The sequence below is a fragment of the Amycolatopsis sp. NPDC043889 genome, assembly GCF_056435645.1.
Genome location: NZ_JBWKEC010000004.1, coordinates 89,475 through 144,938 on the forward strand (window position 1 = coordinate 89,475; position 55,464 = coordinate 144,938).

General features: G+C 68.6%; 57 protein-coding genes (1 of these 57 cut by a window edge). 27 read left to right on the forward strand and 30 right to left on the reverse strand.

What is annotated here, in order from left to right:
* Positions 1-173 precede the first annotated feature (173 nt).
* Genes AC0685_RS10650 through AC0685_RS10660 form a run of 3 tightly spaced genes read left to right on the forward strand, consistent with a single transcriptional unit; the run spans position 174 to position 4,054 of the window.
* Positions 174-1,673 (forward strand): MFS transporter, encoded by a 1,500-nt coding sequence (locus AC0685_RS10650; RefSeq protein WP_478225307.1) that lies wholly within the window; start codon positions 174-176, stop codon positions 1,671-1,673.
* Between the two features lie 36 nt (positions 1,674-1,709).
* On the forward strand, positions 1,710-3,401 hold the full coding sequence (locus tag AC0685_RS10655) for an SDR family oxidoreductase (protein ID WP_478225540.1): 1,692 nt from the start codon (positions 1,710-1,712) through the stop codon (positions 3,399-3,401).
* Between the two features lie 17 nt (positions 3,402-3,418).
* Positions 3,419-4,054 carry a TetR/AcrR family transcriptional regulator gene (locus tag AC0685_RS10660; protein ID WP_478225541.1) on the forward strand — a complete coding sequence of 212 codons (636 nt, stop codon included), beginning with the start codon at positions 3,419-3,421 and terminating at the stop codon, positions 4,052-4,054.
* Positions 4,055-4,060: 6 nt separating this feature from the next.
* On the opposite strand, the gene AC0685_RS10665 is transcribed toward AC0685_RS10660, so the two are convergent.
* The gene (locus AC0685_RS10665) at positions 4,061-5,209 is read right to left on the reverse strand and encodes a citrate synthase 2 (protein ID WP_465529512.1); all 1,149 of its coding nucleotides are present in this window, start codon (positions 5,207-5,209) and stop codon (positions 4,061-4,063) included.
* Positions 5,210-5,501: 292 nt separating this feature from the next.
* On the opposite strand from AC0685_RS10665, the gene AC0685_RS10670 reads away from it, so the two are divergent.
* The 6 genes from AC0685_RS10670 to AC0685_RS10695 are packed head-to-tail and all read left to right on the forward strand — an operon-like array spanning position 5,502 to position 9,903.
* A complete protein-coding gene (locus tag AC0685_RS10670) occupies positions 5,502-5,804 on the forward strand; it encodes an urease subunit gamma (protein WP_478225308.1) in 303 nt (100 codons plus the stop codon).
* 12 nt (positions 5,805-5,816) lie between these two features.
* A complete protein-coding gene (locus tag AC0685_RS10675) occupies positions 5,817-6,110 on the forward strand; it encodes an urease subunit beta (RefSeq protein ID WP_478225309.1) in 294 nt (97 codons plus the stop codon).
* Positions 6,110-7,831 carry an urease subunit alpha gene (locus tag AC0685_RS10680; RefSeq protein ID WP_478225310.1) on the forward strand — a complete coding sequence of 574 codons (1,722 nt, stop codon included), beginning with the start codon at positions 6,110-6,112 and terminating at the stop codon, positions 7,829-7,831. The genes AC0685_RS10675 and AC0685_RS10680 overlap by 1 nt, the downstream gene beginning before the upstream one ends.
* Positions 7,831-8,505 carry an urease accessory protein UreF gene (locus AC0685_RS10685; protein WP_478225311.1) on the forward strand — a complete coding sequence of 225 codons (675 nt, stop codon included), beginning with the start codon at positions 7,831-7,833 and terminating at the stop codon, positions 8,503-8,505. Before AC0685_RS10680 ends, AC0685_RS10685 begins: the two co-directional genes overlap by 1 nt.
* Complete coding sequence (ureG, locus tag AC0685_RS10690; RefSeq protein ID WP_037348019.1) at positions 8,495-9,202, forward strand: urease accessory protein UreG; 708 nt, start codon at positions 8,495-8,497, stop codon at positions 9,200-9,202. The genes AC0685_RS10685 and ureG overlap by 11 nt, the downstream gene beginning before the upstream one ends.
* Positions 9,199-9,903 (forward strand): urease accessory protein UreD, encoded by a 705-nt coding sequence (locus tag AC0685_RS10695; protein ID WP_478225312.1) that lies wholly within the window; start codon positions 9,199-9,201, stop codon positions 9,901-9,903. Before ureG ends, AC0685_RS10695 begins: the two co-directional genes overlap by 4 nt.
* Positions 9,904-9,960: 57 nt before the next feature.
* Here the strand turns inward: AC0685_RS10695 and AC0685_RS10700 are convergent, their stop codons facing one another.
* Positions 9,961-11,052, reverse strand: coding sequence for a lipase family protein (locus AC0685_RS10700; RefSeq protein ID WP_478225313.1), 1,092 nt, complete (start codon positions 11,050-11,052; stop codon positions 9,961-9,963).
* Between the two features lie 91 nt (positions 11,053-11,143).
* Between AC0685_RS10700 and AC0685_RS10705 the strand changes: the two genes are divergently transcribed.
* Positions 11,144-11,764: a TetR/AcrR family transcriptional regulator gene (locus AC0685_RS10705; RefSeq protein ID WP_478225314.1), complete on the forward strand. Its 621-nt coding sequence runs from the start codon at positions 11,144-11,146 to the stop codon at positions 11,762-11,764.
* Positions 11,765-11,831: 67 nt separating this feature from the next.
* Here the strand turns inward: AC0685_RS10705 and AC0685_RS10710 are convergent, their stop codons facing one another.
* Genes AC0685_RS10710 through AC0685_RS10740 form a run of 7 tightly spaced genes read right to left on the reverse strand, consistent with a single transcriptional unit; the run spans position 11,832 to position 18,571 of the window.
* On the reverse strand, positions 11,832-12,425 hold the full coding sequence (locus AC0685_RS10710) for a GTP-binding protein (protein WP_340686621.1): 594 nt from the start codon (positions 12,423-12,425) through the stop codon (positions 11,832-11,834).
* Entirely contained in the window at positions 12,403-12,783 is a 381-nt protein-coding gene (locus tag AC0685_RS10715) for a DUF742 domain-containing protein (RefSeq protein ID WP_034308529.1), read from the reverse strand. Before AC0685_RS10715 ends, AC0685_RS10710 begins: the two co-directional genes overlap by 23 nt.
* Before the next feature lie 20 nt (positions 12,784-12,803).
* On the reverse strand, positions 12,804-13,229 hold the full coding sequence (locus AC0685_RS10720) for a roadblock/LC7 domain-containing protein (protein ID WP_005156032.1): 426 nt from the start codon (positions 13,227-13,229) through the stop codon (positions 12,804-12,806).
* The gene (locus AC0685_RS10725) at positions 13,226-15,829 is read right to left on the reverse strand and encodes a sensor histidine kinase (RefSeq protein ID WP_478225542.1); all 2,604 of its coding nucleotides are present in this window, start codon (positions 15,827-15,829) and stop codon (positions 13,226-13,228) included. Before AC0685_RS10725 ends, AC0685_RS10720 begins: the two co-directional genes overlap by 4 nt.
* Before the next feature lie 2 nt (positions 15,830-15,831).
* Entirely contained in the window at positions 15,832-16,620 is a 789-nt protein-coding gene (locus tag AC0685_RS10730; RefSeq protein WP_340686623.1) for an ABC transporter ATP-binding protein, read from the reverse strand.
* Positions 16,617-17,570, reverse strand: coding sequence for an ABC transporter permease (locus AC0685_RS10735; RefSeq protein ID WP_478225315.1), 954 nt, complete (start codon positions 17,568-17,570; stop codon positions 16,617-16,619). The genes AC0685_RS10730 and AC0685_RS10735 overlap by 4 nt, the downstream gene beginning before the upstream one ends.
* On the reverse strand, positions 17,567-18,571 hold the full coding sequence (locus tag AC0685_RS10740) for an ABC transporter substrate-binding protein (RefSeq protein WP_478225316.1): 1,005 nt from the start codon (positions 18,569-18,571) through the stop codon (positions 17,567-17,569). Before AC0685_RS10740 ends, AC0685_RS10735 begins: the two co-directional genes overlap by 4 nt.
* A gap of 506 nt (positions 18,572-19,077) precedes the next feature.
* On the opposite strand from AC0685_RS10740, the gene AC0685_RS10745 reads away from it, so the two are divergent.
* From AC0685_RS10745 to AC0685_RS10765, 5 genes are all read left to right on the forward strand, one after another.
* The gene (locus AC0685_RS10745; protein WP_478225317.1) at positions 19,078-19,263 is read left to right on the forward strand and encodes a hypothetical protein; all 186 of its coding nucleotides are present in this window, start codon (positions 19,078-19,080) and stop codon (positions 19,261-19,263) included.
* A gap of 512 nt (positions 19,264-19,775) precedes the next feature.
* Positions 19,776-20,471, forward strand: coding sequence for a pyridoxamine 5'-phosphate oxidase (pdxH, locus tag AC0685_RS10750; RefSeq protein WP_340686627.1), 696 nt, complete (start codon positions 19,776-19,778; stop codon positions 20,469-20,471).
* A 164-nt stretch (positions 20,472-20,635) separates the two neighbouring features.
* Positions 20,636-21,919, forward strand: a complete 1,284-nt coding sequence (locus tag AC0685_RS10755) for an MFS transporter (RefSeq protein ID WP_478225318.1) — start codon at positions 20,636-20,638, stop codon at positions 21,917-21,919.
* Between the two features lie 24 nt (positions 21,920-21,943).
* Positions 21,944-22,528 carry a DUF3558 domain-containing protein gene (locus AC0685_RS10760; protein WP_478225319.1) on the forward strand — a complete coding sequence of 195 codons (585 nt, stop codon included), beginning with the start codon at positions 21,944-21,946 and terminating at the stop codon, positions 22,526-22,528.
* A gap of 95 nt (positions 22,529-22,623) precedes the next feature.
* Positions 22,624-24,009 carry an APC family permease gene (locus tag AC0685_RS10765; protein WP_340686630.1) on the forward strand — a complete coding sequence of 462 codons (1,386 nt, stop codon included), beginning with the start codon at positions 22,624-22,626 and terminating at the stop codon, positions 24,007-24,009.
* Here the strand turns inward: AC0685_RS10765 and AC0685_RS10770 are convergent.
* The 3 genes from AC0685_RS10770 to AC0685_RS10780 are packed head-to-tail and all read right to left on the reverse strand — an operon-like array spanning position 24,006 to position 26,223.
* Entirely contained in the window at positions 24,006-24,833 is an 828-nt protein-coding gene (locus AC0685_RS10770) for an MBL fold metallo-hydrolase (protein ID WP_478225320.1), read from the reverse strand. The genes AC0685_RS10765 and AC0685_RS10770 overlap by 4 nt on opposite strands.
* Positions 24,830-25,660, reverse strand: coding sequence for an MBL fold metallo-hydrolase (locus tag AC0685_RS10775; RefSeq protein ID WP_478225321.1), 831 nt, complete (start codon positions 25,658-25,660; stop codon positions 24,830-24,832). Before AC0685_RS10775 ends, AC0685_RS10770 begins: the two co-directional genes overlap by 4 nt.
* On the reverse strand, positions 25,660-26,223 hold the full coding sequence (locus AC0685_RS10780) for a TetR/AcrR family transcriptional regulator (RefSeq protein ID WP_478225322.1): 564 nt from the start codon (positions 26,221-26,223) through the stop codon (positions 25,660-25,662). The genes AC0685_RS10775 and AC0685_RS10780 overlap by 1 nt, the downstream gene beginning before the upstream one ends.
* 123 nt (positions 26,224-26,346) lie before the next feature.
* Here AC0685_RS10780 and AC0685_RS10785 point away from each other — a divergent pair, with 123 nt between their 5' ends.
* Complete coding sequence (locus AC0685_RS10785; protein ID WP_478225323.1) at positions 26,347-27,066, forward strand: helix-turn-helix domain-containing protein; 720 nt, start codon at positions 26,347-26,349, stop codon at positions 27,064-27,066.
* 400 nt (positions 27,067-27,466) lie between these two features.
* Here the strand turns inward: AC0685_RS10785 and AC0685_RS10790 are convergent, their stop codons facing one another.
* Positions 27,467-28,975, reverse strand: coding sequence for a fatty acyl-CoA synthetase (locus AC0685_RS10790; protein WP_478225543.1), 1,509 nt, complete (start codon positions 28,973-28,975; stop codon positions 27,467-27,469).
* A 73-nt stretch (positions 28,976-29,048) separates the two neighbouring features.
* On the opposite strand from AC0685_RS10790, the gene AC0685_RS10795 reads away from it, so the two are divergent.
* The 4 genes from AC0685_RS10795 to AC0685_RS10810 all read left to right on the forward strand — a co-directional run bounded on the left by AC0685_RS10795 (position 29,049) and on the right by AC0685_RS10810 (position 32,268).
* Entirely contained in the window at positions 29,049-29,954 is a 906-nt protein-coding gene (locus AC0685_RS10795) for an aldose 1-epimerase family protein (protein WP_478225324.1), read from the forward strand.
* Positions 29,954-30,439, forward strand: a complete 486-nt coding sequence (locus AC0685_RS10800) for a GNAT family N-acetyltransferase (protein ID WP_478225325.1) — start codon at positions 29,954-29,956, stop codon at positions 30,437-30,439. Before AC0685_RS10795 ends, AC0685_RS10800 begins: the two co-directional genes overlap by 1 nt.
* An 11-nt stretch (positions 30,440-30,450) precedes the next feature.
* Positions 30,451-31,680 (forward strand): amidohydrolase, encoded by a 1,230-nt coding sequence (locus AC0685_RS10805; RefSeq protein ID WP_478225326.1) that lies wholly within the window; start codon positions 30,451-30,453, stop codon positions 31,678-31,680.
* 66 nt (positions 31,681-31,746) lie between these two features.
* Positions 31,747-32,268, forward strand: coding sequence for a hypothetical protein (locus AC0685_RS10810; RefSeq protein ID WP_478225327.1), 522 nt, complete (start codon positions 31,747-31,749; stop codon positions 32,266-32,268).
* A 172-nt stretch (positions 32,269-32,440) separates the two neighbouring features.
* Here AC0685_RS10810 and AC0685_RS10815 read toward each other — a convergent pair whose 3' ends face one another.
* Together AC0685_RS10815 and AC0685_RS10820 are read right to left on the reverse strand one after the other, a co-directional pair.
* Positions 32,441-33,058, reverse strand: a complete 618-nt coding sequence (locus tag AC0685_RS10815; RefSeq protein ID WP_478225328.1) for a Uma2 family endonuclease — start codon at positions 33,056-33,058, stop codon at positions 32,441-32,443.
* A gap of 73 nt (positions 33,059-33,131) precedes the next feature.
* Positions 33,132-34,277, reverse strand: coding sequence for an acyl-CoA dehydrogenase family protein (locus AC0685_RS10820; protein ID WP_478225329.1), 1,146 nt, complete (start codon positions 34,275-34,277; stop codon positions 33,132-33,134).
* Between the two features lie 103 nt (positions 34,278-34,380).
* On the opposite strand from AC0685_RS10820, the gene AC0685_RS10825 reads away from it, so the two are divergent.
* From AC0685_RS10825 to AC0685_RS10840, 4 genes are all read left to right on the forward strand, one after another.
* Positions 34,381-34,971, forward strand: a complete 591-nt coding sequence (locus AC0685_RS10825; protein ID WP_478225330.1) for a TetR/AcrR family transcriptional regulator — start codon at positions 34,381-34,383, stop codon at positions 34,969-34,971.
* A gap of 43 nt (positions 34,972-35,014) precedes the next feature.
* The gene (locus AC0685_RS10830; RefSeq protein WP_478225331.1) at positions 35,015-35,956 is read left to right on the forward strand and encodes a carbohydrate kinase family protein; all 942 of its coding nucleotides are present in this window, start codon (positions 35,015-35,017) and stop codon (positions 35,954-35,956) included.
* 192 nt (positions 35,957-36,148) lie between these two features.
* Positions 36,149-37,465 carry a citrate synthase gene (locus AC0685_RS10835; protein WP_091598543.1) on the forward strand — a complete coding sequence of 439 codons (1,317 nt, stop codon included), beginning with the start codon at positions 36,149-36,151 and terminating at the stop codon, positions 37,463-37,465.
* Positions 37,466-37,577: 112 nt separating this feature from the next.
* Positions 37,578-38,927: a cryptochrome/photolyase family protein gene (locus AC0685_RS10840; RefSeq protein WP_478225332.1), complete on the forward strand. Its 1,350-nt coding sequence runs from the start codon at positions 37,578-37,580 to the stop codon at positions 38,925-38,927.
* A gap of 54 nt (positions 38,928-38,981) precedes the next feature.
* Here the strand turns inward: AC0685_RS10840 and AC0685_RS10845 are convergent, their stop codons facing one another.
* The 8 genes from AC0685_RS10845 to AC0685_RS10880 form a co-directional block, all read right to left on the reverse strand.
* Positions 38,982-40,172, reverse strand: coding sequence for an ABC transporter permease (locus tag AC0685_RS10845; RefSeq protein WP_478225333.1), 1,191 nt, complete (start codon positions 40,170-40,172; stop codon positions 38,982-38,984).
* Complete coding sequence (locus AC0685_RS10850) at positions 40,169-41,095, reverse strand: ABC transporter ATP-binding protein (RefSeq protein ID WP_478225334.1); 927 nt, start codon at positions 41,093-41,095, stop codon at positions 40,169-40,171. Before AC0685_RS10850 ends, AC0685_RS10845 begins: the two co-directional genes overlap by 4 nt.
* Complete coding sequence (locus AC0685_RS10855) at positions 41,092-41,322, reverse strand: hypothetical protein (RefSeq protein WP_478225335.1); 231 nt, start codon at positions 41,320-41,322, stop codon at positions 41,092-41,094. The genes AC0685_RS10850 and AC0685_RS10855 overlap by 4 nt, the downstream gene beginning before the upstream one ends.
* Positions 41,319-41,774: a hypothetical protein gene (locus AC0685_RS10860; protein WP_478225336.1), complete on the reverse strand. Its 456-nt coding sequence runs from the start codon at positions 41,772-41,774 to the stop codon at positions 41,319-41,321. The genes AC0685_RS10855 and AC0685_RS10860 overlap by 4 nt, the downstream gene beginning before the upstream one ends.
* Complete coding sequence (locus AC0685_RS10865; RefSeq protein WP_478225337.1) at positions 41,771-42,307, reverse strand: hypothetical protein; 537 nt, start codon at positions 42,305-42,307, stop codon at positions 41,771-41,773. Before AC0685_RS10865 ends, AC0685_RS10860 begins: the two co-directional genes overlap by 4 nt.
* On the reverse strand, positions 42,304-42,573 hold the full coding sequence (locus AC0685_RS10870; RefSeq protein ID WP_034308595.1) for a helix-turn-helix transcriptional regulator: 270 nt from the start codon (positions 42,571-42,573) through the stop codon (positions 42,304-42,306). The genes AC0685_RS10865 and AC0685_RS10870 overlap by 4 nt, the downstream gene beginning before the upstream one ends.
* Before the next feature lie 82 nt (positions 42,574-42,655).
* Positions 42,656-44,197 carry a glycerol-3-phosphate dehydrogenase/oxidase gene (locus AC0685_RS10875; RefSeq protein WP_478225338.1) on the reverse strand — a complete coding sequence of 514 codons (1,542 nt, stop codon included), beginning with the start codon at positions 44,195-44,197 and terminating at the stop codon, positions 42,656-42,658.
* On the reverse strand, positions 44,194-44,757 hold the full coding sequence (locus tag AC0685_RS10880; RefSeq protein WP_478225544.1) for a TetR/AcrR family transcriptional regulator: 564 nt from the start codon (positions 44,755-44,757) through the stop codon (positions 44,194-44,196). Before AC0685_RS10880 ends, AC0685_RS10875 begins: the two co-directional genes overlap by 4 nt.
* 97 nt (positions 44,758-44,854) lie before the next feature.
* On the opposite strand from AC0685_RS10880, the gene AC0685_RS10885 reads away from it, so the two are divergent.
* A complete protein-coding gene (locus AC0685_RS10885) occupies positions 44,855-46,474 on the forward strand; it encodes an FAD-binding oxidoreductase (protein ID WP_478225339.1) in 1,620 nt (539 codons plus the stop codon).
* Positions 46,475-46,546: 72 nt separating this feature from the next.
* Here AC0685_RS10885 and AC0685_RS10890 read toward each other — a convergent pair whose 3' ends face one another.
* The 4 genes from AC0685_RS10890 to AC0685_RS10905 all read right to left on the reverse strand — a co-directional run bounded on the left by AC0685_RS10890 (position 46,547) and on the right by AC0685_RS10905 (position 51,635).
* Complete coding sequence (locus tag AC0685_RS10890; protein ID WP_478225340.1) at positions 46,547-47,275, reverse strand: gamma-glutamylcyclotransferase; 729 nt, start codon at positions 47,273-47,275, stop codon at positions 46,547-46,549.
* Positions 47,269-48,363 carry an S-(hydroxymethyl)mycothiol dehydrogenase gene (locus tag AC0685_RS10895; protein WP_478225341.1) on the reverse strand — a complete coding sequence of 365 codons (1,095 nt, stop codon included), beginning with the start codon at positions 48,361-48,363 and terminating at the stop codon, positions 47,269-47,271. The genes AC0685_RS10890 and AC0685_RS10895 overlap by 7 nt, the downstream gene beginning before the upstream one ends.
* 133 nt (positions 48,364-48,496) lie before the next feature.
* Complete coding sequence (locus AC0685_RS10900; protein WP_478225343.1) at positions 48,497-49,762, reverse strand: C39 family peptidase; 1,266 nt, start codon at positions 49,760-49,762, stop codon at positions 48,497-48,499.
* Between the two features lie 151 nt (positions 49,763-49,913).
* On the reverse strand, positions 49,914-51,635 hold the full coding sequence (locus AC0685_RS10905; RefSeq protein WP_478225344.1) for a TIGR03767 family metallophosphoesterase: 1,722 nt from the start codon (positions 51,633-51,635) through the stop codon (positions 49,914-49,916).
* 161 nt (positions 51,636-51,796) lie between these two features.
* On the opposite strand from AC0685_RS10905, the gene AC0685_RS10910 reads away from it, so the two are divergent.
* Entirely contained in the window at positions 51,797-52,246 is a 450-nt protein-coding gene (locus AC0685_RS10910) for a hypothetical protein (protein ID WP_233621852.1), read from the forward strand.
* Here AC0685_RS10910 and AC0685_RS10915 read toward each other — a convergent pair.
* A complete protein-coding gene (locus AC0685_RS10915) occupies positions 52,243-52,803 on the reverse strand; it encodes a TetR/AcrR family transcriptional regulator C-terminal domain-containing protein (protein WP_478225345.1) in 561 nt (186 codons plus the stop codon). The genes AC0685_RS10910 and AC0685_RS10915 overlap by 4 nt on opposite strands.
* Before the next feature lie 21 nt (positions 52,804-52,824).
* Here AC0685_RS10915 and AC0685_RS10920 point away from each other — a divergent pair, with 21 nt between their 5' ends.
* Entirely contained in the window at positions 52,825-53,280 is a 456-nt protein-coding gene (locus AC0685_RS10920; RefSeq protein ID WP_478225346.1) for a hypothetical protein, read from the forward strand.
* On the opposite strand, the gene AC0685_RS10925 is transcribed toward AC0685_RS10920, so the two are convergent.
* Both AC0685_RS10925 and AC0685_RS10930 read right to left on the reverse strand, forming a co-directional pair.
* Positions 53,249-54,511, reverse strand: coding sequence for an ABC transporter substrate-binding protein (locus AC0685_RS10925; RefSeq protein WP_478225348.1), 1,263 nt, complete (start codon positions 54,509-54,511; stop codon positions 53,249-53,251). The two genes, AC0685_RS10920 and AC0685_RS10925, sit on opposite strands and share 32 nt — an antisense overlap.
* Before the next feature lie 100 nt (positions 54,512-54,611).
* Positions 54,612-55,464, reverse strand: the 3' portion of a protein-coding gene (locus AC0685_RS10930) for a long-chain fatty acid--CoA ligase (protein ID WP_478225349.1). Its footprint extends 785 nt past the window's final position; the window shows 853 of its 1,638 coding nt (coding positions 786-1,638); the start codon falls outside the window, past its right edge; the stop codon is at positions 54,612-54,614.

The window sequence follows — 55,464 nt, forward strand, 5'->3', positions numbered from 1 at the left end:
TGCCTTTTGACAAACCCAACCCCCTCCCCCTTGTTCGCGGGGGGGGGGGGGGGGGGGGGGGGGGGTTTTTGGGTCCCAACCAAAAACCCCCCCCCACGACCCACCTGGACCGGCCCGCCTTGCCTGGCCAACGCGTTTTAGAATACAGTCGTATCCGAACAGGGGGTACTGGGGTGGACGAAGTCGCACAGAAACGACGGTCGGAGGAGAATCAGCTCGCCGCCGCGCTGACCAAGGGGCCGGCGGAGGTTCTCGATTTCCTTCTGCCGTTGTGGGTGGGGAGTCAGCTCGGCGCGTCGGCCGCCGAGGTCGGGACGCTGACGGCGCTGGAGACACTGGTGTCGTTCGTGGTCCGGCCGATCGCGGGCGCGCTCGCGGACCGGTTCGACCGGGGCCGGATCGCGGCCGCCGGGGCGGTCCTCTATGGACTGTCCTTTGTGGTCTACGCGGTGGCGCCGGGCATCGGGGTCGCCTATCTGGCCGCGGTTCTCGGCGGCGCGGGCGGCGCGCTGTTCTGGGTCGCGTTGCGGGCCCGTGTGGGGGAGGGGCTCGCGAGGGACGACGGCGCGTTCAGCAAGTTGTTCGCGGCCGAGGGCGGTGGAACGTGGATCGCGTTCGTGGTCGCGCTGACGGCCATCGCCTGGATCGACTACCGGGGTGTGTTCTGGCTCGGCGCGGCGGCCTGCGCGGTGGCAGCGGTGGTCCTGCTGAACGCGAAGTCCGCGCCCGTGCGCGAAGAAGGCGCGCCGCGGCTGCTGCAACTGGGCAAGCGGATGCGGCCGATGCTCGCGCTCGTCGCGTTGACCGCGATGGCCGAGGCCGGGGTCGCCCTGTTGCTCCTGATGCATCTGCAACGCGGGCATCAGCTGCAGCTCGGCGAGATCGCCGCGGTGTTCATCCCCGGCTTCATCGTGTACAGCCTGCTGCCGGACTACCTGCACGGTTTCGTCCGCAAGGTCGGCCGGACGCGGGTGCTCGCGCTGGCGATGATGGCGAGCGCGGTCTTCGCCGCCGGGTTGTCCTTCGCGCCGAGCCCGGCGGTGCTCGCGATCATGTGGGTGCTGTCCGCGGCGGCGTTCGCGGCCGCCATCCCGGTGGAGCAGGCGGTGGTCGCCGAGGCGGCCGGGCTCAGTCTGGGCCGCGCGATGGGGATCTACGAGAGCGCGACGCTACTCGGAGCGACGATCGGCACCTTCGTGGCGGGTCAGCTCTACGGTTCAGACGCGGGATGGCGTGTCGCCTGCTTCGGCGCGGCGACGCTCCTGCTCTTCGGATCCTTCGTGGTTCGTGGTGCCGTACGGCGTGTCGGAGTTGCGGAGTTTCCCGTGGAACCACGAAAAACGGTGTCACAAAAGGAAAGTCCGGTCACCCGCACGGTCGAGGAGAGTCCGCAAGCGGCCGAATCGGTGACGGAGGAGCCGAACAAGCGCGCGAACCCGCTCCGGAACTGGGCGGTTCATGTCGGGGTCTACGTCGTCGCGCAGACGGCGCTGGCGTTCGCCGGCTACAGCTGGCCGGTCGAAGCCTTGTTCGGTGAAGCGCACGAAGCCGGCTGGTACTGGAACTCGAGTGGTCACTGGCTGTTGAACGTCGGCCGGATCTGGACCTTCGTCCTCGTGATCGACACCTTGTGGAGCGTCGGTCGCGAGGTACTGAGAAAGCGGCCTTATTGACAAGTTGTCTAACATGACATCATGTCTCATAAGTGGGTGACGGCCAGCGACGGTGTCCGCCTCTCGGTCCGGGTGACCGGCGTCGACGACGCGCCCACGGTGGTGCTCGTTCACGGCTACCCGGACAACGGCTCCATGTGGGACGGCATCGCCGCCCTGCTGGAACGCCGCTACCGGGTCGTCGTCTACGACGTCCGCGGCGCGGGCCGTTCGGACAAGCCTTCAGGACGCGGGTCCTACAAACTGGACCAGCTGTCCGATGACCTGGCCGCGGTCGTCGACGAGGTCCAGCCCGACGGCAAGGTCCACCTGCTCGCGCACGACTGGGGCTCCATCCAGACCTGGCATTCGGTCACCGGGGAACGGCTGCGCGGACGGCTGGCGTCCTTCACGTCGATCTCCGGCCCGAGCCTCGACCACGCGGGCGCGTGGTTCCGCGCGCAGCTGCGCCCGAACCCGAAACGGCTCAAGAACGCGCTCGTCCAGTGGGCGCATTCGACCTACATCCTCGGCTTCCAGATCCCGCTGATCCCGCAGGTGCTCTGGCGCACCGGCGCGATGGGCGCGCTCATCGGCCGGATGGACCCTGCGGCCGCGGCGCCGTCCACTTCGGACGGCCTGTACGGGCTCAACCTCTATCGCGCCAACATGTTCACCCGCCTTTCCCGGCCACGGCCGCGACCGGCCGAGATCCCGGTGCAGGTGCTCGCGCCCACCGGCGACAAGTTCGTCACCACGCCGTTGCAGACCGAGATCGAGCACTGGGCGCCGGACCTCCGGATCCGCCGGATCGCCGGCACGCACTGGGTGGTCCGTGAGAAGCCCCAGGTGATCGCCGACGCCACCGCCGAGCTGATCGACCACGTCGAAGGCGGCGAGGAGAGCCGTGCGCTCAAGCGTGCCCGGTCCGGCGGTTTCGCGCACAAGCTCGTCGTGGTCACCGGCGCCGGCAGCGGGATCGGCCGCGCGACCGCGCTCGCGTTCGCGGAGAAGGGCGCCGACCTGGTCATCACCGACATCAACGGCTCGGCCGCGGCGGATACCGCGAAACTCCTGCGGGACAAGGGCGCCACCGTTGGTGAATACACAGTGGACTCTTCCGACGCCGAGGCGGTCGAGAAGTTCGCCCAGCAGGTCAAGGAGGAGTTCGGGGTCCCGGACATCGTCGTCAACAACGCGGGGATCGGCCTGTCCGGCCCGTTCCTCGACACGACGGTCAAGGACTGGGAACGCCTCATCGACGTCAACCTGTGGGGCGTCATCCACGGCTGCCGCGTCTTCGCCGAGCAGATGCGCGAGCGGGCGGAAGGCGGACAGATCGTCAACGTCGCTTCGGCCGCCGCTTATCTGCCGTCGAAGATCCTGTCCGCCTACGCCACCACGAAATCCGCCGTGCTGACGTTGAGCGTCTGCCTGCGGGCCGAGCTCGCCGCCGAAAACATCGGCGTCACCGCGATCTGCCCCGGCATCGTGAACACGAACATCACCAGCACCACCCGTTTCGTCGGCGTCGACGAGATCGAGCAGAAGCGGCGCCAGAAGTCGAGCAGCAAGCTGTACGCGAAACGCGGTTTCGGCCCGGAGAAGGTCGCGCGCGACATCCTGCGCGCGGTCGATAAGGACAAGGCGATCCAGCCGTCGACGCCGGAGGCCAAGGCCGCGCTCGTCCTCTCCCGGCTCACCCCCGGACTGCTGCGGGCCGCGGCGAAACTGGACGTCACCCCGTGACCAGACGCCCTCGCCGGATGTCGCCGGAAGCGCGCCGCGAGGACCTGATCCGCGCCGCGCTGGACCTGTTCGGTTCGCGCGCGCCCGAACTCGTCACGGTCGACGACATCATCGCCCGCGCCGAGGTTTCGCGGCCGCTGTTCTACCGGTACTTCTCCAGCCTGCGGGAACTGCAGGTCGAGGCGTTGAAGACGGTCACCGAAGGTCTTATCGACGGCTTGGCCGGGCTTGAGGAAGGCCCGCCCGAAACCCGGCTGCGGGCCGCGGTGCGCGGGCTGATCGACGTCGCCGATCACTACCGAGCGGGTTATGTCGCGCTGTTGCGCAGTGGTTCGGTGATCGCGACCTCGGAGACGGACGCGGCGATCGACGAGGTCCGCAACCGCGCGGTCGAGCTCATCCTCGACGCGCTGGCCGTACCGGAACCCTCGCCGATGCTCCTGCTGACGTTGCGCTGCTGGACCGCGGTGGTGGAGGGCTCGCTGCTGAGCTGGCTGCAGGAGCGGGCCGTACCGCGCGAGGTGCTGGACGGCTGGCTGGTCGATCAGCTCACGGCCATGCTGTCGGCGACCGCGGCCCACGATTCTTCGGTCCCGCAGATGCCAGGAAAGGTCCTTTCCTGGCAAAATTTGCAAGGAAAGGACCTTTCATAGCGCGCGTCAGGACTGCTTGACCACCAGGTCCCAGCCTTCGACGTCCTCCGGCTTGCGCGGCTCCGGCCCGACGTACTTGGCCGACGGCCGCACCAGGCGCCCGGTCTTCTTCTGCTCCAGGATGTGCGCGGCCCAGCCGGCGGTGCGCGCCGAGCTGAACATCGCGGGCATCATATGCGGCGGTACCTGGGCGAAGTCCAGGATCACGGCCGCCCAGAACTCGACGTTGGTCTCGATCGGGTGGTCCGGACGCCGCTCACGCAGCTCCTTCAGCGCCACCTGCTCCAGCTCCGCGGCAGCCTCGTAGCGCGACGCGCCGAGTTCCTGGCAGGTCCGGCGCAGCACGCGCGCCCGCGGGTCCTCCGCGCGGTACACGCGGTGCCCGAAGCCCATCATCCGTTCCTTGCGGTCCAGGATGCCCTTGACCAGGCCGACCGCGTCACCGGTCTTCTCGACCTCTTCGATCATCGGCAGCACCCGCGCCGGCGCGCCACCGTGCAGCGGGCCGGACATGGCGCCGATCGCGCCGGACAGCGCCGCGGCGACGTCGGCGCCGGTCGAGGCGATGACCCTGGCCGTGAAGGTGGAGGCATTGAGGCCGTGTTCGGCGGCCGAGACCCAGTAGGCGTCGATGGCCTTGACGTGGGCCGGGTCGGGCTCGCCGCGCCAGCGGACCATGAACCGCTCGGTGATCGACTTCGCCTCGTCGACCCGGGTCTGCGGGACGGCGGGCTGCCCGATGCCGCGAGCGGACTGGGCGACGTACGAAAGCGCCATCACCGAGGCGCGGGCCAGCTGGTCACGCGCTTCGTCGTCGGTGATGTCGAGCAGCGGCCGGTAGCCCCAGATGGGGGCGAGCATGGCCAGCGCGGCCTGGACGTCGACGCGGACGTCGCCGGTGTGCACCGGCAGCGGGAACGGCTCGGCGGGCGGTAGCCCGTGGCCGAAGCGGCTGTCGACGAGAAGACCCCAGACGTCGCCGAAGGTCACCTTGCCGGCGAGATCCTCGATGTCGACACCTCGATAGCGCAGCGCGCCACCGTCACGGTCGGGCTCGGCGATTTCGGTCTTGAAGGCGACCACACCTTCGAGACCCGGTCGGAAACCGTCGTCGACCTGGTCGGACGGCTTGGTGCTGATCGTGGAGGTACTCACTGTGGTGAAACCTTTCGATGCGCATTCCCCGGCTTTGTGTTTCATGCGTGGACGGGATGCACGCAGCGAAGGCGCGCCTCATCGCACGGATGGACAAACTTTGCTCCACGTCGCGGCCCGGGGCAATCGAAAGATGTGGTGCTTTCGGTCACGATTACGAGAACGATTCAGTGAAATCGGGCCTCGTACGCGAAGAGTTACGGTGTCGTTCACTTTCCGTGTACCGGACGCCGACGTAAATCCTGTGTTTCGAGAACCGGCGGCGGGCGGTTTCCGGTGATAGACCTTTCCCATGCACCTGAGCCCCCAGGAGCGGGACAAACTGCTCATCCACGTCGCGGCGGACGTGGCTCGCAAACGCCTGGAACGCGGGATCCTGCTGAATTACCCCGAAGCGGTCGCGCTGATCACCGACCACGTCGTCGAAGGTGCCCGTGACGGCCGGACGGTGAGCGAACTCGTCGCGAGCGGCCGCTCGGTGCTCTCCAGGGCGCAGGTGCTGGACGGAGTACCGGAGATGGTCGTTTCCGTGCAGGTCGAAGCCACTTTCCCGGACGGCACGAAGCTCGTCACCGTGCACGACCCGATCGTTTAGGGAGGGCCGCGAGTGCGACCAGGGGAGATCATCACCGGCGAGGTGCCGGTCGAGCTGAACCCGGGCAGGCCGCGGGTCCGGCTGCTCGTGCGGAACCTCGGCGACCGGCCCGTCCAGGTCGGATCGCACTACCATTTCGCGGCGGTGAATCCGGGGCTCGAATTCGATCGCGAAGCCGCGCGAGGACATCGTCTCGACGTGCCCGCGGGGACATCGGTGCGGTTCGAGCCGGGCGTCGAACGCGAAGTCGACCTCGTCCCGCTGGCCGGGAACCGCGCGGTGCCCGGATTGCGGATGGAGTCCTGATGCCGTCGATCGATCGCGAGCGGTACGCCGAACTGTTCGGCCCGACGACCGGCGACCGGATCCGCCTCGCGGACACCGATCTGCTGATCGAAGTCACCGAAGACCGCAGTATGGGTCCGTCCGGCAGCGGCGACGAAGTGCTGTTCGGCGGCGGCAAGGTCATCCGCGAATCCATGGGCCAGGGGATGGCGACCCGGGCCGAAGGCGCGCCGGATCTGATCATCACCGGCGCCGTGATCCTGGACCACTGGGGGATCGTCAAGGCCGACGTCGGCGTCCGCGACGGCCGGATCGTCGGGATCGGCAAAGCGGGCAACCCGGACACCATGGACGGTGTGGACCCGGCGCTGGTCGTCGGCCCGTCCACGGAGGTGCTGTCCGGCAACGGGAAGATCCTCACCGCGGGCGGGATCGACTGCCACGTCCACTTCATCTGCCCGCAGCTGACCGAGACCGCGCTGGCGTCCGGCCTCACCACCCTCGTGGGCGGCGGGACCGGTCCGGTCGAGGGCAGCAAGGCCACCACCGTCACGCCCGGCGCGTGGAACCTCGGCCGGATGCTGCAGGCGATGGACGGCCAGCCGGTCAACGTCCTGTTGCTGGGCAAGGGGAACACCGTCCGGCACGAGGCGCTGCGGGAACAGCTCGCCGCCGGCGCGGGCGGGTTCAAACTGCACGAGGACTGGGGCAGCACCCCGGCCGCGATCGACGCCTGCCTGACCGTGGCCGACGAATCCGGGGTCCAGGTGGCGATCCACACCGACACCCTGAACGAAGCGGGCTTCCTGGAGTCCACAGTGGACGCCGTCCGCGACCGCTCGATCAACGCGTACCACACCGAAGGCGCGGGCGGCGGGCACGCGCCGGACATCATCCAGGTCGCCGGGCTGCCCAATATCCTGCCGTCGTCGACGAACCCGACCCGGCCGCACACCGCGAACACCCTCGACGAGCACCTGGACATGCTCGTCGTCTGCCACCACCTGAACCCGTCGGTACCCGAGGACCTGGCGTTCGCCGAAAGCCGGATCCGGCCGACGACCATCGCGGCCGAGGACGTCCTGCACGATCTCGGCGCGATCTCCATGATGAGCTCGGATTCGCAGGCGATGGGCCGCATCGGCGAGGTGATCATCCGGACCTGGCAGACCGCGCACGTGATGAAACGGCGGCGCGGCGCCCTGCCCGGCGACGGCGCGGCCGACAACCTGCGGGCTCGTCGCTATGTCGCCAAATACACGATCAATCCCGCGATCGCGCACGGCATGGACCACGAGATCGGCTCGGTGGAGGTCGGGAAACTCGCGGATCTCGTGCTGTGGGAGCCGAAGTTCTTCGGTGTCCGGCCGCAGGTGGTGCTCAAGGGCGGATTCCCGGCGTGGGCGGCGATGGGCGACGCGAACGCGTCCATCCCGACACCGCAGCCGGTGTTGGCGCGGCCGATGTTCGGCGCGGCCCCGGTGGTCGCCGCCGCGAGCAGCTTCCATTTCGTGGCGCCGGAAGCGCTGGAAAGCGGGGTGGCGGAACGGTTCGGCATCGCGCGGAAGCTCGTGCCGATTTCGGACACGCGCTCGCGGGGCAAGGCCGACATGGTGCTCAACGACGCGACGCCGGACATCCGGGTGGAGCCGGACAGCTTCGCCGTGCACGTCGACGGCGAGCTGATCGAGCCCCGGCCGGTGACCGAACTGCCCATGGCGCAACGATACTTCTTGTTCTGATGGATCTTTCAGCGATCATTTTGGCCGACTCCCGGTTCCCCGGGGGCGGGCACGTCCATTCCGGCGGGCTCGAAGAGGCCGTCACCCGGAAACTGATCACGCACGAGCGCGACCTGCCGGGGTTCCTCTCCGGGCGCTTGCGCACGGCCGGTTCGCTGGCCGCGGTGTTCGCCGCCGCGGCGGCGCACGCGGCGGCGCGGAACGTCCGGAGTGGACACTGGCGGCGGCTCGACATCGAGCTCGACGCCAGGACGCCTTCGCTCGCGCAGCGGGAGGCGTCGCGCGCGCAAGGCCGCGGGACGGCCAGGGCGGGCAAGGTGGCGTGGCCGTCGCCGATGCTTTCGCGGCTGTTGAAGGAAACCCCGCGACCGCATCACCCGGTGGTGGCCGGTGCGCTGATCGGGGTGCCCTTCGACGCCGCGATGGCGGTGGCGTACCTCGCGATCAGCGGACCCGCGAGCGCGGCCGTGCGGCTGCTCGGTCTCGACCCGTTCGCCGTCAACGCGGTCGTGGCCGGTCTCGCGAAGGAGGTCCGGGACGTTTCCCTGCGCGCGGCCGAGGTCGCGGGCGACGATCCGGCCGATCTCCCGGCGCCGGGTTCACCGGCGCTCGATCTGTTCGCCGAGGCACACGCCCGGCACCACAAGGAAGAGGTGCGTCTCTTTGCCAGCTGAGCATGGTCACGGTCACGGACATGTGCATCCGGTCAACTTCGACCCGACCGCCGCGGAACCCGACCACTACGAGCAGGCGCCGACCGCGGGGCGCGCGTACCGGATCGGGATCGGCGGGCCGGTGGGGAGCGGGAAGACCGCGCTCACCGCGGCGTTGTGCCGGGCGCTCGGCGACGAGGTGAACCTCGCCGTCGTCACGAACGACATCTACACCACCGAAGACGCCGACTTCCTGCGCAAGGCCGGGGTGCTCGACCCGGAGCGGATCGAGGCCGTGCAGACAGGCGCGTGCCCGCACACCGCGATCCGTGACGACATCACCGCGAACCTCGACGCGGTCGAACGGCTGGAGGAGCGGTTCCCCGGGCTGGACCTGGTGATCATCGAAAGCGGCGGGGACAACCTCACCGCGGTGTTCAGCCGGGGACTCGCCGACAGCCAGGTGTTCGTGGTCGACGTCGCCGGTGGCGACAAGGTGCCGCGCAAGGGCGGGCCGGGCGTGACGACGGCGGATCTGCTGGTGATCAACAAGATCGACATCGCGCATCTGGTCGGCGCGGACATGGACGTGATGACCTCGGACGCGCACCGGATGCGGGGCGAGCTGCCGGTGATCACGCAGTCCCTTGTGGACACCCCGAACGCGCCGGCGGTGGCGGACTGGGTCCGCTCGCTGCTCCCGGTCCGCGCGGGGTGAAGGCGCACGCGCGGCTGACCGCCCGCTTCGAGGGCGGCCGGACCGTACTGCGTGAGCTGCGCTCGATGGCGCCGCTCACGCTGCTTCCCAAACGGGGCACCGGTGCGACGGCGGTGGTGCACCTGGTCAATTCGGCGACTTCGCCCTTGGGTGGCGACGAGCTGAAGCTGACGATCCGCGTCGGTGCCGGGGCTTCGCTGCGGCTTTCCGGTGTCGCGGCGACCATCGCGTTGCCGGGACCGCACGGTGAGGCGAGTTCGTCCCTTGTGGACGTTGCCGTGGACGACGGTGGGTCTTTGGAGTACTTGCCGGAGCCGACCGTGGTGACCGCTCGCGCGCGGCACACCGCCGTGTTCCTGGCCTCGTTGGCGTCGGAGGCCTACCTGCACACGCGCGAGGTGCTGGTGCTCGGGCGGGCGGGTGAACGGCCGGGTTCTTTGGTGACCACGCAGCACGTGACGCGAGGTGAAATACCAGTGCTGCGGCAGACGCTGGAGATTGGCGATTCCACTTTGGACTCCAGCCTGGCGCACCTGGCCGGGCGCCGGGTACTGGCGACCGATCTGGTCGTGGGCGGACCGGTGCTGCGTGCCGCCTCGGGGGAGTGGTGGTCGCGAACGCCTTTGGCCGCGGGTGGAACGCTCACGACATCGCTGGCGCCGGACGCCGTGACCGCGCTCCGGGGGTTCGAATGTCCGTGAAGGCCTCCTTCCCTACCCTGAAAGTAGTGAAGGAGGCCTTCACGGACCGACTCCCCGTCAGAACTTCGTGCCCAGCCAGGTCATCGCGACCGGACCGCCCGCCGCGACGCCACCGATGTGTTCCAGCAGCGGGAACTCCTGCCAGGTGACGTCGGCGCCGAGGGCGCGGTAGCGGTCGAGCAGGCCCTTGCCGACCGAAAGCGGGATCAGTTCGTCCAGCGACGCGTGGTACAGGAAGACCGGCGCGCCGGGTTTGGTCTTGCCCGCCAGGTTCTCGCCGAGCCGGGCCTGCCAGCGCGGGTCCGACGACACGTTCGGCACGGTCGTGAAGTCGTTGAGCCGCGCGAAAGGCGCCGCCGCGCCGAGTTCGACGGTGCACGCTTCCTTGACCTTCGCGACGGCCCTCTCGCCCTTCGCGTTGAGCACCTCGGTGAACGGCAGTTCCGGATACGCGGTCGCGTAGCCGACGGCGGCACCGAGCACCAGGCCGAACGCCGGCCCGCCGTCGTTGAACTTCAGGACCGCGTTCAGATCCGCCGGGACACCGCCTTCCGCGACGCCGACCAGGTTGACGTCGGGCGCGTAGGACGGCTGGAGTTCACCGGCGAAAGCCGCGGCCTGACCGCCTTGTGAGTAACCGAAAACGCCGACCGGACCGGTTTTGGAGAGGCCCGCTTCAGGGACACGGGAGGCGGCGCGGGCGGCGTCGAGGACGGCCCGGCCTTCGGACTGGCCGACGGCGTAGGTGTGCGTGCCCGGGGTGCCGAGGCCCTCGTAGTCGGTCACGACGACCGCCCAGCCGCGCGAAAGCGCTTGGCTCATCAGGAGGACTTCGTTCTCGGACCCGTTCGTCAGCCGGGTCGACGGCGCGCAGCGGTCGCCGAGGCCGTGGGTGCCGACGGCGTAGCTGACCAGAGGGCGGGCGCCTTTCGTCCACGGCGTGTGCGGGACCAGCAGGATGCCCGACACGGTGTTCGGCTGCCCCGTCGCCGAGGTGGAGCGGTAGTGGAGTTTCCAGGCCTTCGCCGGGGCGGTGGCGATGACCTGCTTGTAGTCGACCAAGTCCCCGGGAGCGCTCGGCGCGGCTTGCGCGGCGGGCGCGCCGATCAGGGTGGCTGCGAGGGCTGAGACCAGAACTGTCCGAAGCACCGTTGCCTCCAGTTTGGTAATTGAGATTTTCGCAATGTAGGCGGTGTTGCTAGCATCTGGCAATCCCTGTTACCGAATCGGGGGAGGTCGAGTGGCCCGCACCTACGGCGGGGTCGCGCCCGAGCAACGGCGCGCCGAGCGGCGTGAACGCCTGCTCTCGGCTGCCCTGGACCTGTTCACCTCGACGGGTTACCGGCAGGCGAAGATCACCGAGTTGTGCACCCGCGCCGGCGTCTCGACGCGGAACTTCTACGAGGAGTTCGAGGGCAAGGAGCAGGTGCTGCTCACCCTGCACGAGCGCATCAACGCGCTCGCGCTGGAGCACGTCACCGGCACCCTGGAACGGCTGGAGGGCGCCGACGCGGTCACCCGGATCGGGACGCTGCTGGACGTCTTCGTCAGCACGGTGACGTCGGATCCCCGGATGCCGAGGCTGAACTACGTCGAGGCCGTCGGCGTGAGTGCCGCTTTGGAGGCGCAGCACCAGGAATGGGTCGACCGGTGGGCCGCGTTCATCGAAACCGAGGCCCGGCACGCCGCCGCGCACGGGGTGGCGCCGGATCGCGATTACCGCCTGACGGCGATCGCGCTCGTCGGCGCGGCGACCGGTCTGCTGCGCGAGTGGCAGGCGCACACCCCGCCGCTGCCGGTCGCCGACGTCGCCGCCGAACTCCGGGCCCTGATGCTCGCCGCGATCACCCGGCCCGGCTGACCCCGCGTTCAGTCCTCTGAATGCGGTCCTTGCACACGCAAGTACCGCATTCAGAGGACTAAATGCATCAGGAGGCGGCGGACGCCCGCCGGAAGGTGTTGTGCAGGACGGCCAGCAGTGCGTCGCGGACCGAAAGCCGAGCTCGTGCGTCGAAGGTGATCAGCGGGACGTCCTCGCCCACCGCGAGGGCCCAGCGCACGTCTTCGAGGTCGTGCTTGAGCGAGCCGTCGAAGACGTTCACCCCGACCACGAACGGCAATCCCGCCTTCTCGAAGTAGTCGACGGCCGGATAGCAGTCGTCGAGCCGCCGGGTGTCGACGATGACGAGCGCGCCGAGCGCGCCCAGCACCAGGTCGTGCCACATGAACCCGAACCGGTCCTGTCCCGGCGTGCCGAAGAGGTACAGCTTCACCTCTTCGTCGATGGTGATGCAGCCGAAGTCCAGCGCCACCGTGGTGGTGGTCTTCGACGGCACCTCCCCGCCGGAGCCGTCGACGGCCGCGCCCGCCGAGGTCATGGCGGCCTCGGTGGTCAGCGGTTTGATCTCGGAGATCGCGCCGACGGTGGTCGTCTTGCCGACCCCGAACCCGCCCGCGATGACGATCTTGACCGGTGTCGGCGGCTTGGCGGGCGCCGGTTCAGCGAATTGCTTCGAGTCCACGAATGACCCTTTCGATCATGCCGAGGTCCTGGGTGAAGGCTCCGGCGGGGCGACGGAGCACGACGTAGCCGAGTGCGGCGAGATCCGCCACGAGCACCCTGGCCACGCCGATGTGCAGGCCGAGCATCGCCGCCACTTCGGCGACGGATTTCGTTTCCCGGCAAAGGGAAACGATCTCCCGTCGTTCGAAGGTCAGCCTCGCGTGCGAAGCCGCGCCGAGCCTGCTCGTGAGCACTTGAGCCTCGATTTCGAGCGTGCCGTCCACCGGCTGCGCGCGGCCGGCGGTGAGCAGATACGGGCGTAGCGGCGAGATGCCCTGTTCGGCGCCCCGCGGCTGAGGTACCTGGTCGTCGCTCATTCCCTTGTCCCCTCGTCAGTTCAGCTGCCGACGCTCTTCTTGAGTTCCTCGATCAGCGCGGGGGTGAGCACCTCGGTCGCGCGGTTGGCGAACATCGCCATCTCGTAGGCGATCGTGCCGAGGCTGGCCTGCTTGGTGGCGAGCACGCCGAGCGAGCACCCGATGCTGATCGTGCAGACCAGCAGGTAGCCCTGCTCCAGCTCGATGATGATCTTGTCGGGTGAGCCGAGCGGGTGGCTCTCGGAGACGCCGTGCGCGAGGCCGAGCATCGCCGAGCAGATCGCGGCCAGCCGGTCGGCGTTGGCCCGCTCCAGCTCGGACGACATCGCGATCAGCAGGCCGTCGGCCGAGACGGCGATCGCGCCCATCGCGCTCGCCGTGTTCTGCGCGAAGCGCGTCACCAACCAGTTGAAGTTCCGGGCTTCGACGCTGACTCCGGTCGTCATCTCTTGCTCTTCTCTCTCTGTTGCATCTCCGGGTTGACGGCTTTCTCCAACCCGTCACTGAAGGCGTCGAACGCGGCACGCTCGGCCTCGGGGTCACGCATGCCCTTGGGCTTGGTGGTGTTCAGCGCCGCCCGCGCGGTCTGGTGCCGCGCGGCCGGACCTTTCGCGAGCCCCGGCGCCAGTTGCGCGCCGGGGACCCTTCTGGTGAGACCGCCGCGCGAGGCGGCGGGCACCGGTGTCGGGGTCGGCATCGGCGCCGGGGCGGCCGCCGGCGGCGCGGTGGCCTTCGCGAGCCCGGCCTCGAAGCCGTCGAAGGCCGCCTTGGCCGCTTCTGGATCATGCCTGGACTTCTGCCGCGAAGGCGCTTCGGGGGCTCCGGGGAGCTGCGCGCCCTTGACCCGCCGCCGCAGCCCGCCGCGAGTCTCGCCGGGATCGGCCGCGGTGAGCGTCGGCGCGGGCGCCTGGTACACGGGCGCAGGTTCGGTCACCGGCACCGGAGCCGGCGCGGGTTCGGCGATCTCCCCGTCGGTCTTGCGGAACCACCGGAAGTCCCTGGGCCGCTGACCGTCGCGCGGGATCATCCCGGCGATCGCCAGCGTCGGCGGCTCGCTCGGAGCCGCCTTCTGCCGCGGCTCGGGCTCTTCACTCGGTTCCGCCGTCGGCCACACCGGCGGCGTGGGGACGGACTTCGGTGTGGGTGGCCGGTAGGTCAGCAGGTTCGGCGGGACGGTGAGCCGCGCGGTGATCCCCGCTCCCGGCTCGGTCTCGGTCAGCTCGACCTTGAGCCCGTGCCGCCGCGCGAGCCGTCCGACCACGAACAGCCCGAGCACACTGGTCGGCGCCAGTTCGAGCCGTTCGCGTTCGACCAGCCGCCGGTTCTCCTCGGCGAGCCGTTCCGCGGTCATGCCGATGCCCTGATCCACGATCACGATCAGGCAGGAGCCGTCGGGCAGGATCTTCGTTCCGACATCCACAAAGGACTCCGGTGGCGAGAACGACGTGGCGTTCTCCAGCAGCTCGGCGAAGATCAGCACCAGATCGGAGCCGAAGGGCGACGACAACAGGACGTCGCCCATCGAACCGAGCCGCACGCGCTGGTAGTCCTCGATCTCCGCGAGCGCCGAACGCAGCGCCGTCGACAGCTCGATCGGACCGGAAATCCTTGCCTCGTCACGGTTCCCCGACACGACGAGGAGGTTGTCCGCGTTCCGGCGCAGCCGGGTGGAGAGATGGTCGAGCCGGTAGAGGCTGGCCAGCAGGGCGACGTCTTGCTCGTTGCGCTCCAGTTCGTCGACCAGCGCGAGCTGCCTGCCCACCAGGTTCTGCGTGCGCTTCGCGACGTTGGCGAACATGAGGCCGACGTTGCGCCGCGTGACGGCCTGCCGTTCCACCAGTTCGGCCGCGGTGGCCTGAACCCGGTTGAACGCCTCGGCCAGTTTGCCGAGTTCGTCCTGTGAGGACACGTCGATGGTGGCGAGCCGCGGCGCGAGTTCTTCGGCCTGCTCGGTGTCGGTGACGCGGACCAGTTCGGTGCTCGCGAGGTCCGCGACCGACGTCGCCGCCGTGGTCAGCTTCCGCAGCGGATCCGCGATCGACCGGCTGACCGCGATCGCGAGACCACCGACCAGCAGGAACAGCACCCCGGCGCCGATACCGATCGTCCACGCCAGGTTCTGCGCCGCGTCGGCTCGCGCGGTCGCCGCGTCGGTGATGCCGGTGGTGACCGCGTCCTGGGCGAGGCGCCGCTGGTTCGACTGGGCGTCGACGGCGCCGAGGATGTCCGGCAGCAGGCTCTGCACGGCCTGCGGGCCGCGGGCCTCCGGGAGCCTGGCTTCCAGCGCGTCGACCCGGCGGCCCGTCTCGCCCTGCTCCACCGCGACGACCTGCGTGGCCTGGGCGACGTCGGCCTGCTGCACGAACCGTTCGAGGAACAGCGACGACTGCTGTTTCGCGTCGGCCAGCACCGGCGTGCCCGATTGGGGGGTGACCAGCACGATGATCAAGGCCATACCGCGCAACGAGTTCTCCTCGTTCGCGCGCAGCAGCGCGTCGAGCGCGGTCAGCTGCCGGGTGCCTTCCGCGTCACTGGTCTGCTGCGGAACCAGGCGGAGCGAGTTGATGACCGCGTCGATCACCGCGTGATACGTCCGCGCCACGCTGTCGAGTGAGGCGCCGCGCCGGAGCGCGTTCTCCCGGATCTCGTTCAGCGATCCGATGCGCACCAGCGCCGCCGCGAGTTCTTCCGGCGCGTCGGCGCTCAGCTGCGAACGCACCTGGTTCACCGTGTCCGCGACGACGGTCTGCTGCTTCAGCATCGCCGAACTGCTCGCCGACGAAGACGCGATGTAGTGCGCCGTCAGCAGCCGTTCCCGCTGCAGTTCCCAGGCGAGCGTGCCGAGCGCGCGGGCCTGCGACGCGACGTCGGCGGTGATGCGGGCGGACCGGGCGTCGTCGATCTCCCCGGCGACGTAAGGCACCGACACCAGGACCACGGCGGTCAGCGGCAGCATCAGGAGCAGGTTGAGCTTGCCCCGGATGCCGAGCCTGCCGAGCAATCCGGACCGCGACCCGCGTTCGGGCCGGGTCTTCTCGTGCCTCATGGTCACCTTTCTCCCCGGCTCCGCCCGAGGTGTCCGCGGTGCTGTTCCCGGACGAGGTCTTCGATGGACGCGCGCAGCGCGACGAACTCCGGCGCGCGTTTGACCGCGAGGTCGCGTTCGGCGGGCAGGTCGACCACGATGTCGGCGGCCACCCGGCCCGGATCCGAGGCCAGCACCACGACGCGGCGGCCGAGGAACACGGCCTCTTCGACGTCGTGGGTCACCATCAGCACGGTGGTGTGCGTGTCGGTCCAGATCCGGCGGATCAGGACCTGCATGTCCTCTTTGGTCTGGACGTCCAGCGCGCCGAAAGGCTCGTCCAGCAGCAGCACGTCGGGTTCGCACGCCAGCGCCCGCGCGATCGCGACCCGCTGCTTCTGCCCGCCGGAAAGCTGTTTGGGCAACGACTTCCGCAGGTGATCGAGCCCGGTCTCGTCGAGATACCAGTCGACGCGGCGTGCGCGTTCGGCCTTGTCGAGGCTCAGCAGTTCGAGCCCGAACGCGACATTGCCCTCCACGGTGCGCCACGGGTACAGCGCGCCGTGCTGGAACACCAGCCCGCGTTCCGGGCCGGGCCCGGTCACCGCGTCACCGTCGAGGGTGATCAGGCCGTCGGTCGGTTCGGTCAGTCCCGCGATCAGCGACAGCAGGGTCGATTTGCCGGACCCGCTCGCGCCGACGACGCAGACGAAGTCGCCGCGAGCGACGTCGAGGTCGATCCCGTCGAGCGCCCGGGTGGTCTTGCCGCGGACCGTGTAGTCCTTGGCGACGGCCTTCAGCTGAAGCGTCATGCCGCCCACTTCCCGACCCTGGCCCGCAGGAGCCGCAAGGCGATGTCGATGACCAGCCCGAGCAGGCCGATCACGATCAGCAGCGCGAAGATCCGGTCGGTCTGGGTGAACCGCTGCGCCCGCATGATCCGCAGGCCGAGCCCGGCGGTGGCGTTGATCAGCTCGGCGACCACCACGAAGTTCCACGCGGCCGCGGCGTTGACGCGGGTCGCGTCGATCATGCCGGGCAGCGCGTGCGGGACGATCACCTTGCGCAGGACCTCGCCGCGCCGCGCGCCGAGCGTGTAGGACACGTCGATCAGGGAACGCGGTACCCCGCGGACGGCGTCGGCGGTCATCAGCGTGTTGAAGAAGACCGTGCCGAGGAACAGGACGGCGACCTTCGACGGTTCGCCGAGGCCGAGCCAGATCATCAGCAGCGGGATGAACGCGCTCGCCGGCAGGTAGCGCAGCATCGCGATGACCGGCTCGAACAGCGCCAGCCCCGCGTCGAACGTCCCCATCACGATGCCGAGCGGCACCGAGACGAGCACCGCGAGCCCGAACCCGAGCAGCACCCGCTGGGTGGTGGCCCAGAGGTCGCTGAACAGTTCGCCCGACTCGATCATCTTCAGCAGCGCGTCGAACACCGCGACCGGCGTCGGGAGGAACATCGGCTTGATCGTGCCCAGCGCGTTGAGCGTCACCCAGACCAGCAGCGGGATCACGAACGAGGCCACCGCCAGCGCCCACCGCCAGCGCGCGGGGATCGGCGTCCGGAGCGAGAGCAGCGGCGAGGCGTTCGGCTTGAGGCCTGCCCGGCGGGGCAGCGGCGACCAGTCCGGTCGCGTGCCGCGCCGCTCCTCCTGCGCCTCGGCGAGCCGCTGTTCGTCGTCGAGGCGGCGCGCTTCGGCCTCGTCCGCGGCGTCCGTCCGCTGAGCGGCCCGCCCCGACGCGTCCGTGGCGCTCACTTCACCGCCTTCACGTACTGGTCGTCGAACAGCCCGTCGAAGTTCGGCCTGCTCTGGGCGAGGCCGTTGGAGACGATGAATTCGGCGATCTTGCCCGCCTGGAAGTTGAGGTGGGCGGGGGTGACGCCGGGGGTGAACGCGTCGAGGTTCTGCTGCTTGGTGAAGATCGTGGTGCCCGCGTCGTAGGTCTTGTACTCCTCGATCGACACCGCGCCGCGTTTGGCCATGATCCGCACGGCCTCGTCCCGGTTCTGCTTGATCCACTCGATGGTCTCGAACCAGGTGTTCACCAGCGCCTGGACCTCCTTCTTGCGCTCCTTCGACATCTGCTCGGAGACGACCAGGTGGTCGGGGATGGCGCCGGGGAACTCGGCGGACGTCGCGATCGCGCGGCTGCCCGGGCGCTCGAGTGCCTTCGTGGTGAAGGGCGCGAAGGCGGCGACGGCGTCGACCTGCTCGCCGACGAACGCGGCCGCGGCGGCGTCGGTCAGCAGCGGGACCAGCTCGATGTCCTTCTCGGTCAGCTTCGCCTCCTGCAGCGCGAGCAGCAGCAGGTAGTGGTCGACCGTGCCCTGCTCGACGGCGACCTTCTTGCCCTTGAGGTCGGCGACGCTGGTGATCCCCTGGCGGGCGATGACCTTGTCGTTGCCGGTCGAGTTGTCGTTGACCAGCACGACCGACAGCTTCGCGCCACCGCTGACCGACGCGAGCGTGTCGTTCAGGGTCTGGCTGTTCGCGTCGATCGCGCCGGAGGAGAGGGCGTTGATGCTCTCGGTGTAGCTGTCGAACCACTTCAGGTCGACGTTCACGCCGTTCTTCTCGAAGAGGCCCTTCTCCTGGGCCACCGCCCACGGGAACCAGCCCGGCCAGGCGCTGTAACCGATCGTGACCTTGGTGCCGGAAGCGGCCGTGCTGTCGGAACAAGCCGAAAGGGCGGTCACGCCTGCCAGCGAAAGGACGCACAACAACGCCGTCACGAGACGGCGGGAACGGGAAATCACAACGCACTCCTGGGGAAGGGGAGTAACTCGGGCGTGGAAAGTTCCGGCTGTTCGAGCGCAGGACTGATCGACCGGTGTCGAACTCCCTCACGGAAGCCCGGCCGGCAATAGCGGATGATGCGGCCGCACACCCTGCCGCCCCCACCAAAACCTCTGAACACTCTGGACAGAGGTGATCACCCCGTTGCTCTCGGCGGCGATCCTATCGAGTGGCGCAAGGTCTACCTAGTGTGATCGTCGGCTCTTGCACGATTCGCTGTCACATTCTGCTAAATCCGGCCGTTCGCCCCAAAGGGCGGACTCTCGCATGGTGGGCAACGCCGTGCCGGACGCCGTACGTCCATCAGGTGGCGGATGAAAATTCCGAAGGGAGCAGAGGATGAAACTTCGTGCGGCCGCGTCGTGCGTCGCGGGGGCGGCGATCTTGTCCACCTTGGCCGGCGCGGGGCAGGCGAACGCGACCAGGCCGTCCAGTCTGGTTCTGAGCCCGAACGCCGTCGTCGCAGGTGACCCTCGTCGCGGACGGACTCGCCGCGCCGATTCCCTTGCGGGTGGTGGGAGACGGCGGCACCGGCGGCATCGGTGTCGCGTTGCGCGGCGACGGTCCGGTGGGGACGGTGCCGGGGCGGTACACGGCGTCGTACGACTGCCGGGGCTGGATCGTCCGCGCCGAGTTCACTGTCACGAACTGACAGCGCGACAGAAGACGCGAAGGCCGGTTTCGGGACGCGAATTGGCGTCCGGAGCCGGCCTTCGCTGACACATCTCACGGAGATGTTCCGGACAGTAATTTCTGTCAATCGACAGAATTGGCTCGGGCGGGCGCGGGTCCCGCCGTGAAAACCGGAAGAATTGTTCGCGGAGTACCGAAACATCGACGAAACAAAAGCGGGAAATGGTGACGGTAATTCCTTGCCGACCCGGTCTGTCCAGGCGGTTTCCGGCTTTTGTGAGGGCGGGCGCGATTTCGCGGACGGGTGGAACGATTCGGGACAAGGCCCCGGATGGAGCGACGTTCGACCTTGATCGATCAGGTCCGCCGGGTAACGGGGAGGTGACGGCTTGCGGTCCAGCGGCTACACACAGATGATCGGGCAGGGGTGGCGGGTGTCACCGTTCAGTGGGTTTCGCCGCCGCCTTCTAGGCAATACCGTCGGCGGCGAAGCCGAAGTTGTAGCCCCGATCGGGTACGGAGGTTTGGCGGATGATGCCGGAGATCAAGGATGGCGCTGCTGGCGCTGTCGGCGCTGACGACGCCGTCGTTCGCCTGCCCGGAATGAGGGTGGCCTACGAAGGGGCCGCCTTCGACGAGTCCGCGCTGGCGGAGACGTGGACCGCCCAGCTGCAGGACTGGCTGAATCAGGCCGTCTCCGCCGGGATCCCCGAACCGAACGCGATGGTGCTCGCCACCGCCGACCCGGAAGGCAGGCCGTCCTCCCGGACCGTGCTGTGCAAGGGACTCGACGAGCGCGGTGTCGTGTTCTACACGAACTACACCTCGACCAAGAGCCACGACCTCACCGCGACGCGCTACGCGTCGGTCACCTTCCCGTGGTACGCCCTGCAGCGTCAGGTCCACGTGCGCGGCGAGGTGGAGAAGGTCAACGTCGCCGAGACCGCCGAGTACTGGGCGTCCCGCCCGCGGGGTTCGCAGCTCGGGGCCTGGGCGTCGCCGCAATCCCGCGTCGTCGACGGCCGCCGTGCCCTCGAGAACGCCCTCCACGGGATCGAGCGCCGGTTCGCCGACGTCGAGAACATCCCGTTCCCGCCGCACTGGGGCGGGTGGCGCGTCCGGCCCGACGTCGTCGAGTTCTGGCAGGGCCGCGAGGACCGCATGCACGACCGGCTCCGCTACGTCCGCACCGACGACGGCTGGCAGATCGAGCGCGTCGCGCCGTAATTTTTTGTCGCGCGACAGTGAAGTCCCTCGTCGCGCTGACGCGCTTCCGAGAGACCGTGGGGTCACCGAGGCCGCGGCCGGCCGAGGGAAAGGATGATCCCGGCGGCGACGGGTGAGCTAAATCGCGCGCGGATGGTTAGTTAGCGCGGCTAAGCTGTCTGGTTGTGGGTGACGACGTGGGGGTTGACCAGCGCAAAGGTGTCCGCAAGCTGTTCGGCTCGATCGTGGTCGACACCCGGCCGCTCAAGATCCCCGCGTTCCGCCGCCTCTGGCTGTCCACCGCGGTCACCGCCGTCGGCAGCCAGCTCACCGCCGTGGCGGTCCCCAAACAGGTCTTCGACCTCACCGGCTCGTCGGCGTATGTCGGCCTGACCGGCCTGGTCGCGCTGATCCCGCTGCTCGTCTTCGGGCTCTGGGGCGGCGCCATCGCGGACGCCGTCGACCGCCGCAAACTCCTGCTCGTCACCAACGTCGGGGTCACGCTCACCTCGGCCGTCCTGTGGCTCCAGGCGTTCCTGAACATCGGCTCCGTCTGGCTGGTCCTGGGCCTGCTCGCGGTCAACCAGGCGTTCTTCGCGATCAACATGCCGACCCGCGGCGCCGTCGTCGCCCGGCTGGTCCCGGACAACCTGATCGCTCCCGCGACCGCGCTCAGCAGCACGATGTCCACCTTCGGCGCGGTCTTCGGCCCGCTGCTCGCCGGTTCGCTGATCCCGATCCTCGGCCTCTCGACGCTCTACCTGATCGACGTCATCGCCCTGACCTTGACCCTCATCGCGGTCTACAAGCTGCCCCCGATCCCGCCGCTCGGCGAGATCGCGCGCCGCGCCGGGATCCGCGACATCGTCGACGGCTTCAAGTACCTGGCGACCCAGAAGATCCTGCTGGCCTCGTTCCTCGTCGACATCATCGCGATGGTCGCGGGTATGCCGCGCGCGCTGATCCCGGAGATGGCCGAGCGCACCTTCGGCGATCCGCCCGGCGGCGGCCCGGCGCTGGGCTGGCTGTACGCGGCGCTCCCCGCGGGCGCGATGCTGATCGGCCTCTTCTCCGGCTGGCTGACCAGGATCCGCAAACAGGGTGTCGGCGTGATCGTCTCGATCTGTGTGTGGGGCGCGGCCGTCGCCGGTTTCGGGCTCGCGAACTCGCTGTGGCTCGCGGTGTTCTTCATGGCGCTCGCCGGGGCCGCCGACATGGTCAGCGCGATCTACCGCATGTCGATCCTGCAGCTCGCCACCACCGACGAGATGCGCGGACGGCTGCAGGGCGTGTTCACCGTCGTCGTCGCGGGCGGCCCGCGGATCGCCGACCTCACCCACGGCTGGGCCGCCGCCGGCGTCGGCACGGCCGCCGCGGCCTCCGGCGGTGGAGTGCTGGTCATCGTGCTGGTCATCGGCGCGGCGCTGCTCATCCCGTCGTTCTGGCGGTACCGGGCCCCGGTGGACTGAGCCGTTCGGTCTATCGTCGGGCCCATGCGTATTTCACGGGCGATCGTCCTGTTCGCCGCTGTCATCGCGACCCTTTCCGCCTGTTCGTCCGGGGACGAGAAGACGGACAACGCGGCCAAGCCGTCGAGCCAGGCTCCGGCTCCTTCCGCCGCGCCGAGTTCCTCCGCCGCTCCCACCGGTGGCACCGGGTCGAAGGAGCCGTGCGCGCTGCTGCCCGCCGAGGCCGTGGGCAAGGCGGTCTCGATCCAGGGCGTGACGTCGGCGCCGGGTCCGGTGCAGGACAACGCCGCCAACGGTGGCAAGGCCAAGAGTTGCGTCTACTCGGCCGCCGGCAAGCAGATCGGCGCGCTCGCGGTGACCCGCTTCGAGGGCAACAAGATCAAGCCCGCCGAGATGGTCACCGCGCTGAAGAAGGCCAAGCCGAACGCGAAGGACGTCGCCGGTGTCGGCGAAGGCGCCATCTACTACACCGACGAGAACAAGACCGCGACGCTGGCGGCCGCCGAACTCGTGGACAACGTGCCGGTACTGGTCAACTACACCGGGCCGACCAAGATGACGCAGGAAATGATGCTCCCGCTGGTGAAGACCGCGGTCGACGCCAACTGAGCGAATTACCCAAAGGCGTGCTTCGTCAACCCGTGACGAAGAACTGACCAAACCGGACTGTCGGCACCAGACGTGATGCGGCACACTCTTGCCGCATGGCGGACACGACGACAACAGAACAGACCGGTCCGGCCGGTCAACCGAGCCTCAAGCGGGTGATGGGTTCCAAACTCCTGCTGTTCTTCGTGGTGGGGGACATCATCGGGACGGGCGTCTACGCGCTCACCGGGCAGGTGGCCGGCCGGGTGGGCGGCGCGCTTTGGCTGCCGTTCCTGATCGCGTTCGTGGTCGCGATCATGACCGCGTTCAGCTACCTGGAACTGGTCGGCAAGTACCCGCAGGCGGCAGGGGCCGCGCTCTACACGCACAAGGCGTTCAAGCTTCGCTTCCTCACCTTCATGGTGGCGTTCGCGGTGATGTGCTCGGGGATCACGTCGGCCTCGTCGGCGGCGAAGGCCTTTGGTGACACCTATCTCAAGGAATTCATCACCGCGCCCATGCCGCTGGTGGCGATCCTGTTCGTGATCGGCCTCGCGCTGATCAACTTCCGCGGGGTCTCCGAATCGGTGAAGACCAACGTGGTGCTGACCTGCATCGAGATCGGCGGTCTGCTGATCATCATCGGGGTCGGCGTGTGGGCGGTGCTCAACGGCAACGGGGACGCGTCGCGGCTGGTCGAGTTCGACACCGAGAACCAGACGATGCTGGTGGCGATCACGTCGGCGACGTCGCTGGCGTTCTTCGCGATGGTCGGTTTCGAGGACTCGGTGAACATGGCCGAGGAGTGCAAGGACCCGATCCGGATCTTCCCGAAGGCGATGCTGTGGGGCATGGTCATCGCCGCGACCATCTACATCCTGGTCTCCGTGACCTCTTCGCTGCTGGTGCCCGCCGACGAACTGGAGGCCGCCAAGAGCAGCGCGCTGCTGAAGGTGCTCGACGTCGGGGCTCCCGGTTTCCCGCGCGAGATCTTCTCCGCGATCGGTCTCTTCGCGGTCATCAACTCGGCGCTGATCAACATGCTGATGGCCAGCCGTCTGCTCTACGGCATGGCGAACCAGCGGATCATCCCGAAGCAGCTGGGCACCGTGCACCCGTTCCGCCGCAGCCCGTGGGTGGCGATCGTGTTCACCAGCCTGATCGCGATCGGCCTCGTGTCCTTTGTGGACATCAGTGTGCTCGGTGGTACGACGGCGTTGCTCCTGCTGGCGGTGTTCGCCATCGTCAATGTCGCGGTCCTGGTACTGCGCAAGGAGAAGGCGGCGCACCAGCATTTCCGCGCGCCGACGATCATCCCGGTGCTGGCCGCGATCTTCTGTCTCTACCTGGTGACGCCGCTGTCCGGACGACCCGCGCGCGATTACAAGGTCGCCGCGATCCTGCTCGGCGTCGGCATCGTGCTCTGGGGGATCAACTGGCTCGTCATGCGGGCCACGCACAAGGAAGAGGACCGGCAGCCCGTCGAGCCGCCGGTCGGCTAGCCGCGGCTGAGCGACTGGTACTCCACCGGGCTGTGGGCCGAGAACACGGTGACCTCGTCGGCGTGTTCTCGGCTCAGCTCCCGCAGCCGCTCGACGTTCTCCAGCCGCGGCTTGCGCAGCGTCTGCACCATGTTCTGGAAGGCGGTCATCCCCGGCGGGCAGTGCGGCTTCACGGGATCCATCTGGCCATGGAAGAAATACGCGTCGCCCGCGTGCAGCAGCCAGCCGTCGCCGGTGTCGACGGCCACCCCGGTGTGGCCCTTGGTGTGGCCCGCGAGCGGTACCAGCAGGATCTCCGGCGGCAGGCCCTTCAGCTCGCGGACGGCCTGGAAACCGAACCAGTCGTCCCCGGCCTCGTCGTACATGCTCCACAGTGGACGGTGGGCGAACTGGTTGGCGCGGAACCGCAGCTTCTCGCTCTGGTTGGCCGGTGACGTCGCCGCGTCGTGCTCCGCGGTGCGGACGTGCACGACGGCGTTCGGGAAATCCGCGAGCCCGCCCGCGTGATCGACGTCGAGGTGGGTGCAGATGATGTGCCGGACGTCTTCGAGCTTGTGGCCGAGCGCTTCGACGTGGTGCGCCGCGGTCTCCGTCTCGACCGGTTTCGCGCCGACCATGAGCGTGAACGGCGTGCCGAGCCACGCCCCGGGATTCTCGACGCCCTTGCGGCCGAAACCGGTGTCCACGAGTACGAGTCCGTCGCCGGTCTCGATGAGCAGGCAGTGCGCCACCAGCTCCGAGCGGCGCAGCAGGCCGGGCTGGCCGTCGAGCAGCCTGCCTCCCGGTGCCCGCATCGTGCCGCAGTTCAGGTGGTGCACCTTCATAGCCTGCTCCTCTGGCTGAGCCGTTCGAATGCGGTGGCGTCGTGCGCGGCGAACACCGTCACCTCGTCACCGTTGTTACTGACAAGTTCGCGCAGCCGGCGCTGGTTGTCCAGTCGTGCGGTCTTCTCCGTCTGCATGTACGACTCGAAGAAGCCCAAGCCCGGAGGGATGTGCGGCTTTCGCTCCAGCTCGCCGCCGTGGAAGACGGCGTCACCGGCGTTGAGGAGCCAGCCGTCGCCGGTGTCGACCGCGACGCCGGCGTGCCCGCGGGTGTGCCCGGCGAGGGGGATGATCAGGACGTCCGGGACCCCTTCGAGTTCGCGGACGGCGTCGAAACCGAACCACGGCTCGCCGTCGGCGCGGTACGACCTCCACAGTGGACCGTGGCTGAACTGGACCTTCCGGTAGCGGCTCGCCTCCTTGCGGTCGATCGGCTTCTCCAGCGCCTGAAGCTCGCGATCGTGGACGTGGACCCGCGCCTGAGGGAAGTCGACGAGCCCGCCCGCGTGGTCGAGGTCGAGGTGGGTGAGCACGATGTCGCGCACGTCGGCCGGGTCGAAGCCGAGCTTGCGGATCTGGGTCGTGGCGCTGAGGTCGTCGTCGCTGTCGGGGTGGACCAGCCGGACGAAACCGGCGCCGAGCCATTCGACCGGGCGGGTGACGGTCGGCGTTCCGACACCGGTCTCGACGAGCACGAGCCCGGTGTCGGTCTCCAGCAGAAGACAGTGACAGATCAGTTCGGCGCGGCGGAACAGACCGGGCCTGCCGTCGATGAGCTTGCCGCCGAGCGGCCGCATGGTTCCGCAGTTCAGGTGATGGACGCGCATCAGGACAGCTCCCGTTCGAGGGTGGCACGGAGGTGAGGGGCGATCGCGCGCAGCGGCGCGGTGTCGTGCAACGTCTTGGCCAGCAGCAGACCGCCCTCGATGGCGGCGAGGACGACGGTGGCCAGGTGATCCGCCTTGTCGGTGTCGAGCGCGCCGGCGATGACGGTGTGCCAGGACGTGTAGCCATCGGCACAGGCCTGACGGATCGCCTCGCTGTCACCCGACGCGTCCAGCGCGACCGTCGCGAGCGGACAGCCGCGCTGGAAATCCGACTCCTCCAGCGAGGTCGCCAGCGCTTCGACCACGTTCTCGATCCCGGTGACGACGTCGGGCGCGTTCGTGGCGATCATGCGCAACTGGTCGCACAGCCGGTCGGCGGACTGGCGGATGGCCTCGGCGGCCAGCTGCTCCTTGCCGCCGGGGAAGTGGAAGTAGAGCGATCCCTTGGGCGCGCCGACGGCGGCGACGAGCTGGTTGAGACCGGTGGCGTGGTAACCCTGCTGGTGGAAGAGCTCGGCGGCGGAATCGAGCATGCGCTGCCGGGTGTCGGTGCGGCGGACCATGCGACCGACTGTAGCTCAAACTATGACGACCGGTCTAGTAAGATTGGTTTACACAAACCCTCTTCATTCAGAATATTTGTGTAAACTGGTCGGTGAACCGATCGGTGCTCGAAGGGAGCGGACATGGTCGACTCGGCCCAGTTGCTCCCGGTCGCGCGGGCGGCGCATGTTCTGGACATTTCACGAGAGCGTGTCCGCGAACTCGTGCACGACGGCAGGCTGGACGCGATCCGGATCGGCCGTGAGCTGCTGGTCGACGCGCGGTCGGTCGAGCACCGGAAGAGTGTGGTGAAGCCCGCTGCCGGACGGCCGCTCTCCGCTCGGATGGCGTGGGGTTTCCTGTGGTCGTTGAGCGGCTATCGGCCGTCGTGGATCTCGCCGTCGGAACGCGTCCGGCTCAAGCGCTACGCGCGGGAACGCGAGCCTGTCCAATGGCCGCGCCTGCTTTCCGGCCGCGCGCGCGTCCATCGTGTGCGGATGCTGGCCGGGCCGCTCGCGCGACTCCGGGACGACCCGCACGCCGTCGTCAGCGGGCCTGTCGCCGCGGGGCGCCACGGCGCCGACCTGATGGCGGGCAGCGGCGATGAAGAGTTCTATGTGGACGCCGCCCGGTTCGACGAACTCGCGCGGTCACGCCGGCTCCGGCTGGACAGTGCGGAACCCAACGTCGTGATTCGTGTTCCTGCCCTGTCCGGTGTGCTGCGCCCGCCGGGGGCCGGAGACCTCGCGATCCCGGCGGCCGTCGCGGCGGATCTGCTCGACGCCGGGGATGAGCGTTCTGTCCTTGCGGCACAACAACTTCTCACTCGTTTGGGCGGGGTCGTGAGTGGCGATTCAGGTTAGAACCCGAATCGCCATTCACGATCACCGCGACCAGCTAGGCGGCGTCCTGTAAATCTACGCCTCCTCAAGTGTCCACAAAGGACGCTTTTGCTGGCCGAAATGTTCGCTTGATGCTCGTATGTACGGTTTTCAGGTGGAGTCGTGAGTGGCAAGGAGGGTTCTAACCCTCTTTATCACTCACGACCCCTTTGTGAAACCACTCAAATCGGCCTAATCGGGCATCTTCGCCTCGAAGAAAGGCCTTTGTGGACATCTGTGCCGCCGACGGCGTCCCGCAAGTGATCGTGCGGCCGGAGCACGTCGCGAAAGCCACGTTCGCGGCGCCTGATGTCCCGAAAGTGGCTTTCGCGACACCTGGGCGTGAAGACCGCGAACCAACCTGCAGGACAGCCCCTGGTCGCTAGACGCCGATCGCGGACGCTGACCCGCCGAACTGTTGCCGCAGCTCGCGTTTGAGCAGCTTCCCGGACGCGTTCTTCGGCAGTTCGCCGACGAAATGCACCGACTTCGGCACCTTGTGCGCCGCCAGCGAGTTCTTGGCGAACTCGATCAGTTCAGCTTCCTCGACGGGTTCCTTCGCCACGACGACCGCCGCGATCGCCTCGATCCAGCGTTCGTGCGGCAGACCGACGACGGCGACCTCGGCGACGGCGGGATGCGCGTACAGGGCGTCTTCCACCTCGCGCGACGCGACCAGGACGCCACCGGTGTTGACGACGTCCTTGATCCGGTCGACGACGAACAGGTAGCCCTCTTCGTCTTGCCGTACCAGGTCGCCAGAGTGGAACCAGCCGCCCGCGAACGCCTCCACCGACTCCTCGGGCTTGCCCCAGTAACCGGTGCACAGCTGGGGAGAGCGGTACACGACCTCGCCGAGTTCACCCGGCGGAAGGTCGTTCATCTCGGCGTCCACCACCCGCGTCTCGACGAAGAGGACCGGGCGGCCGACCGAATCCGGCCGGGCGTCGTGCTCTTCCGGCCGCAGGACCGTCGCGAGTGGACCGATCTCCGACTGCCCGAAGCAGTTGTAGAACCCGACTTCCGGCAGCCGTGCGCGGAGCGCGTTCAGCACCGGCACCGGCATGATCGACGCGCCGTAGTAGGCCTTGGTGAGGCAGCTCAGGTCCGCGTCCGCGAGACCGGGATGGTTCGCGAGTCCCACCCAGACGGTCGGCGGGAAGAACAGGGAAGTGATGCCCTGGCGGGGAATCCGCGCGAGGATGTCGCCGAGGTCGGGCGCCTCGACGAGGTGGTTCGTCGCGCCGACGGCCAGACCGGGCATGAGGAAGACGTGCATCTGAGCCGAGTGATACAGCGGCAGCGCGTGCAGCGGCACGTCACGGTCGCTCAAGTCGAGCGCCGCGATGCAGGACGAATACTCGTGCACCAGCGCGCGGTGGGTGAGCATCGCGCCCTTCGGCCGCGAGGTCGTCCCGGACGTGTAGAGCAACTGGACGAGGTCTTCGTCCGCGACCCCGGACTCCTCGTGCGGTTCGACGGTTTCGTCCAGCGCCCACTCCAGAACGTCCAGTGTGGACACATGATCGACGCCGACGTGCCCGGCCAGCGCGGGGTCGACGAAGGCCACGGCGGGTTCGGACTGCGTGAGCAGGTACTCGAGTTCTTCACCGCGCGCGTTGAAGTTCACCGGCACGTGCACCAGCCCGGCCCGCGCGCAACCGAGGTACAGCAACAGGTACGCGTCGGAGTTCTTGCCGAAGGCCGCGACGCGGTCACCGTGGACGAGCCCGCGCCCGAGCAGTTTCGCCGCGACCCGGCCCGCCGCACGGTCGAGCTCCGCGTAGGTCCACACGCGATCGGCGAACGTGAGGGCGACCCGGCCCGGGACGCGGCGCGCGCTCCGTTCCAGGACGCGGCCGACGGTGCTGGGGTAGCCGGGAACGGTCATCGCGGCGGTCTCCTTCGTCCGGGCGTGGCATTCCCAGACTACGTTCCCGGCGCCCGCCGGTAACCTCGTCCGCATGGCCAATCCCACCGGAGAGCAGTTCGAGATCACCCGCGGCAACGCGCGCGCCGTCGTCACCGAGATCGGTGCCGGGTTGCGCGCGTTCGAGGTCGGCGGAGTGCCCTACGTCGAGGCGTTCGCCGAGGACGAGAAGCCGCCGAAGGGCGCAGGGCAGGTGCTGCTGCCCTGGCCGAACCGCACCAAGGGTGGCCAGTGGGTGTACCAGGGTGAGAAGCAGCAGCTCCCGATCACCGAGGAGGCGCGCGGCAACGCGATCCACGGCCTGACCCGGCACGAGGAGTGGGAGCTTCTCGAGCACGCGGAGTCGTCGATCACGATGGCCATCGACGTCCCGGCGCAGGAGGGCTGGCCGGTGCCGCTGCGTGCGACGATCACGTACGAGATCTCGCCGCGCGAACTGGTCGTGACGCACGAGATCCGCAACGAGGGCGAGAGCCCGATCGGCGTCGGGCTCGGCACGCACCCCTACTTCCGCATCGGCGACGTGCCCACCGACGAGCTGACCCTGACACTGCCCGCGAGCCGGGTCCGCCCGTATCTCGGCGACGAGCAGATGCCGTACGCCGACGAGCAGGACGTCGAGGGGACCGAGTACGACTTCCGGTCCGGCAAGGTGCTCGAAGGCGTCGACCTCGACACGGCGTTCGGCGGGCTGAGCGTCGCCGAGGACGGGAACCACCACCACGTCCTCTCGCACGGGGAGCAGGAGCTGCTGGTCTGGGCCGGGCCCGACTTCCGCTGGGCGCAGGTGTTCACGCCGGACGACCTGGTCGGCCGCGGCCGGGCGGTGGCGATCGAGCCGATGACCTGCCCCGCGGACGCGCTCAACACCGGCACCGACCTGATCGACCTGGAGCCCGCCACTTCGTGGACCGGGAGCTGGGGAATCCGGGTGCGCTGATGACGGCTCTGCTCCGGCTGGGCCCCGTGGACGCGGGCGAAGTGCTCACGCTGCAGCGCGCGGCGTACGTCCCGGAGGCCAGGGAGCACGAGAACCTCGACCTCCCGCCGCTGCTGGAGACCTTCGAGCAGGCCAAGGATGCCCTGGGCGACCCCGCGTGTTTCGCCTGGGGCATCAGGGAATCCGGGCGGCTGGTGGCGAGTGTCCGGATCGTCGTGGACGGCGAGGCCGGTCTCGTCGGCAGGCTCATCGTGGCCCCGGACAGGCAGGGGCACGGCCTCGGCGGCTCGTTGCTGCTCGCCGCCGAGGCCGCCGCCCCGCCTTCGGTGACCGTGTTCCGCCTGTTCACCGGGGAGCGGAGCGCGGGCCCGCTGCGGATGTACCGGAAACTCGGCTACGTCGAGACGCACCGAACGCCCGAGAAGCACTACGAACTGGTCCACTTCGAAAAGCCCCGCGTGCGGACCGGTGGCCCAGTTCGTTAGCGTGTCAAAGTATGTCTGACAAAGTACTGGTCAAGGCCATCGTCGGTGGTTACGTCGTCCCGGTCGACGGTGATCCCATCGACGGCGGCACGGTCCTCATCGAGAACGGGAAGATCGCCGCGGTCGGCACGGACGCCGACGTCGACGTCCCCGACGACGCCGAACTGATCGACGCCGCGGGCAGCTGGGTGCTGCCCGGGTTCATCGACGCGCACGCCCACCTCGGCGTCCACGAAGACGGCGAAGGCTGGTCGGGGAACGACACGAACGAGATGACCGACCCCAACGGCGCGCGGTTCCGGGCGATCGACGGGATCGACCCGTACGAGCCCGGCTTCGACGACGCGCTCGCGGGCGGCGTCACCAGCGTCGTCATCAAGCCCGGCTCCGGGAACCCCATCGGCGGGCAGACGATCGGCGTCAAGACCTGGGGCCGGACCGTGCTCGACATGATCTTCGCCGAGGGCGTCAGCGTGAAGAGCGCGCTCGGCGAGAACCCGAAACGGGTCTACGGCGAGAAGAAGCAGACGCCGTCGACCAGGCTGGGTGTCGCGTCGACCATCCGCGACGCGTTCACCGCCGCGCGCAACTACGCCGCCCAGCGCGACCACGCGGCCGGCGAGGGCAAGCCATTCGACGTCGACCTGACCAAGGAGACGCTGGCCAAGGTCCTCGACGGCGAGCTGTACTGGGACCAGCACGTCCACCGCGCCGACGACATGGTGACCGCGATCCGGCTGGCCGACGAGTTCGGCTACAAACTGGTGATCAACCACGGCACCGAAGGGCACCTGATCGCGGACCTGCTGGCCGAGCGGGACGTGCCGGTGATCCTCGGCCCGCTGTTCACCACCAAGTCCAAAGTGGAGCTGCGCAACCGCACCCTGCGTGCGCCCGGCATCCTCGCCAGGGCGGGTGTGCGGATCGCGATCACCACGGACCACCCGGTCGTGCCGATCAACTTCCTGGTCTACCAGGCCGCGCTGTCGGTGAAGGACGGCCTCGACCCGGAGACCGCGCTGAAGGCGCTGACCGTCAACCCGGCCGCGATGCTGGACCTCGACGACCAGGTCGGCTCGCTGAAGCCGGGCCTCGACGCCGACGTGGTCATCTGGTCGGGTGACCCGCTGGACGTGATGAACCGGGCCATGCGCGTGTTCGTGCGGGGGCGCGAGGTCTACCACTTCGACGAGGAGACCGGCGTCGGCGTCACCGAGGAACGCCGGTACCGCGAGGGCTGAACCGGTCTTGTCAGAACGACCGGCCCGTGCTCTCATGTGTTACACACTGGGGAGGATGTGTAACACATGAAGCGCTGGGTCTTCGTTCTGGTCGTCGGTATCGGTTTCCTGGTCGTCACCTTGTTGTTCGCCCGTGAGGATCCGAATATCGTCAAATGCGGTGGCCGGATCATGGGCCCCGGCGACGTCTGCGAAAGCACCAAGGGTGGCCGCACCGTCGACGAGGACACCTACGACGAGATGAAGGCCGCCGCCGAATCCAGGGCCGAGACGTTCCGCGACCACGGGCTCTGGATGGCCGGGGTCGGGGTGGCGCTGACCGGCTTGGGGGCGACGATGCTGATCCGCGGGAAACGGCGCAAGGATCGCGCCGTCGCCGCGGCTCGGCAGGATGCGCGGTGGCAGGCACCGCCGGGTTTCCCGCAGCAGCAGGGTTTTCAGCAGGCGCATGGCGCCCGATTCCAGTCCCCGCCTCAGCCCGTGCCGGGGCAGCAGCCTTATCCGCCGCAGACCGGATGGCCGCAGCGGTCGCCGCAGGCCGGTCCGCCGCCACAGCGGTTCGGCCCGCCGGGGCACGGAGGGTCGTGAGTGGCGTTTCGGGTTCTAACCCGAAACGCCACTCACGACAGTGACCCGCGACCAGAGCCGAAGGCGCCCTTCGTCGCATCAGGCGCAGCGAAGGGAGCCTTCACCCCACCTGCCAACCTCACCCAAGATCAACTTAAGCTGCGTGGCATTGGGTTCCAACCGTCCTCACCACTCACGAGAGCAGTCGGTCGAGATCCAGCTTCACCGGAAACGGCTCGGCGGCGGCGAATTCGCCGGTCATGGCCGGAGCGTCCTGGTAGCCGAGTTCGCCCGCTTGGTGGCAGGCGACAAGCGAGACGGGCTCGCTGAGATCGACGATCCAGTAGTGTGGGATCCCCGCGTCGGCGTACTCGCCGTGTTTGGTCACGTAGTCGGTGCGCTTCGAGCCCGGTGACACGATCTCGACCACGACGACGACGTCGACCGCGTGGTACATCGTGTCTTCTTCGTCGATTCGCTCGCCTGCTTCACGGAGGGCGATGATCAGATCCGGTCGCCTGGCGAAACCCGGCTCGCCAGGCGGCACCAGTCCCAGATCGACGTCGATGTCCTGGATGAACTCGAGGTGTTCGGGCAGCTGGGATTCCAGTTGCCTCGCCAAGGCGTAGAGCGCCTTGTTGTGTCTCCTCTTGAGGCTTGGCGACATGACGAGGCGGCCTTCCACGAGCTCGGTGAATCCGGAATCGGGCTCACCGAGCGCCGCGTACTCCGCGACCGACAGCAGGTGATCCGGGATGGCCCACCCCGGTCCACCGTGTGACCCGGCCGTGGAGTCGGGAAGGGCTGGCACAGCATCTCCTCACGTCTTCCACGGTGTCTCACGATCACCACGTGACCACTGGTGAGCATATCGGCGCGGAGAGTCAGCCTTTTCGGAGTTCCCGCGCGATCACCATGCGCTGGATCTGGTTCGTGCCCTCGAAGATCTGCGGCACCTTCGCCTCCCGCATGTACCGCTCCGCCGGGAAGTCCTTCGTGTACCCGGCGCCGCCGAGGACCTGCACGGCGTCGGTGGTCACCTTCATCGCGCCGTCGGTCGCGACGAGCTTCGCGATCGACGCCTGCCGCTGGAACGGCAGCCCGCGGTCGCGGCGGCGGGCGGCGTCGAGGTACATCGCGCGCGACGTCTCGACGGTCGCGGCCATGTCGGCCAGCAGGAATTCCAGTCCCTGGAACTCGATGATCGGCCGCCCGAACTGCGTGCGGCCCTTCGCGTACTCGAGCGCCTCGTCCAGCGCGGCCTGCGCGAGCCCGACGGCGCAAGCGGCGATGCCCAGCCGTCCGGAGCTGAGCGACGACAGCGCGATCTTCAGTCCCTGGCCCTCCTCGCCGATCCGCCGGTCGGCGTCGACGGCGGCGCCCTCGAACATCAGCTGCGCCGTGGTCGACCCGGTGAGGCCCATCTTCCGCTCGGGCGGCGCGGCCGACAGGCCCGGCGTCGCCGCGTCGACGAGCAGGCAGGAGATGCCCTGGCCGCCGTCGTCGCTGGTGCGCACCATGGTCGTGTAGAAGTCGGCCTCACCCGCGTGGGTGATCCACGCCTTCGTGCCGTTCACGACGTACTGGTCGCCGTCGAGCCGCGCGCGGGTCGAGAGGGCGGCCGCGTCGGAGCCGGCGTGGGTCTCCGAGAGCGCGTACGCGCCCAGCAGGCCGCCTTCCAGCATCGAGGGCAGCCAGCGGTCTCGCTGCTCGTCGGTGCCGTGGTGCGCCAGCGCGAAGCAGGACATCGTGTGCACGGAGAGCCCGACGCCGACCGACATCCACGCGGCCGCGATTTCCTCCAGAACCTGCAGGTACACCTCGTACGGCAGCTCGCCGCCGCCCCAGCGTTCCGAGTACGGCAGGCCGAGCAGCCCGGCCTGCCCGAGCAGCCGGAACTGCTCGCGCGGGAAGTGCGCGGTCTCCTCGTACTTGCTCGCGATCGGGGCGAGTTCCTCGCGCGCGATCTCCTTGGCCAGGTCGACCAGATCCTGGGCCTCGGTGCTGGGCAGCAGACGGTCCGCCGGCATGGCTCCTCCGAGCTGAGCTGTACTAAAAACAGTACTGTGGGCTGATTCAGCGTACAGTAGATGGCGCTGGGGGTACACCGTTCGCGTAGGGGATAGTGATCCGATGACCTCGCGCCGCCAGCCCACCGCGCGTCAGAGAGCGCTGCTCTCGGAACTTGAAGCGGTCTTCCTCGCCGAAGGGTTCTCCCAGTTCACGCTGGACGACCTGGCCGCCAGGCTCCGCTGCTCGAAGTCGACCCTCTACGCGCTCGCGCCCAGCAAGGAGCAGCTCGCGGTCAAGGTCGTCACCCACTTTTTCAAGGGCGCCGCCGAACTGCTGGAAGAGCGGATCGCCGGGATCGACGACGCTCGCAAGATCCTCGGGGAGTACCTCGCCGGGATCTCCGAGTACCTGAATCGCGCTTCGGCCGCTTTCATGACCGACATCGCCGAATTCGCGCCGGCGCGGGACGCGTATCAGCTCAACAGTCGCGCCGCGGCCCGCCGGATCCGGTCGTTCATCGATCGCGGCGTCACCGACGGTGTTTTCCGCGAGGTGCACGCGCGGCTGATCGCGGAAATGGCGGGACTGATCATCGAGGGAATCCAGACCGGTGTCGTCGGTCAGCGCACCGGGGTGACCGACGCCGAAGCGTTCACCGCGTTGTCGGAGCTTTTGCTTGGCGGGATCGCGACAAAAAATGTCCTGAACTGACAATTCTGGTGGTCTCACCGCCGCCTCGGCTAGCATCGCGCCCGTGATCGTCGTAGGTGGAGAGGCGCTGGTCGACCTCGTTCCCGGTGAACCGTTGGATTCCACTGTGGACGGTGGGTTGCGCGCGCTGCTGCCCCGGATGGGTGGTGGTCCCTACAACGTCGCGCTCGCCGCCGGGCGGCTCGGCGTCCCGACAGGCTTCCTGTCGCGCGTCTCGAACGACCGCTTCGGCGTCGCGCTGGTGGACCGGCTGCACGCCTCCGGCGTCGACACCGCCTTGCTGCAGCGGGGAAACGAGCCGACGACCCTCGCCGTGGTCGCGCTCGACGAGAAGGGTTCCGCCCAGTACACCTTCTACACCGAGGGCACCGCGGACCGGCTGGTCGCCGACCCCGGCCCGCTGCCGGAGGATGTGACGGCGCTCTCGCTCGGCACCCTCGGCATGGTCCTGGAGCCGGGCGCGAGCACGTACGAAACCGTGTTGCGCCGCGAATCCGACCGCGGCGTCCTGACCGTGCTCGATCCGAACATCCGTGCGGCGCTGATCGCCGACCCGGCGGCGTACCGGGCGAGGTTCGATTCCTGGCTGCCGCATATCCGCCTGCTCAAGATCTCCGACGACGACACGGAATGGCTCACCGAGGGCGCCGACCCGGTCGACGCGGCAAAGGTCTGGACCTCTTGCGGAGTCGATGCCGTCGTGCTCACCCGGGGCGCGCAAGGGCTGTCCGTCATCACACGAGCGGGCGAAATCGCCCAGGTCCCCTCACGCCGGGTCGACGTCGTCGACACGATCGGCGCCGGTGACACCGTGCAGGGCGCCCTGCTGGCGTGGCTGTACTCGAACGGCGTCCGTGACTTGTCCACTCTCGACGCCGACGGCTGGCGTACGGCGCTCGAATTCGCGGCGAAAGCGGCGTCGATCACCGTCTCGCGGAGCGGGGCCGAACCGCCGACGGCGGGCGATATGGCATCCGCCGTGTGAACCTGGTCCCAAAGGGGCTGTTGTGAGCAACTCACCCGCTGCGCGTTGACCCCATTCTCGACTAGCGTAGAGGGGAATTCATACCCCAGCGGGGCGGTGTGCAGCGAGGCCGTGGGTCACGCGCGTGAAAGAGGGCGTACCTGTGGAACCTACAGGCGCCGCCGGCCCGTGCTGAACGTGAGAGGGACTTACATGTCCGACGCGACGACGGCTGCGGGGCAGTCCGGCGAGACCGCGACGCTGCGCCTGCCCAACGGCGAGCACGAGTTCAAGGTGATCCACCCGGTCGAGGGCGCGCCTGGGATCGAGCTGGGGAAGCTGCTGGCGACGACCGGGTACATCACCCACGACCCGGGTTTCGTGAACACCGGTGCCGCGTCGTCGGCCATCACCTACATCGACGGTGACGCCGGCATCCTGCGCTACCGCGGGTACCCGATCGAGCAGCTGGCCGAGAAGTCGACCTTCATCGAGGTCTCGTACCTGCTCATCTACGGCGAGCTGCCGACCCAGGCGCAGCTGGAGGAGTTCACCGGGAAGATCCAGCGGCACACCCTGCTGCACGAGGACCTGAAGGCCTTCTTCAGCGGCTTCCCGCGCGACGCGCACCCGATGCCGGTGCTCTCCAGCGCCGTATCCGCGCTGTCGACCTTCTACCAGGACTCGCTCAACCCGTTCGACGAAGCGAACGTGGAGCTGTCCACCATCCGCCTGCTGGCCAAGGTCCCGACCCTGGCCGCGTACGCGTACAAGAAGTCCGTCGGCCAGCCGCTGCTGTACCCGGACAACTCGCTCGGCCTGGTCGAGAACTTCCTCCGGATGACCTTCGGTTTCCCGGCCGAGCCCTACGAGGTCGACCCGGACGTCGCCAAGGCGCTCGACCTGCTGTTCATCCTGCACGCCGACCACGAGCAGAACTGCTCGACCTCGACCGTGCGTCTCGTCGGCTCCTCCGAGGCGAACCTGTTCGCCTCGATCTCGGCCGGTATCAACGCGCTCTTCGGCCCGCTGCACGGTGGCGCCAACAGCGCGGTCCTGGACATGCTCGAGGGCATCCAGGCCGAGGGCGGCGACGTCGCGAACTTCGTCACCCGCGTGAAGAACAAGGAAAAGGGTGTCCGCCTGATGGGCTTCGGGCACCGGGTCTACAAGAACTACGACCCGCGCGCGAAGATCATCAAGAACACCGCGGACGAGATCCTCTCCAAGCTCAAGGGCGGCGACCAGCTGCTCGACATCGCGAAGAAGCTGGAAGAGACCGCGCTCTCGGACGACTACTTCATCGAGCGGAAGCTGTACCCGAACGTCGACTTCTACACCGGTCTGATCTACCGGGCGCTCGGCTTCCCGACGAAGTACTTCACCGTGCTGTTCGCGCTCGGCCGCCTGCCGGGCTGGATCGCGCACTGGCGCGAGATGATCCAGGACCCGGCCACCAAGATCGGCCGCCCGCGGCAGATCTACACCGGCTACGCGTCGCGGGACTACGCGCCCATCTCGGAGCGCTGATCCCCCTCCCGCAAGCGCTATGAAAGGTCCTTTCCTTGCAAATTTCGCAAGGAAAGGACCTTTCATTGCATCCGGGCGTGCGGGGCCACGGGAGCGGCCTTAGGGTTCCAGGGTGACCAGAGAAGCCCCGGTAGTGCTGTGGTTCCGCCGCGACCTCCGCCTCGGAGACCACGCCGCCCTCCTGGAGGCCTCGAAACACAGCAAGCACGTCCTAGCCCTGTACGTCCTCGACGACGCGCTCCTCAAACCCTCCGGCGCCCCGCGCGTCGCGTTCCTGCACGGCTGCCTGAAGGCGCTGGACGATCAGCTCGGCGGACGGCTGATGCTCGTCAAGGGTGACCCGGCCGAGCAGGTCGTCAAGGCCGCGCGCGAGATCGGCGCGGCGGCGGTGCACGTCAGCGCGGACACCGGCCCGTACGGCCGCCGCCGCGACGACGAGGTCAAGAAGGCGTTGGCGGAGCACGACATCGACTGGGTCGAGACGGGTTCCTCGTACGCGATCACGCCAGGCCGCATCACCAAACCCGACGGCGATCCCTATCGCGTGTTCACCCCGTTCTACCGCGCGTGGGTGCGCCACGGCTGGCCGCGGCCCGCGGACACCGGTAAGTCCATAGTGGACTGGGTGGAACCGCCGCGCTCCGTCAAGCTCCCGAAGTCCCCGTCGCTCAAGGGGATGGAGCTGCCGGAGCCCGGTGAGCGGGCGGCGCTCGAACGCTGGCACGAGTTCCTGGACGACGGCCTCGAAACCTACGACGAAGATCGCGACCGGCCGGATCGGCCCGGCACGACAAGGCTTTCGCCGTATCTGCGCTGGGGGTGCGTCCACCCGCGCACCCTGCTGGCGGACCTCGCCGGGAACGAGGGATCCGGCGCCAAGGCGCTGCGCGGTGAGTTCGCCTGGCGTGAGTTCCACGCCGACGTCCTGTGGCACCGTCCCGAAACCGCGCGGAAGAACTACGATTCCCGGTTCGACGCCATGGAACACGAGAGCGACGACGAGGCTTTCCGGCGGTGGTGCGAGGGACGCACCGGGTTCCCCATCGTCGACGCCGGGATGCGGCAGCTGCTCGCCGAGGGCTGGATGCACAACCGTGTCCGGATGATCGTGGCGAGTTTCCTGGTCAAGGACCTGCATCTGCCGTGGTGGCTCGGCGCGCGGCATTTCATGAAACATCTGGTCGACGGCGATCTCGCGTCGAACCAGCTGAACTGGCAGTGGGTCGCGGGCAGCGGCACCGACGCGGCGCCGTACTTCCGGATCTTCAACCCGACCACGCAAGGGGAGAAGTTCGACCCCTCCGGCGACTACGTCCGCCGCTACGTCCCCGAACTCCGCTCCGTGCAGGGCAAAGCCGTGCACAAACCCGCCGGCGTGCCCGATTACCCCGCACCCATGGTCGACCACGCCCATGAACGTCAGGTCGCGCTGGAGCGCTACGGCGCCATCAAAGGTCCGTGAAGGCCTCCTTCCCTACTCTCAGGGTAGGGAAGGAGGCCTTCACGGACTCGCGGGTCAGCCCTTCAGCGCCTCGGTCAGCTTGATCCGGCTGCCGACCCGCAGGACGCTGTTCTGGTAGATCCGCGCGCCCAGCCAGGTGAACAGGGCGATGGCGCCCACGCTCAGGCCCAGCGACAGCGCGATCTCCCACGTCTCGACGGTCCCGGCGGCGATCCGGGCGGGCATCAGGACCGGGGAAAGCAGCGGCACCAGGGAGAGCACCTTCGTGCCCGTGCCCTCCGGCGCCTGCGCCAGCAGGTTGAATCCGACGACGAAGCCGAGGATCAGCACGATGTTGACCGGGCCGATCACGGACTGGGTGTCCTCCTGCCGGGAGACCAGCGAACCCATGGCGCCGTAGACGGTGGCGTACAGCAGGAACCCGAGCAGGTACCACAGCACACCCCACAGCAGCGCGCTCGTCGCGACCCCGGACAGCGTCAGCACGTTGGTCGCCGACGCGACGACGAACCCGGCGCCGCCGATGATCACCAGCTGCGTCAGCCCGACCAGCCCGAGCCCGATCACCTTGCCCAGCAACAGATGCCACGGCCGGACCGTGGACAGCAGGATCTCCACCACCCGGCTGGACTTCTCCTCGACCACGCCCTGCGCGACCAGCGTCCCGTAGGTCACGATGCTCATGTACAGCAGCACCGCCACGATCAGCCCGATCACCATCCGCTGTGACTTCTCCGGGTCCGGCGGTTTGATCGAGTCGACCTCGACCTGGGTCTGGTGGACCGTGCGCATCACCTCGTCCGGCGACTTTTGGGCCTCGGAAAGGATGCCGTTCAGCACTTCCTGCTGGGACACGCCGTTCAGCAGGGAACGCAGCTTCGTGTCCAAATCGGACTTGACGAGCACTTTCAGCTCGGTGGCGTTGCCGGACAGCAACGCGTCCAGGTCGCCGTTCTCGACCTGAGACCGGCCTTGCGCCGGATCGGCGACGGTGACGGTCTCGATCTTCTCGCCGATCGCCTCGCCCGCGGTCTTGAGCTGCTGCGCGATCCCGGCGGTCTGGCCGGTGAGCCCGACCTTGCTTTTGTCCTCGTTGCTGATCAGCGTGGACTGCAGCAGGACGTAGCCCATCAGCATGACCAGCAGCACGGCGGTGCCGACCACGAAGGACCTGGTGCGCAGCCGGGTGTTCAGCTCGCGTTTGGCGATGAGCCAGACCGCGCGCCACGAAGATACGGTGTTCATGCGGAAACTCCCTGTGCCGCCGGCTTCTCGGCGACCGCGTCGCGGAAAAGCTCGGTCAGCGAACGCCTGCGTTTGGTGAACTCGGTGACCGGGCCGGTGGCCAGCGCCGCGGCGAGCACGGCCTGATCGTCGGCGCCCGCCTCGAGTTCGAGGATCGTCGTCGAGCCGTTCTGCTCGACCGTCCGGACACCGGGAACGGACGCGGCCCAGCCGGGCGCGGCGGCGGGCGCGGTGACGACGAGACCGTTGCCCGCACCGGCGGTCAGCTCGCCGACGGTGCCGGAGGCGACCATCCGTCCACTTCGGATGATGCCGACCCGGTCGCACAGCCGCTCGACCAGATCGAGCTGGTGGCTGGAGAACACCACCGGCACGCCGGTCGCGGCCTTCTCGCGCAGCACGCCGCTCATCACGTCCACGGCCAGCGGGTCGAGGCCGGAGAACGGCTCGTCCAGCACCAGCACCTTCGGATCGTGCACCAGCGCCGCGGCGAGTTGCACGCGTTGCTGGTTGCCGAGGCTCAGCTTCTGGACCTCGTCCTTGCGCCGTTCGGTCAGCCCGAGCCGGGCGATCCAGTTCTCGGCACTGCGGTGGGCGTCGTTGGCCGACATCCCGTGCAGCTCGGCGAGATAGACCAGCTGCTCCAGCACCTTCATCTTCGGGTACAGGCCGCGTTCCTCCGGCATGTACCCGATGTGCGTGCGGGTCTCGTGGGTGATCGGGGCGCCGCCGAAGCGCACCTGGCCGGAGTCGGCCGCGAGCACCCCGAGCACGATCCGCATCGTGGTGGTCTTGCCCGCGCCGTTGCTGCCGACGAAGCCGAACAGCTCACCGGGCTGGACCTCGAAGCTCACCTCGTCCAGCGCCACCTTCGCGCCGTAGCGCTTGGAGACCTTGTCGATCTCCAGCTTCCCCTCGCTCATTTCCACTTCCCCTCTTCGAAATACCGCACCAGCGCCGCGAATCCCCGATGGACGCCGGAAACCGTGCGGTTCCGTTCGATCAGCCCGTCCAGCTTGACGTTGCTCACCACCGAGCTGGCCCGGTACACCAGGACCGCCCGGCCCGCGCCGGCGAGGACCCCACCCGCCACCAGCACGACGGCGACCACGCCGATGGACATCTTGTGCCGCTTCTTGTCCCCGGTCATGCCGGAGCCACCCCCTCGAAGTCTTCAGGGTCATCGTCCGGCAGCCGCCAGGCGAGCCACAGCGCCGGTAGCGACGTCCCGAAGACGAACAACGCCGCTGTCATCGCGGACAGCAGCGAACCGGAATCCGGTTGCCCCGCCGCGTAAAGCCCGTACCCGAGATCCACCAGCATCAACACGCAGATCCCCTGGAACGCAGCGTAGTGCGCGCGGTTTCGCAGCAGCAGCTCGCGTTCGTCGAGATCCTTCGCCGCGGAGCCGGGTCTGCCGACGGCCTTGCGCAGCACCGCCGCGGTGCCGACGCAGAGACACAGCCCGGGCCCCATCAGGCCAACGGCGAACCACAAGGTCGGCTCGCGCAGCAGGGCGGCACCGGCGATCACGACCAGATGGCCGATCACGGCCGCGGCGGCGAGACGACGGCGATCCGATCGCGTGCGGGTGGTGGTCATGCGGGGAGCACCCCTTCGAAGTCTTCAGGGTCGTCGTCCGGCAGCGACCAGCCCAGGATGACGGCGGACACCGTGGTGCCGGTGATCAACAGCGCGCAGGCCATCATCGCGCCACCGGCCTTGGGGCCGGGGGCCAAGAGGCCGTAAAGCACCGCGAACAGCATCAGGGCCACCAGGATCTGGTAGCTGACGTAGGTGACGCGGTGGCGCATTTCCCGCTCGCGTTCGTCGAGCCGCATCGAGAACCCGCCGCTCATCTTGCCGGTGAGGATCCGCAGCAGGTACTGGGCGCCGCCCGCCACGACGCCCCCGCCGAGCCAGCACACAAGGAAGGTTCCTGTCTGCCCTGCCTGATAGAAGACCGCTCCGGCGATCAGGATCAGATCGCCGGCGACCACCAGCACACTCAACGCTCGCCGCCGTTTCCGCGTGCGCCAGGTCGGCAGCTTCAGCGCTCGCTTGCGTTCCACCTCGTCCAGCCGTTCCTGCTGGCGCTCCCAGTACGCCGCGAGGCGGCCTCGCTCCTCGCTCATGTTCCCCCCTCCCGGTAGACCTGAGTGGACAGCGGCGTGAACGGTTCGCGGCTGAACACGGCCTCGACCGGGAGGTCGAACACCGCGCAGATGCGGAACGCCAGGTCCAGGCTCGGGTAGTGGTCCCCTCGTTCGAGCGCGCCGATGGTCTGCGGGTTGACCTCGACGGCCGCCGCGAGGGCGGCCCTGCTCAGTCCGCGCTCCGCCCGGAGCACGGGAAGCCGGTTGTAGATCGGCAGCTCTTTGCCGCGTCTGACCGGGCTCATGGAACATACTGTTGCAAAAACCCAACGACCCGTCAAGTTGAGGGCGCGCTTCACCGCATTCAGAGGACTAAATGCGGGAGGGTCAGGAGAGGCCGGCGAGTGATTTGTCGACAAGGTCCTGGACGCGGCCGCGGGCCGCCTCGGCGTCCGGGGTGACCAGGCCGAGCCGGGTGCGGCGCTCCAAGACGTCCTCGACGTCGAGAGCGCCCTCGTGCCGCACGGCCCAGACGACTTCCGCCGCGCTGATCTCCGTCCCGTCGAACAGGGGCAGGCCCAGTTCCGGATCGACCTCGCCGAGTGCCGCGACCCGCGGTGCTTCGGTTCCGTACTTCGCGACCAGCCGCGCTGGCGCGTCCACAGTGGACAGGCGGCTTCGCGGTGTCGCGCCGAGCAGGGGAAGCCTGGACGTGGTCGACGGCCCGGCGAGGAGCCCGGACCGTTTCAGCGCCGCGTCGACGGCGTCCTCGGCCATCTTCCGGTACGTCGTCAGCTTGCCGCCCACGACGGTGAGCACGCCGTCGGCGCCGGTCACCACCGCGTGCTTGCGCGAGAGGTCCGCGCTGCGCCCGCCGCCGCCCTCGACCAAAGGCCGCAGCCCGGCGAACGAACCCGCGACGTCGGCGCGCGTCAGCGGGCGGGTGAGCGCCATCGACGCCACTTCGAGCAGGAAGTCCACATCGGACTCCGGCACGGACGGCACCCGGGGGACCGGCCCATCGGTCGGCTCGTCCGTGACCCCGACGAACACCCGGCCGTCCGGTTGCGGCAGCAGGAAGACGAAGCGGTTGTTCTCGCCGGGAACGGGCACGTTGACCGACGTCGCGCCGATCCGCGCCGCTCCTGAGGCCAGGATGAGGTGTGAGCCGCGAGAAGGTCGCAGCCGCACCGACTCCGCCAGTTCTCCCGCCCAGACGCCCGTCGCGTTGATCACCTGACGGGCGCGGATCTCGATCTCCTGCCCGGTGAGCCTGTCCCTGGCCAGCACCGATTCCGCGTCGAGCCGGAGTGCCTCGACCTTCGTCAGGATCCTCGCGCCGCGTGACGCCGCCGTGCGGGCCAGGTTCACGACCAGGCGCGCGTCGTCGGTCAGCGCGCCGTCGTAGGCCAGCAGCGCGCCGCGCAGGCCTTGAGGGGACAGGCCGGGTGCGAGCGCCAGCGCCTCCGCGGCCGGGACCGACCTCGGCCGCGGCAGCACCGACGCCGGGGTCCCGGCCGCGCGGCGGAGGCCGTCACCGGCGACGAGGCCGGTCATGATGAACGCCTGCTGGCCGCGGGAGGTCTTGCGGTACATCGGGAAGAGCTGCGGGATCGCCCTGGTGAGATGCGGGGCGGTGCGGGTCATCAGTATCCCGCGTTCGACAGCGCTTTCGTGCGCCAGCGCCAGATCGCCCTTGGCCAGATACCGGAGGCCGCCGTGGACGAGCTTGCTGGACCAGCGTGACGTCCCGTATGCCAGGTCGTACGCCTCGATCAGGGTCACCGAGAGGCCGCGCGCGGCCGCGTCCAGCGCGATCCCCGCGCCGGTGACACCGCCGCCGACCACCACCAGATCGACCCGCTCGCCGCCGGCCAGCGCCGTGAGTTCCCGGTCGCGCCGCAGGGCGTTGAGCGAGCCCGGCGTCACGGCCGCAACGCCGCGTCGAGTACGTGGGCGAATTCCGCCATCAGCTCCTTCTCGTTCACGTCCGCGGTGGCGGGGCGGTACGAGAACGCGAAGGACTGGATGAGCAGCAGCAGGGTGCGTGCCTGCGAAGGCAGGTCGCCCTTGCGGATCGAGCCGTCTTCGTGGCCCGACTTCAGCAGGTGCAGGATCACGCCTTCGGCGAAGCGCTGGGTCTTCCCCAGCCGCTCGACGATGTAGGGCAGGACCAGTTCGGAGTCGAGGTCCAGCAGGGTGCGGAACAGCGGGTCGCCCGACAGCGCGGCGACGGCGGCGGACGAACTCTGTACGAGCTTCTCGCGGAAGTTGGCGGGCTCGACCTCCGGCTCGGCGGCGCCCTGGAGCAGGCCGCCGAACTCGCGGGTCATGAGGGTCGCGAGCACGCTGCGCACGTCCGGGAACCGGCGGTAGACGGTCATCCGGCTGACCTTCGCGGTACGGGCGATCTCGGCGAGGGTGGTCCGCCTCACGCCGACGGCGAGCACGCACTTCTTCGCGGCGTCGAGCAGAACGTCGTCGGACACACGCGTGGAGGCCTGGCGGGATCGGGTGTCCGCCAGCGCCGAAACGCCTGTTTCCGCAGGTGAGTGACGTTTTACGTCCATATGTAACACTGTAGTCGTGACGGAGCTTATTGACCACCGGTTAAGACGATCCTGGACGCCCGAAGGCGGTGACGCGGCCCACCTTCCGGCGAAGGCCTTGCGGTGGCTCGTCCAGCGTATCGGTCCGCTGGGCTCCGCGGCGCCCCTCGCGCCCGATTCGGCGCTGTCCGTTCCCGATTCGGTGCTGGGCGAACAGCCGAAACGAGACCTCGAGGAACTCGTCGGTGCCGACCAAGTCCTGCTGGCGCCGGGGGAACGGCTCGCGCGGGCGAGCGGTCTGTCCTATCTGGACCTGGTGCGGCGGCGCGGGTTCGGTGATTTTCCGGTGCCGGACGCCGTCGTCCTGCCGGAGAATCCCGCCGAAGTCCAGTCGGTACTGGAAATCTGCGCACGGCACGACGTCGGCGTCGTCCCGTTCGGCGGCGGGACGTCGGTGGTCGGCGGGGTCGCGGCGCTGCGCGGGGACAAGAGCGCGGTGATCGCGCTCGACCTCACCAGGCTCGGCGAACTGGTCTCCGTCGACCCGGTCTCCCGGATCGCGGTCCTGCAAGCGGGCGTCACCGGCCCGGAGGCGGACCGGCTGCTCGCCGCGCACGGTTTCACCCTCGGGCACGTTCCCCAGTCCTACGAACGCGCCACCATCGGCGGATTCGCCGCGACCCGGTCCGCCGGGCAGGCTTCGTCGGGTTACGGCCGGTTCGAGGACATGGTTTCGAGTGTCCGGCTCGCGACTCCGCGCGGGGAATGGAAACTCGGCGTCGCGCCGGCATCGGCCGCGGGACCCGACCTGCGGCATCTGGCCATCGGCAGCGAAGGCGCGCTCGGCGTGATCACCGAGGTCGCCCTCCGGGTCCGCCCGGTGCCGGAGGTGCGGCGCTACGAGGGCTATGTCCTCGACGGCTGGGAGAAGGGCACCGCGGCGGTCCGCGAACTCGCCCAGCGGCACGTGCTCGCGGACGTCACACGACTGTCCGATGTAGACGAAAGCGAGGTTTCGCTGGCGCTCAACGACAGTCTGAAGACCAAGGCGCTGCGCCGGTACCTCAAGGCGCGGGGAGTGCACGCGCCCTGCCTGCTGATCGTCGGCTGGGAAGGCGCGTCGAAGCGCGCGGTCGCCCGGCGTCGTCAGGAGACCACCCACGTGCTGGAGGAGTTCGGCGCCGTCCGCATCGGGGCCGCGCTCGGTGAATCCTGGCGTCGCGGCCGGTTCTCCGGACCTCGGCAACGGGACGCCTTGATGGACAACGGTGTCTGCGTCGAAACCCTCGAAACCGCCGCGTACTGGACGGAACTGAGCGACCTGCGCGACGCCGTCCGCGCCGCGCTCACCGCCACGCTCGGCAACGCCATCATCATGTGCCACGTTTCGCACGCGTACGAAACGGGCGCGTCGCTGTACTTCACCGTGCTCACCGCCCGTGACGAGGCCGACCCGGTCGGCCAATGGCAGCGGGCGAAGGCGGCGGCGTCGGAGGCGATCACCGGGATCGGCACGATCTCGCATCACCACGCCGTCGGCGTCGACCACGCGCGCCATCTGGCGGCGGAGATCGGCGAGATCGGCGTCGAAGTGTTGCGAGCGGCGAAGAAAGCCGTCGACCCGACCGGGATCCTCAATCCCGGGAAGCTTCTCTGAGCCTGTCGGTGGAGCTGAGAGACTCTTTCGGAAAGTGACTCGACGCGTGAACCCGCCCGGCCGAAGGCTCCGCTATCGCGGTGGCAGGGCGCCTTCGGCACCTTCGTGAGCTGGACGGTCAAGTCTCGCCCTGACGACGTCGATCGCGGACGCGGGTTCACCACCAGATCCGCTGACCAGCGTCCCGGCCTCGACCAGCGTGCAGTCCAGACCGTGCGTTTCGGCGGGGATGCCTTGCAGTGCGGCGGCGCGGCGCTGTTCGAGGTCGGCGACGCGGATATGCCTGCCGTCCACCAGGATCGGCAGGCGGATGTCCGCGGCGCCGACGTACGCCACGACGTCGTCGAGCACGGTGCCGTCGTCGAGGGTGATGGCCGGGGCCGTCAGCCGCACCAGGTTGTAGCGCTGTCCTTTGCCCTCGCATTTGTCGAGCACGGCCAGCTGGCCGGGCGTCGCGAACCAGACGGCGTGCTCCTCGACGACGCCCGGCGCGGCGGCGAGCGTCGCGGGCCGTTGCCCGTCCCGGAACCGCAGACCGGACGCCCAGACCGCGGCGAGGTCGGTGCAGCGCGCGTGGCAGACGACGACCGGACCGGTCAGGCCCATGTTCTCCCGCAGCCAGGTGATCTTTGACGGGCACGCGTTCGAACCGTAGGCGAGCACGGCCTGGCGTTCGCGCCAGCCCTCCGGCGCGGTGTCGAGGCTGTGCCCGGCGCCGTCGAAGTGGACGAACGAATGCCCCGGCCGCGCTCCCGGATACGGATCGGCCGGGAAATCGGCGTCGGTGAAGAGCTTCACCACGTCACCACGCTGCGGAGGACGTCGCCGCGGTGCATGCGCTCGAAGGCCTGCTCGACGCCGTCGAGGGCGATCCGCTCGGTGACGAACTTGTCGAGCGGCAGCCTACCCTGGAGATAGAGGTCGATCAGCATCGGGAAGTCGCGTGAGGGCAGGCAATCGCCGTACCACGACGACTTGAGCGAGCCGCCGCGCGAGAAGAAGTCGATCAGTGCCACGTCCAGCCGCATGTCCGGGGTCGGGACGCCGACGAGCACGACCGTGCCCGCCAGATCGCGGCCGTAGAACGCCTGCCGCCACGTTTCGGGCCTGCCGACCGCGTCGATCACGACGTCCGCGCCGAACGAATCGGTGAACTCCCGGATCGCCTCGACGACCTGCTCTTCGCTCAGCCCCTTGCTGTTCAGCGTGTGCGTGGCGCCGAAGTCCTTGGCCCAGGCGAGTTTCCGGTCGTCGGTGTCGACGGCGACGATGGTCTTCGCGCCGGCCAGGTTCGCCCCGGCGATCGCGGCGTCACCGACGCCGCCGCAGCCGATGACCGCGACGGAATCACCGCGGCTCACCGCGCCGGTGTTCAGCGCCGCGCCGAGACCGGCCATCACCCCGCAGCCGAGCAGCCCGGCGACGGCCGGTTCGGCGGCGGGGTCGACCTTCGTACATTGTCCACTGTGGACCAACGTCTTCTCGATGAACGCGCCGACGCCGAGCGCGGGCGACAATGCGGTGCCGTCGGCCAGCGTCATCGGCTGGGCGGCGTTGAACGTCGAGAAGCAGTACCAGGGCTTGCCCCGGCGGCAGGCCCGGCAGCTGCCGCAGACCGCGCGCCAGTTCAGGATCACGTAGTCGCCCGGTTCGAGGCCGGTGACGCCGTCGCCGACGGCCTCCACGAAGCCCGCGGCCTCGTGGCCGAGCAGGAACGGGAACTCGTCGTTGATCCCGCCCTCACGGTAGTGCAGGTCGGTATGGCAGACGCCGCACGCCTTGACCGAGACGACGGCCTCGCCGGGCCCGGGGCCGGGCACCGTCACGGACTCCAGCGAGACCGGTTCACCCTTGGCGCGGGAAACGACGCCTGGGACCTCGTACGGCATGCCCACCTCCGAGTCATTGACTTCGCAGCTTGCCACGAAGACGACCGGGATCGCGACATCCGCTCGGGTGGGGAACCTCCATCCATGCCCCCGCCGCCGCCCTCAACGGACGCGCCGCGCGCGCAGAATCGATTTAGTGCCCGGGCGTAATGATGTAAGCGACGCCGCCGGGACCACTGGAAACGCCGCCATTCGTGTTGTACCGCTTGGTGCGTTGCCAGATCGTCTCGAACTGGTGTCGTTTGTAGACATTTCGGACCCGGTCGTTGCTGTTGGCGGCCGGGTCGTTCGCGATCACGTCACCGTCCTTCGTGAAGCCGACGACGACCATGATGTGCCCGGCGGTGCCGTAGCCCGCGCCGTCGAGTTCCTCGGCCTTGAACGACTGCGACGTGATCACCGGGATGCCGCGCGCGATGTAGTTCTCGAGTTCGTTCAAGGAGTGCAAACGGGTGATGTGCCCCCGCAGTCCGAGTGAAGCGGCGTACGCGGTGTTGAACGGCCAGTTGCCTGTTCCGTCGTAGGCGTAGTCGAACGTGTAGCGGGCGGCGTACGCGACGGTCGGATCGACGTAACCCTCCGGGATCCACTTCATGTCCTCGGGCTTGGGCCGTTTGCCCCAGTACTCGGCGACCATCTCGGTGGACGTGGGGCTGCACCAGTTCTCGCCACCCCCGCCGTACTCCGGGAACTGTCCTTTGTGGAGGTTCTGCGCGTACGTGGGCACCTTGAGCTCGATGCCGGTGGCGCGGCCCGGTTTCGTGGCCTCGACCTCGAAGCGGTCCGGGACGAGCGACGTCATCGCGCCGACTGACGTCACCGACGGCGTGGCGCGGGAGCCGGCCTCGCGGTACAGGCTGACCCGCAGCTGGTACGAGCGGAGCGCGACACCGGCCTTCATGACCAGCGTGTCGATGTCGACCGCGGCGTTGGCGTCGCTCTGGCCGTCGACGCTGGTGCGTTTGATGTCGGCGTCCCCACTGGCCCACCGGCCCATGACGTACCAGGACGTCTCCGTGCCCGTGGCGGTGCGGCCCTTCGCCTCGACCTTGATCCATGTCTTCGCGGGCGTCTTCGCGTTCCACGAGGCGACCAGCTGCGAGGCGTCGAAGCCCTGCGTGTGACTCCTCGACGTCCACTGGCCGTATTCGTAGGTCTTCGTGGTGCCGAGCGTGGGTTCGGTGTGCTCGACCGTGCCGATCGGGCGGTCGATGCGCAGCGCGCCGTGGTCGAGGCCGAGCCCTTCGAGCCTGCCGTCACGGAAACCGTGGTGACCGGACCATTCGTGGTAGTCGATCGACTCGTCGTGCGGGCGGCGGGGTCCGGCCTCCGCCGTCTGTGCCGTCACCGCGGTCATCGTCGCGATCGTCAGCAGCGTGACCAGCCCTCGTATGCGCATCCCCGCTCCGTCCCTCGTGTCCACCCAGTAGGGAAGGGATTTTCGCCGGTCGCGCGAGGTATGTAAACAGTTACCCCCGATCGCACGAGTTCCGCCTCCAAGCACGTGCTCGCGTGATTGAAGGCGTAACTCGCGTGATCGAAGGCGGAACTCAGGCGAGCGGGTTCGGCAGGAGGAGTTCGGTGTTCTGGTCTTGGGCGGTACCGACGGCGGAAAGCGAGGCGTGGATGTCGTTGTACGAGAACTCCCGGTACAGTGACGCAAGCGCTTGCGTCGAGGTGTCCGAGTACGAAGCCGCGTAGGGGGCCTCCGCCTCGATCAGGGTCGTGAACAGCGACAATGTGCCGTCGGCGTTGTCGGCGACCTCGATGATCCGCGCGTGCTGCGGGAAGTCGATGTGCGAAGCGGTGTTGATCTCCCAGAAACCCTGCTTCGCGGTCTTGCCGGCGTGCGGGGTGATCTTGTTGTGGTGCGTGTGCCCGTTCACCCACGCGAGCACGTTCGGGAACCGGTGCAGCAGCGAGACGAACGTGTCGCCGTTGAGCCGGAGCTCCAGCGGGTGGCGCGCGTCCGGCAGCACGTTGCCCATGGTGTCGCTGGTGTGGTGGCTGAACAGGATGAACAGCTCGTCCGTCACGTTCTGCGTGACCTTGCGCCCGAAGAAGTCGTAGTACGTCGAGCTGTTGCGCTTGAGCGTGTTCTCCACCCAGGTGAACTGCCCGAGCCCGATCGATCCGTCGGCCAGCCCGGCCATCGTCGTGGTGTCGAGGCTGATGCCGGTGATCCCCGGCGCGATGCGGAAGGTGTAGTACACGTTCCGCCCGTCGGCGTTGTTCTCGCTGAACCCGTGGCCGACCGGGCCGGGTCCGGTGTTGGCGGAGTCGAGGTGGTGCCGCACGAACTCCGCGGTGCTGAAGGGCCGCCGTCGCTCGTCCGGGGTGACCTCGCGGATCGTGCCCGAGCCGCCGAACAGCTCCGTGACCGGGACGCCGGAGCCGGACCCGATCGCCTTGGCGAGCTTCCGCGACGTCGTCTCGTCCTTGCCGATCACCTTGAAGCGGCCGGTGTACCAGGCGTCCATCCCCGGCAGGTCCGGCACCGTGCCGACGATGCTGTCGTCGTGGTTGCCGAAGGTGCAGAACCACGGGACGTCGAGACCGGGCGAGGTGAAGGTGTTCGAGGCCGCGTCGAGCAGGCCGGGCAGCTGGGGGAAACCCTTCTTCGTGTACGCGTCGTCCAGCGTCTCGCCGGGGTTCCAGTAGTGCGAGGACCCGGACGTCTGGACGCCTTCGTGCACGTTCGGGTCGCCCGAGGTCGGGTTCACGGTGCCGCCGTTGAGCACCTTGAGGAACCATTCGAGCTCGATGAGTTCGTGGTTGTCGGTGTTGTCACCGGTGGTGACCATGAAGTCGATCGGCCGTCCGGTGAACGGCCCCGCCTTCAGGCTGTTCACCCGCTCGACCAGCGCTGTCGTCGCGACGGGGCCGAGGGTTTCCTGCGGCCGGTGCGCCGAGCCGACGAACGGGTGGAGGTACTCGAACCGCGCCGGGCTTTCGGCGTCGGTGAAGTGCAGGTCGGTGAACTGCGCGAAGGAGGCCATCGCGCGGCGACGATCGTCGCGGCCGGACTTCGGCGCGGCCAGGTCGCCTCGGACCACGAGCGGCCAGCCGGGGCCCGCGGTCAGCCGCGTGTAGCCCGGTCCGCTGGTCCGCGGGGCCGCCGCGGCTTCGAGCGTGGTGCCCGCGGTGCGCACCGCGCGGGTCGTGGTGCGCGCCAGTGCCCGGTCGAGCGCGTTGGCGGTGGGCGTGCACAGCAACAGGCCGACGCCGGCGGCGCCGGCCGCGGTGAAGGTGCGCCTCGAGATGACGGACATGGCGGTGCCCCCAGTCGTCGCGGATGGATGTCGCGGAAGGACGATGCCGGAAGACGTTAGCCGTGAGGTGAACGCCAGAAAAGGGTAATGCGAAAATTTGTCACGTTTGGCGGAATACCAAAGAAGCCAAGCGGGCTGGTTACGCTGGCCGCTTGGCGAGCGTGGGAGGTGGCCAGGTGGGTGCTTCGGCTTGGTCGGTCCGCGGCCGGTTCGACGGCGATCCGGAAGCGGCGCTGGACGCGATGAAGGCACGCGTCTTCGAGGAGGGCGACTACCTCTGGGAGGAGGACGAACTCGGCCGCCCGGACTCGATCGACGAGCTGTACGAGGTGGAGAGCGTCCAGGAGTCCGGGACCCATTCCGTGCTGGACGTCCACGAGTTCATCAGCGCCACGGGTGAGGACGACTTCGGCACGATCCGGCCCCTGACCGACGCCGAACTCGTGGCGGCCTTCGGTACCGAGGAGCCGTCCGTCGCCGACTTCGACGAACTCGACAAGGCGGGACGGCTGCCGTACGAGCGCCGCCCGCGCTGGAGCGCGAACTGTGCGCTGCTGTACGAGAACGACGTCGCCGTCGAGCTGGCGATCTGGGGTGTCTCCGGGGACTAAAGGTGAGCGCCGGCGGTTGAGGAGTTCGGTCCAGCGGGTCGTGAGTGGCGATTCGGGTTAGAACACGAATCGCCACTCACGACCCACGGGAGCCGAGCGTCGAGCCCGTCCAGGATCACCTCGACGCCCAGCTCGAACAGGTCTTCGCCGCTTTGCGTCGCGAAAGCCGGGCCGAGCCTGCTCGCATGGGGATAGGCCGCCAAACGATCGAGAAACCCCTCGTCCGGTTTCCGCGCGGGGAGGGTCTCCACCGAAGCCAGCACGTGTGCCGTGAGCAGTCGCGAGATCCCCGCGGTGTCTTCTTCCGAAAAGCCCGCGTCCAGCAGGATCCGCGCGGTCGTCTCGATATGGCCAAGCCGGTGTGGCCCGGTAGGTGGCCGCTCGCGCAGCAGTGCGGCCGCGTCCCGGTGACGCAGCAGCAGGGCGCGGAACTGGCGAAGCCCGCTCGCGAGCTGTTCACGCCACGGCAGGTCGCTGTCGATCTCGAAGGCGTCGGCGCAGATCGCCTCGGCGACGAGGTCCAGCAGTTCGACGGCGGCCTCAGTGATCTCTATCACTGATAGAGAACGGGGGAAGTGATGCGCTGGACAGCGAAGATCCGCCTGGTCGCGGTGCTGTGCTCGACCGTTTTCATCGTCGGGACGACGCTGCAGAATTACGTGATCATCGATCTGGACCTGATCGAGGCGAGCATGCGGCTCAAGGTGGTGGACACCGCCGGCGCGCCCGCGTATCTCGGCGCGTTGCGGCTGGTGGGCAACGTCTTCATCGTCGGAAACGCGCTCGGCCTGCTGGTGTGGTTCCGCCGGCGGTGGCTGTTCTGGCCGGTGCTCGCGGTCGACGTCGCACAGGCGTTCGGCGTGTACGTCGTGCCGTTCGAAGTGCACCGGGCGGCGATCGCCGAACACGGCTGGCCGGGTGTGCTCCCGTCCCTGATCACCGATGGCGGCGCGGTGATCCTGTCGATCGTGCTGATCGTCGCTTACGTGCGTTCGCGGCGGCTCACGCGGACAGGCGACCCAGTTCGGCTTTGACGGCCTCGACGGCGGCCTTGGTCTCGGCGACCGGGTCGGCGCCGTCGCGGGCGACCCGGCCCAGCGCGTCGACGAGCGCGGTGTTCGCCACCGGAGTCCACAGTGGACCGGCGGCACGGCCGTTCTCCTTGGCCAGCTTCGCGGCGTCGGCCGCCGCGGCGACCTTGTCGAGCACACTCAGCCGTGCGGGCAGATGGAACCCGAACCTGGTGGCGAACTCCTGCTGGAAGTCGGTGCGCTCCAGCCACAGCCATTTGACGAAGTCCTTGGCGGCGTTGGGGTTCAGGCTCTTGGAATGCACCATCGCGCTCAACCCGCTGACCGGGACGGACGGCGCGCCCGCCGCGTCGAGCCGAGGGAAGGCCAGGACACCGAAGTCGTCCTTCACCGTGTCCTGGATCTTGGGCAGGTTCCACAGCCAGGTCCACTGCATGGCCGTGAGCCCGTCGATGAACGGGAGCGGATCCGCCCAGTCCGTCGAAGCGCCCAGCAGCAGCGAACCGTTGAGCTCGTGGAGTTTCGCGAACACCGTGGCGGCACGCGGATCGTCGAAGCCGACGGATTTCCCGTCCTTGACGTAGTCGAGCCCGGCCGACCACAGCAGCGGCCCGGCGAGCACCGCCGCGCCCGCGTCGTTGCCGGCGAACAATCCTTTGACGCCGTCCTTGGACAGTTTCTTCGCCGCGTCGACGAGTTCGTCCAGCGTCTGCGGCGGCTGGACCCCGGCCTCCTGCAGGAAACTCTTGCGGTAGAAGAGGACCTGGGTGTCGAGTGCCTGTGGGATCCCGTAGACCTTGCCGTCGACCGTCTGCGCCGCCAGCACCGAGGGGTTGAAATCCCCGCGCACGGGCCCGATCACGTCGTCCAGTGGGACGAGGAGGTTCTGCCGGACGCGGTCGACGGTGACCTGGCCTTCGAAGATGTCGGGGACCGGGCCCGCCTGCAGCGCGGCGTTCAGTTTCGTCTCGTAGTCGTCGGGATTCCACTGCACCGCGACCTTGGACTTCTGGTACGCGGCCGCGTAGCGCGTGACGGCCTCCTGGACGCCGGCCTCGGGATACGGGTGGTACCACTGCGCGAGGTCCACCGGTTTCGGTTTCGGCCTGGTCACGCCGGCGGAGTAGGCCGTCGACGGCGGCGGGTTTCCCGTTTGGACGGTGTTGGATCCGCAGGCGGAGAGCACGGTCGTCCCCGCGAGCGCCAGGAACGTTCGCCTGTTTGTCTTACGCACCGACAAAACCCTTCGCCGAACGCAGTGAAGGCCATCTTCAGGGACCAGCGTCCCTCAAGATGGCCTTCACGGAAGGGCAGGCGCGCGGGAGATTAACCCGTTAGAGCTGACTGACGTCGAGTTTTCCTTCGGAGTGGAACGCCCGCAGCCGCTTCTTGTCGAACTTGCCGACACTGGTCTTCGGGACTTCGTCCACAAAGGTCCAATTCTCCGGGAGCTGCCACTTCGCGACCTTGTCGGACAAGAACTCGCGCAGTTCCTCGGCCGTGGCGCTCTGACCCTCCTTGAGCACGACGGCGACCAGCGGGCGCTCGTCCCACTTCTCGTCGGGGATGCCGACCACGGCCGCCTCGGCCACCGCGGGATGCGCCATCACCTGGTTCTCCAGATCCACCGAGGAGATCCACTCGCCGCCGGACTTGATGACGTCCTTCGCGCGGTCGGTCAGCGTGAGATAGCCGTCCGGGCTGATCTTGCCGACGTCTCCGGTGCGCAGCCAGCCGTCGTGGAACTTCTCCGGGTCGGGCTCGTCACCGCTCGTGCCGCTGTAGTACGACGCCGCGATCCACGGGCCCTGCACTTCGAGCTCGCCGACGCTTTCGTTGTCCCACGGCAGTTCCTCGCCGTTGTCGCCGATCAGCCTGGCGCTGACGGACGCCGGGAACCGGCCCTGGGTGTAGCGGTAGTCCCACGCCTTCTCGCCGGTCGCGGCGGCGGGCGGACGCGCCACGCTGCCCAGCGGTGACGTCTCGGTCATGCCCCAGGCGTGCAGGATCGGTACGCCGTAGCGGTCCTCGAACGCGTGCATCAGCGACGGCGGTGCCGCCGATCCGCCGACGACGACCTCGCGCAGATGCGAGATGTCCTGCGGGTTCGCGTCGAGGTGGGAGAGCAGGCCCTGCCAGATCGTCGGGACGGCGCCGGCGAAGGTCGGCTTCTCGGCCTCGAGCATC

What these genes read in the sequence shown, in the direction of transcription:
- AC0685_RS10660 (WP_478225541.1), top strand. Translation starts at nt 3,419, where the DNA reads ATGTCGCCGGAAGCGCGCCGCGAGGACCTGATCCGCGCCGCGCTGGAC.
- AC0685_RS10670 (WP_478225308.1), top strand. Translation starts at nt 5,502, where the DNA reads ATGCACCTGAGCCCCCAGGAGCGGGACAAACTGCTCATCCACGTCGCG.
- AC0685_RS10680 (WP_478225310.1), top strand. Translation starts at nt 6,110, where the DNA reads ATGCCGTCGATCGATCGCGAGCGGTACGCCGAACTGTTCGGCCCGACG.
- AC0685_RS10685 (WP_478225311.1), top strand. Translation starts at nt 7,831, where the DNA reads ATGGATCTTTCAGCGATCATTTTGGCCGACTCCCGGTTCCCCGGGGGC.
- AC0685_RS10715 (WP_034308529.1), bottom strand. Translation starts at nt 12,783, where the DNA reads ATGAGCGACGACCAGGTACCTCAGCCGCGGGGCGCCGAACAGGGCATC.
- AC0685_RS10720 (WP_005156032.1), bottom strand. Translation starts at nt 13,229, where the DNA reads ATGACGACCGGAGTCAGCGTCGAAGCCCGGAACTTCAACTGGTTGGTG.
- AC0685_RS10725 (WP_478225542.1), bottom strand. Translation starts at nt 15,829, where the DNA reads ATGAGGCACGAGAAGACCCGGCCCGAACGCGGGTCGCGGTCCGGATTG.
- AC0685_RS10730 (WP_340686623.1), bottom strand. Translation starts at nt 16,620, where the DNA reads ATGACGCTTCAGCTGAAGGCCGTCGCCAAGGACTACACGGTCCGCGGC.
- pdxH (WP_340686627.1), top strand. Translation starts at nt 19,776, where the DNA reads ATGATGCCGGAGATCAAGGATGGCGCTGCTGGCGCTGTCGGCGCTGAC.
- AC0685_RS10760 (WP_478225319.1), top strand. Translation starts at nt 21,944, where the DNA reads ATGCGTATTTCACGGGCGATCGTCCTGTTCGCCGCTGTCATCGCGACC.
- AC0685_RS10765 (WP_340686630.1), top strand. Translation starts at nt 22,624, where the DNA reads ATGGCGGACACGACGACAACAGAACAGACCGGTCCGGCCGGTCAACCG.
- AC0685_RS10770 (WP_478225320.1), bottom strand. Translation starts at nt 24,833, where the DNA reads ATGAAGGTGCACCACCTGAACTGCGGCACGATGCGGGCACCGGGAGGC.
- AC0685_RS10775 (WP_478225321.1), bottom strand. Translation starts at nt 25,660, where the DNA reads ATGCGCGTCCATCACCTGAACTGCGGAACCATGCGGCCGCTCGGCGGC.
- AC0685_RS10780 (WP_478225322.1), bottom strand. Translation starts at nt 26,223, where the DNA reads ATGGTCCGCCGCACCGACACCCGGCAGCGCATGCTCGATTCCGCCGCC.
- AC0685_RS10785 (WP_478225323.1), top strand. Translation starts at nt 26,347, where the DNA reads ATGGTCGACTCGGCCCAGTTGCTCCCGGTCGCGCGGGCGGCGCATGTT.
- AC0685_RS10790 (WP_478225543.1), bottom strand. Translation starts at nt 28,975, where the DNA reads ATGACCGTTCCCGGCTACCCCAGCACCGTCGGCCGCGTCCTGGAACGG.
- AC0685_RS10795 (WP_478225324.1), top strand. Translation starts at nt 29,049, where the DNA reads ATGGCCAATCCCACCGGAGAGCAGTTCGAGATCACCCGCGGCAACGCG.
- AC0685_RS10800 (WP_478225325.1), top strand. Translation starts at nt 29,954, where the DNA reads ATGACGGCTCTGCTCCGGCTGGGCCCCGTGGACGCGGGCGAAGTGCTC.
- AC0685_RS10805 (WP_478225326.1), top strand. Translation starts at nt 30,451, where the DNA reads ATGTCTGACAAAGTACTGGTCAAGGCCATCGTCGGTGGTTACGTCGTC.
- AC0685_RS10810 (WP_478225327.1), top strand. Translation starts at nt 31,747, where the DNA reads ATGAAGCGCTGGGTCTTCGTTCTGGTCGTCGGTATCGGTTTCCTGGTC.
- AC0685_RS10820 (WP_478225329.1), bottom strand. Translation starts at nt 34,277, where the DNA reads ATGCCGGCGGACCGTCTGCTGCCCAGCACCGAGGCCCAGGATCTGGTC.
- AC0685_RS10825 (WP_478225330.1), top strand. Translation starts at nt 34,381, where the DNA reads ATGACCTCGCGCCGCCAGCCCACCGCGCGTCAGAGAGCGCTGCTCTCG.
- AC0685_RS10835 (WP_091598543.1), top strand. Translation starts at nt 36,149, where the DNA reads ATGTCCGACGCGACGACGGCTGCGGGGCAGTCCGGCGAGACCGCGACG.
- AC0685_RS10845 (WP_478225333.1), bottom strand. Translation starts at nt 40,172, where the DNA reads ATGAACACCGTATCTTCGTGGCGCGCGGTCTGGCTCATCGCCAAACGC.
- AC0685_RS10850 (WP_478225334.1), bottom strand. Translation starts at nt 41,095, where the DNA reads ATGAGCGAGGGGAAGCTGGAGATCGACAAGGTCTCCAAGCGCTACGGC.
- AC0685_RS10855 (WP_478225335.1), bottom strand. Translation starts at nt 41,322, where the DNA reads ATGACCGGGGACAAGAAGCGGCACAAGATGTCCATCGGCGTGGTCGCC.
- AC0685_RS10860 (WP_478225336.1), bottom strand. Translation starts at nt 41,774, where the DNA reads ATGACCACCACCCGCACGCGATCGGATCGCCGTCGTCTCGCCGCCGCG.
- AC0685_RS10865 (WP_478225337.1), bottom strand. Translation starts at nt 42,307, where the DNA reads ATGAGCGAGGAGCGAGGCCGCCTCGCGGCGTACTGGGAGCGCCAGCAG.
- AC0685_RS10870 (WP_034308595.1), bottom strand. Translation starts at nt 42,573, where the DNA reads ATGAGCCCGGTCAGACGCGGCAAAGAGCTGCCGATCTACAACCGGCTT.
- AC0685_RS10895 (WP_478225341.1), bottom strand. Translation starts at nt 48,363, where the DNA reads ATGCCGTACGAGGTCCCAGGCGTCGTTTCCCGCGCCAAGGGTGAACCG.
- AC0685_RS10900 (WP_478225343.1), bottom strand. Translation starts at nt 49,762, where the DNA reads ATGCGCATACGAGGGCTGGTCACGCTGCTGACGATCGCGACGATGACC.
- AC0685_RS10905 (WP_478225344.1), bottom strand. Translation starts at nt 51,635, where the DNA reads ATGTCCGTCATCTCGAGGCGCACCTTCACCGCGGCCGGCGCCGCCGGC.
- AC0685_RS10920 (WP_478225346.1), top strand. Translation starts at nt 52,825, where the DNA reads ATGCGCTGGACAGCGAAGATCCGCCTGGTCGCGGTGCTGTGCTCGACC.